At 58.7% G+C, this 57,671-nt stretch carries 48 protein-coding genes (1 of these 48 running past the window's edge); 21 read left to right on the plus strand and 27 right to left on the minus strand.

Going from position 1 to position 57,671, the window contains the following annotated elements; all coding sequences use genetic code 11:
• Positions 1 to 128: 128 nt before the first annotated feature.
• A complete protein-coding gene (locus tag ASG47_RS19680) occupies positions 129 to 605 on the plus strand; it encodes a UDP binding domain-containing protein (RefSeq protein WP_061911955.1) in 477 nt (158 codons plus the stop codon).
• 48 nt (positions 606 to 653) lie between these two features.
• On the opposite strand, the gene ASG47_RS19685 is transcribed toward ASG47_RS19680, so the two are convergent.
• From ASG47_RS19685 to ASG47_RS19770, 18 genes are read right to left on the minus strand one after another with little or no spacing between them, the layout of a single operon-like run.
• Positions 654 to 2,114, minus strand: a complete 1,461-nt coding sequence (locus ASG47_RS19685; RefSeq protein WP_061911956.1) for an aminotransferase class I/II-fold pyridoxal phosphate-dependent enzyme — start codon at positions 2,112 to 2,114, stop codon at positions 654 to 656.
• Positions 2,111 to 2,746, minus strand: coding sequence for an acetyltransferase (locus ASG47_RS19690; protein ID WP_061911957.1), 636 nt, complete (start codon positions 2,744 to 2,746; stop codon positions 2,111 to 2,113). Before ASG47_RS19690 ends, ASG47_RS19685 begins: the two co-directional genes overlap by 4 nt.
• Positions 2,736 to 3,878, minus strand: a complete 1,143-nt coding sequence (neuC, locus tag ASG47_RS19695) for a UDP-N-acetylglucosamine 2-epimerase (RefSeq protein ID WP_061911958.1) — start codon at positions 3,876 to 3,878, stop codon at positions 2,736 to 2,738. Before neuC ends, ASG47_RS19690 begins: the two co-directional genes overlap by 11 nt.
• Positions 3,875 to 4,906, minus strand: a complete 1,032-nt coding sequence (gene neuB, locus ASG47_RS19700; RefSeq protein WP_061911959.1) for an N-acetylneuraminate synthase — start codon at positions 4,904 to 4,906, stop codon at positions 3,875 to 3,877. Before neuB ends, neuC begins: the two co-directional genes overlap by 4 nt.
• The gene (locus ASG47_RS19705; protein ID WP_061911960.1) at positions 4,891 to 5,610 is read right to left on the minus strand and encodes a cytidylyltransferase domain-containing protein; all 720 of its coding nucleotides are present in this window, start codon (positions 5,608 to 5,610) and stop codon (positions 4,891 to 4,893) included. The genes neuB and ASG47_RS19705 overlap by 16 nt, the downstream gene beginning before the upstream one ends.
• Positions 5,610 to 6,257 (minus strand): imidazole glycerol phosphate synthase subunit HisH, encoded by a 648-nt coding sequence (gene hisH / locus ASG47_RS19710; protein ID WP_061911961.1) that lies wholly within the window; start codon positions 6,255 to 6,257, stop codon positions 5,610 to 5,612. Before hisH (ASG47_RS19710) ends, ASG47_RS19705 begins: the two co-directional genes overlap by 1 nt.
• The gene (gene hisF / locus ASG47_RS19715; protein WP_244487143.1) at positions 6,257 to 7,093 is read right to left on the minus strand and encodes an imidazole glycerol phosphate synthase subunit HisF; all 837 of its coding nucleotides are present in this window, start codon (positions 7,091 to 7,093) and stop codon (positions 6,257 to 6,259) included. The genes hisH (ASG47_RS19710) and hisF overlap by 1 nt, the downstream gene beginning before the upstream one ends.
• Positions 7,094 to 7,099: 6 nt before the next feature.
• Complete coding sequence (locus ASG47_RS19720; protein ID WP_061911963.1) at positions 7,100 to 8,305, minus strand: glycosyltransferase; 1,206 nt, start codon at positions 8,303 to 8,305, stop codon at positions 7,100 to 7,102.
• 11 nt (positions 8,306 to 8,316) lie between these two features.
• Positions 8,317 to 9,426 (minus strand): N-acetyl sugar amidotransferase, encoded by a 1,110-nt coding sequence (locus tag ASG47_RS19725; RefSeq protein ID WP_082511875.1) that lies wholly within the window; start codon positions 9,424 to 9,426, stop codon positions 8,317 to 8,319.
• A 26-nt stretch (positions 9,427 to 9,452) separates the two neighbouring features.
• Positions 9,453 to 10,247 carry an AglZ/HisF2 family acetamidino modification protein gene (locus ASG47_RS19730; protein ID WP_244487144.1) on the minus strand — a complete coding sequence of 265 codons (795 nt, stop codon included), beginning with the start codon at positions 10,245 to 10,247 and terminating at the stop codon, positions 9,453 to 9,455.
• Positions 10,211 to 10,828 (minus strand): imidazole glycerol phosphate synthase subunit HisH, encoded by a 618-nt coding sequence (hisH, locus tag ASG47_RS19735; RefSeq protein ID WP_061911964.1) that lies wholly within the window; start codon positions 10,826 to 10,828, stop codon positions 10,211 to 10,213. Before hisH (ASG47_RS19735) ends, ASG47_RS19730 begins: the two co-directional genes overlap by 37 nt.
• Positions 10,828 to 12,264 carry a hypothetical protein gene (locus ASG47_RS19740; RefSeq protein WP_156464179.1) on the minus strand — a complete coding sequence of 479 codons (1,437 nt, stop codon included), beginning with the start codon at positions 12,262 to 12,264 and terminating at the stop codon, positions 10,828 to 10,830. Before ASG47_RS19740 ends, hisH (ASG47_RS19735) begins: the two co-directional genes overlap by 1 nt.
• On the minus strand, positions 12,261 to 13,538 hold the full coding sequence (locus ASG47_RS19745; protein ID WP_061911966.1) for a lipopolysaccharide biosynthesis protein: 1,278 nt from the start codon (positions 13,536 to 13,538) through the stop codon (positions 12,261 to 12,263). The genes ASG47_RS19740 and ASG47_RS19745 overlap by 4 nt, the downstream gene beginning before the upstream one ends.
• Positions 13,535 to 14,635: a DegT/DnrJ/EryC1/StrS family aminotransferase gene (locus tag ASG47_RS19750; RefSeq protein WP_200940988.1), complete on the minus strand. Its 1,101-nt coding sequence runs from the start codon at positions 14,633 to 14,635 to the stop codon at positions 13,535 to 13,537. Before ASG47_RS19750 ends, ASG47_RS19745 begins: the two co-directional genes overlap by 4 nt.
• The gene (locus tag ASG47_RS19755) at positions 14,628 to 15,095 is read right to left on the minus strand and encodes an acyltransferase (protein WP_061911968.1); all 468 of its coding nucleotides are present in this window, start codon (positions 15,093 to 15,095) and stop codon (positions 14,628 to 14,630) included. Before ASG47_RS19755 ends, ASG47_RS19750 begins: the two co-directional genes overlap by 8 nt.
• Positions 15,095 to 16,153 carry a Gfo/Idh/MocA family protein gene (locus ASG47_RS19760; RefSeq protein ID WP_061911969.1) on the minus strand — a complete coding sequence of 353 codons (1,059 nt, stop codon included), beginning with the start codon at positions 16,151 to 16,153 and terminating at the stop codon, positions 15,095 to 15,097. The genes ASG47_RS19755 and ASG47_RS19760 overlap by 1 nt, the downstream gene beginning before the upstream one ends.
• Before the next feature lie 31 nt (positions 16,154 to 16,184).
• Positions 16,185 to 18,092, minus strand: a complete 1,908-nt coding sequence (locus ASG47_RS19765) for a nucleoside-diphosphate sugar epimerase/dehydratase (RefSeq protein WP_244487145.1) — start codon at positions 18,090 to 18,092, stop codon at positions 16,185 to 16,187.
• A gap of 7 nt (positions 18,093 to 18,099) precedes the next feature.
• Entirely contained in the window at positions 18,100 to 19,134 is a 1,035-nt protein-coding gene (locus ASG47_RS19770; protein WP_061911971.1) for an MraY family glycosyltransferase, read from the minus strand.
• A gap of 283 nt (positions 19,135 to 19,417) precedes the next feature.
• On the opposite strand from ASG47_RS19770, the gene ASG47_RS19775 reads away from it, so the two are divergent.
• The gene (locus tag ASG47_RS19775; RefSeq protein WP_061911972.1) at positions 19,418 to 20,734 is read left to right on the plus strand and encodes an N-acetyl sugar amidotransferase; all 1,317 of its coding nucleotides are present in this window, start codon (positions 19,418 to 19,420) and stop codon (positions 20,732 to 20,734) included.
• 418 nt (positions 20,735 to 21,152) lie between these two features.
• Entirely contained in the window at positions 21,153 to 21,887 is a 735-nt protein-coding gene (locus ASG47_RS20785; RefSeq protein WP_156464180.1) for a hypothetical protein, read from the plus strand.
• Here the strand turns inward: ASG47_RS20785 and ASG47_RS19780 are convergent.
• The 4 genes from ASG47_RS19780 to ASG47_RS19795 form a co-directional block, all read right to left on the minus strand.
• The gene (locus tag ASG47_RS19780) at positions 21,835 to 23,067 is read right to left on the minus strand and encodes a hypothetical protein (RefSeq protein ID WP_156464181.1); all 1,233 of its coding nucleotides are present in this window, start codon (positions 23,065 to 23,067) and stop codon (positions 21,835 to 21,837) included. The two genes, ASG47_RS20785 and ASG47_RS19780, sit on opposite strands and share 53 nt — an antisense overlap.
• A 764-nt stretch (positions 23,068 to 23,831) precedes the next feature.
• Complete coding sequence (tnpC, locus tag ASG47_RS19785; RefSeq protein ID WP_061911974.1) at positions 23,832 to 25,460, minus strand: IS66 family transposase; 1,629 nt, start codon at positions 25,458 to 25,460, stop codon at positions 23,832 to 23,834.
• Between the two features lie 72 nt (positions 25,461 to 25,532).
• Positions 25,533 to 25,898, minus strand: coding sequence for an IS66 family insertion sequence element accessory protein TnpB (gene tnpB / locus ASG47_RS21350; RefSeq protein ID WP_061911975.1), 366 nt, complete (start codon positions 25,896 to 25,898; stop codon positions 25,533 to 25,535).
• Positions 25,895 to 26,272 carry a transposase gene (locus ASG47_RS19795; protein ID WP_061911976.1) on the minus strand — a complete coding sequence of 126 codons (378 nt, stop codon included), beginning with the start codon at positions 26,270 to 26,272 and terminating at the stop codon, positions 25,895 to 25,897. The genes tnpB and ASG47_RS19795 overlap by 4 nt, the downstream gene beginning before the upstream one ends.
• 1,104 nt (positions 26,273 to 27,376) lie before the next feature.
• Between ASG47_RS19795 and ASG47_RS19805 the strand changes: the two genes are divergently transcribed.
• From ASG47_RS19805 to ASG47_RS19855, 11 genes are all read left to right on the plus strand, one after another.
• The gene (locus ASG47_RS19805) at positions 27,377 to 28,612 is read left to right on the plus strand and encodes an ABC transporter substrate-binding protein (protein ID WP_061911978.1); all 1,236 of its coding nucleotides are present in this window, start codon (positions 27,377 to 27,379) and stop codon (positions 28,610 to 28,612) included.
• Positions 28,613 to 28,831: 219 nt separating this feature from the next.
• Complete coding sequence (locus ASG47_RS19810; protein WP_061911979.1) at positions 28,832 to 29,863, plus strand: carbohydrate ABC transporter permease; 1,032 nt, start codon at positions 28,832 to 28,834, stop codon at positions 29,861 to 29,863.
• Position 29,864: 1 nt separating this feature from the next.
• Positions 29,865 to 30,755, plus strand: a complete 891-nt coding sequence (locus tag ASG47_RS19815) for a carbohydrate ABC transporter permease (RefSeq protein WP_061911980.1) — start codon at positions 29,865 to 29,867, stop codon at positions 30,753 to 30,755.
• Between the two features lie 4 nt (positions 30,756 to 30,759).
• Positions 30,760 to 31,809 (plus strand): ABC transporter ATP-binding protein, encoded by a 1,050-nt coding sequence (locus ASG47_RS19820; RefSeq protein ID WP_061911981.1) that lies wholly within the window; start codon positions 30,760 to 30,762, stop codon positions 31,807 to 31,809.
• A gap of 1 nt (position 31,810) precedes the next feature.
• On the plus strand, positions 31,811 to 33,328 hold the full coding sequence (locus ASG47_RS19825) for an amidase (RefSeq protein ID WP_244487146.1): 1,518 nt from the start codon (positions 31,811 to 31,813) through the stop codon (positions 33,326 to 33,328).
• Positions 33,329 to 33,419: 91 nt separating this feature from the next.
• Positions 33,420 to 34,745: a histidinol dehydrogenase gene (gene hisD, locus ASG47_RS19830; RefSeq protein ID WP_061911982.1), complete on the plus strand. Its 1,326-nt coding sequence runs from the start codon at positions 33,420 to 33,422 to the stop codon at positions 34,743 to 34,745.
• 54 nt (positions 34,746 to 34,799) lie between these two features.
• Positions 34,800 to 35,513 (plus strand): SDR family oxidoreductase, encoded by a 714-nt coding sequence (locus ASG47_RS19835; protein ID WP_320408930.1) that lies wholly within the window; start codon positions 34,800 to 34,802, stop codon positions 35,511 to 35,513.
• Positions 35,498 to 36,568 carry a LacI family DNA-binding transcriptional regulator gene (locus ASG47_RS19840; protein WP_061911984.1) on the plus strand — a complete coding sequence of 357 codons (1,071 nt, stop codon included), beginning with the start codon at positions 35,498 to 35,500 and terminating at the stop codon, positions 36,566 to 36,568. Before ASG47_RS19835 ends, ASG47_RS19840 begins: the two co-directional genes overlap by 16 nt.
• 95 nt (positions 36,569 to 36,663) lie before the next feature.
• Positions 36,664 to 37,710 (plus strand): cupin domain-containing protein, encoded by a 1,047-nt coding sequence (locus ASG47_RS19845; RefSeq protein ID WP_061911985.1) that lies wholly within the window; start codon positions 36,664 to 36,666, stop codon positions 37,708 to 37,710.
• A 4-nt stretch (positions 37,711 to 37,714) separates the two neighbouring features.
• Positions 37,715 to 38,845, plus strand: a complete 1,131-nt coding sequence (locus ASG47_RS19850; protein WP_061911986.1) for a cobalamin-independent methionine synthase II family protein — start codon at positions 37,715 to 37,717, stop codon at positions 38,843 to 38,845.
• Between the two features lie 106 nt (positions 38,846 to 38,951).
• Entirely contained in the window at positions 38,952 to 39,653 is a 702-nt protein-coding gene (locus ASG47_RS19855; protein WP_061911987.1) for an RraA family protein, read from the plus strand.
• Positions 39,654 to 39,788: 135 nt separating this feature from the next.
• On the opposite strand, the gene hisD (ASG47_RS19860) is transcribed toward ASG47_RS19855, so the two are convergent.
• Entirely contained in the window at positions 39,789 to 41,072 is a 1,284-nt protein-coding gene (gene hisD / locus ASG47_RS19860) for a histidinol dehydrogenase (RefSeq protein ID WP_061911988.1), read from the minus strand.
• A gap of 171 nt (positions 41,073 to 41,243) precedes the next feature.
• Here hisD (ASG47_RS19860) and ASG47_RS21165 point away from each other — a divergent pair, with 171 nt between their 5' ends.
• Positions 41,244 to 43,178 (plus strand): alpha/beta fold hydrolase, encoded by a 1,935-nt coding sequence (locus ASG47_RS21165; RefSeq protein ID WP_244487147.1) that lies wholly within the window; start codon positions 41,244 to 41,246, stop codon positions 43,176 to 43,178.
• 167 nt (positions 43,179 to 43,345) lie between these two features.
• Here ASG47_RS21165 and ASG47_RS19875 read toward each other — a convergent pair whose 3' ends face one another.
• Positions 43,346 to 44,473: a PLP-dependent cysteine synthase family protein gene (locus tag ASG47_RS19875; RefSeq protein ID WP_061911989.1), complete on the minus strand. Its 1,128-nt coding sequence runs from the start codon at positions 44,471 to 44,473 to the stop codon at positions 43,346 to 43,348.
• Between the two features lie 305 nt (positions 44,474 to 44,778).
• On the opposite strand from ASG47_RS19875, the gene ASG47_RS19880 reads away from it, so the two are divergent.
• Complete coding sequence (locus ASG47_RS19880; RefSeq protein ID WP_061911990.1) at positions 44,779 to 47,283, plus strand: PIG-L family deacetylase; 2,505 nt, start codon at positions 44,779 to 44,781, stop codon at positions 47,281 to 47,283.
• Between the two features lie 103 nt (positions 47,284 to 47,386).
• Here ASG47_RS19880 and ASG47_RS19885 read toward each other — a convergent pair whose 3' ends face one another.
• The 3 genes from ASG47_RS19885 to ASG47_RS19895 all read right to left on the minus strand — a co-directional run bounded on the left by ASG47_RS19885 (position 47,387) and on the right by ASG47_RS19895 (position 51,895).
• On the minus strand, positions 47,387 to 48,241 hold the full coding sequence (locus tag ASG47_RS19885; protein ID WP_061911991.1) for a DMT family transporter: 855 nt from the start codon (positions 48,239 to 48,241) through the stop codon (positions 47,387 to 47,389).
• 1 nt (position 48,242) lies between these two features.
• Positions 48,243 to 50,582: a PIG-L family deacetylase gene (locus tag ASG47_RS19890; RefSeq protein ID WP_061911992.1), complete on the minus strand. Its 2,340-nt coding sequence runs from the start codon at positions 50,580 to 50,582 to the stop codon at positions 48,243 to 48,245.
• Between the two features lie 89 nt (positions 50,583 to 50,671).
• Positions 50,672 to 51,895: an ROK family protein gene (locus tag ASG47_RS19895; protein ID WP_046142688.1), complete on the minus strand. Its 1,224-nt coding sequence runs from the start codon at positions 51,893 to 51,895 to the stop codon at positions 50,672 to 50,674.
• Positions 51,896 to 52,088: 193 nt separating this feature from the next.
• Between ASG47_RS19895 and ASG47_RS19900 the strand changes: the two genes are divergently transcribed.
• The 5 genes from ASG47_RS19900 to ASG47_RS19920 all read left to right on the plus strand — a co-directional run.
• On the plus strand, positions 52,089 to 53,324 hold the full coding sequence (locus ASG47_RS19900; RefSeq protein ID WP_061911993.1) for an extracellular solute-binding protein: 1,236 nt from the start codon (positions 52,089 to 52,091) through the stop codon (positions 53,322 to 53,324).
• Between the two features lie 127 nt (positions 53,325 to 53,451).
• Positions 53,452 to 54,384, plus strand: coding sequence for a carbohydrate ABC transporter permease (locus ASG47_RS19905; RefSeq protein ID WP_061911994.1), 933 nt, complete (start codon positions 53,452 to 53,454; stop codon positions 54,382 to 54,384).
• The gene (locus tag ASG47_RS19910) at positions 54,381 to 55,232 is read left to right on the plus strand and encodes a carbohydrate ABC transporter permease (RefSeq protein WP_046142685.1); all 852 of its coding nucleotides are present in this window, start codon (positions 54,381 to 54,383) and stop codon (positions 55,230 to 55,232) included. Before ASG47_RS19905 ends, ASG47_RS19910 begins: the two co-directional genes overlap by 4 nt.
• 3 nt (positions 55,233 to 55,235) lie before the next feature.
• A complete protein-coding gene (gene argH, locus ASG47_RS19915) occupies positions 55,236 to 56,744 on the plus strand; it encodes an argininosuccinate lyase (protein WP_061911995.1) in 1,509 nt (502 codons plus the stop codon).
• Positions 56,744 to 57,671 carry the 5' portion of an ABC transporter ATP-binding protein gene (locus ASG47_RS19920; protein WP_061911996.1) on the plus strand. It continues 140 nt past the right edge of the window, so only the first 928 of its 1,068 coding nucleotides appear in the window; its start codon is at positions 56,744 to 56,746; its stop codon lies off the right edge, out of view. The genes argH and ASG47_RS19920 overlap by 1 nt, the downstream gene beginning before the upstream one ends.

Below are 57,671 nucleotides of genomic sequence, written 5' to 3' on the forward strand. Positions count from 1 at the left end.
CCCGGCACCACCTCTAGCAATTGGAAACTTCTATCACTGGGCATAGGAGCAGACATAGAAACTCACACCGTCATCAAATCAGACGTGCAAATAATCCAACTCAAGCCAATGCGTCAGACGGGGGCGCCTTGGCGCTTACCGTCAATCAGGAGCAAAAGAACTGGCTGTTCGATACGCTGTCACGCGCAATGCCGGAGGGTGTCGCAGGCAGCAACATCGCGGTGTGGGGTTTGGCGTTCAAGCCCAATACCGATGACATGCGCGAGGCTCCGAGCCTTACCCTGCTCCAGTCGCTCTGGGAAGCAGGTGCGCGGGTACAGGTCTTTGATCCAAAGGCTCAGGAAGAAGCGCAGCGCATATTTGGGGACCGCCCTGACCTTGTCTACGCAGCAAACGCCAATGATGCACTGGCCGGCGCAGAAGCCCTCGTGATCTGCACGGAATGGAACGCCTTCCGCAGCATCGATTTCGCGGCTGTCAAAAGCCGTTTGACAAGGCCTTTGATTGTCGATGGCCGAAATCTCTACAATCCGGCTGCGGTCGCCGATGCCGGTATCGAATACTACTCAGTTGGTCGACCGCACCGTTCGGCGCGGTCCAACTGACGTTACAATAGTTAAACGCCTTGCCTGGAAGTCCTCCAGGCAAGGGTGCTACATCTTCCTGATTACAGCGATAATTCTCTCGACCTGTTCTTTTGTCAGGTTGGAACCTGACGGCAGGCAGAAGCCACGCTCGAACAGCCCGGTCGAAACTGACTCGTTATCGTGCGGGAAGTACTGTGCGTCGGCAAATACGGGCTGCATGTGCATCGGTTTCCAGACAGGCCGAGCTTCGATCAACTCGTTTGACAGCAGGCCGATCACATCGGACGCAGAGCGGTTGGTCACGTCTGGCCGGATGGTGGCCGCGGTAAGCCAGTGTGTCGAGTTGCTCCACTCAGGCTCGGGCATCAGCTCCAGCCAATCAATGTCGGCAAGCCCTTCGCTATAAAGATCGAACACCGCTCGACGGGCGGCGACGCGATCGTCCAGCATGCGCAATTGCCCGCGGCCAACACCGGCCAGGATATTGCTCATGCGGTAATTGTAGCCAATCGTTGAATGCTGATAATGTGGCGCTGGATCTCGGGCCTGCGTTGCCAAGAAGCGCGCTCTCTGGGCTAACTCGCGTTCCTCGGTAATGAGCATTCCGCCACCCGAGGTCGTGATAATTTTGTTGCCGTTGAAAGAGAAAATGCCGAGGCGGCCAAAGGTGCCGGAGGGTCGCCCCTTGTATTTGGCACCCATGGACTCGGCCGCGTCTTCGACTATGTCCACGCCATACTGCCGGCAAAGCTCCTGAATCGGGTCCATGTCGGCACTCTGGCCGTAAAGGTTGACTACGATCACTGCCTTGGGCAGCTTGCCGGCGCGCTTGGCGCTCTCCAAAGCCCTCTCCAACGCCTTTGGCGACATGTTCCAGCTGTCTGGCTCGGAGTCGATGAGAACCGGCCTGGCGCCCTGGTAAGCGATCGGGTTCACACTGGCTGCGAAAGTCAGCGACGAACAAAAGACGGTGTCTTCGGGACCGACACCAAGCAACAAAAGCGACAGATGAATGGCCGCAGTGCCTGAACTCACCGCCACGCCATGCTTGCTGCCGATCAATTCAACGACTTCGTTCTCGAAGGCATCCACATTGGGTCCGAGAGGCGCAATCCAGTTGGTGGTGAATGCCTGCTGGACGAAATCTAGTTCACTTTCGCCCATATGCGGTGTGGACAACAGGATCTGGTCGTCGATGCGAGAGCGTTCAACCACGTCGATGGCTTTGCCGTTCGCGTCGAGGACGACCAGATGGTTGATCACATGCTGGTTCATGAGCGAGAGGGCGTCGCGGCGGGTATATTTCTCGTCAATGACGATGGACGACGCCTTGGGCAGTCCGTCGAGAGACGATTCGATGGTGCTGCCGTCAATCATGAGTCTACGGATATCGCCATCGGTAACAGTACGTTCGAACGTTCCATCCGCACGCACGAGCAAGACGATGCCGCCACCGGTCGCATTCAGGATTGCCAGGACTTCGCGTACCTGGGTTTCACGGCTCACGCTGATAGATTGAACGTTCAAGTTCTTGTCTCATGAAGTTGCCGCGCGGGTACGCCAGCATAGGTGGAATTGGCAGGAACATCCCGGTTAACAACCGAGCCGGCCCCAACGACTGCATTTAGACCGATTGTGACTCGTGGCAGAATGTTCGCGCCGGCCCCGACCAATACATTGGCGTGAACGATCACGCCACCGCCGAGGGTCGATCCGGGAGCAAGATGTGCGAAATCATTTACAACGCAGTCGTGGTCGACGATCGAACCGTGGTTGACGATACAAGCCAAGCCAACTTCGGCATCAGGACCTATCACAGCGCATGCGGCAATAAAACAGCCGTCGCCGACCCGGCTAAGGTGGGACACGACCGATCGCGGATGAGCGATCGTGAAGAACGCTGCGCCTCTGGTCTGGAGCAATGCAGCAATACGACCACGGGCCGCGTTGCTGCCGATGGCGATATGTACGGGCTGATCAACAGGGCTCTCGGACGACAGCCGTTGGATCGGCTGCCCAAAGAACGTGCCACCGACCGCACTCTCGTCTTCTGTCATGAAGTCAATTGCCGAGGCCGTCCAGCCTTGCGCCAGAAGGGCATCGACCACTACCTTGGCATGGCCGCCCGTCCCGATCATCGTCAGGCGCTCAGTAGGCATTGACCTTTGCTCCAAGCGTATGGAGGTCGACATCGCGCAGAAGGCCAACAATGCGTTGTCCAGCCTTTCCGTCCCCGTAGATATTCACCGAAGGCCAACGTCCTTGCCGCAGTGCAAGATTGAGCGCTTCTCCGATCTGAGCCTTTGAGGCGCCGGGGGTGTCGATGACATTGTCATTGCGATCTCGCATGTTCTGACGAGTACCGACATTGACCACGGGCGTACCGAAGGAAGCCGCTTCGATGATGCCGCTGCTTGAGTTGCCAATGAGAACATCGGCATGGCGCACGAAAGACACGAAATCTGCTCGCGGAACATGTTTCATGACAACTGGGCCACCCGCGGATGACGCTCTGCGGTCCAGAACGTCCCCGATTTCTTGGCCACCGGCATCCGAGTTTGGCTTGAGCGCGAGCACCTGTAGTTGCGACTGCTCCAGGGCATCCAACATCCAGCCGATCGTCTTGGCACCAATTGCTGTTTCCTGCACCACAGGGTGGTAGAGCAACACGGCGGTCGGACGGGTCTCATCCAGGCCAGAGGCAGAAAAAAGCGCGCTGCGATCGGTACTGGCAAGCTCGACAAGGCCGTCGAGGCCGGGAGCTCCGGTGATGTGGATATTGTCGGGGTTTTCACCCATCCTTATTAGCCGCTCTCGACTGCCGGCCGTCGCCGCGAAGTGGAGATGGGACAGTTTGGAGATCGCGTGGCGGATAGGCTCGTCGATCGTACCGGACAGTTCTCCGCCGTGAACATGTGCGACCGGAATGTTGAGGTGTAGTGCGGCAGTCGCTGCGGCCAGCATTTCTCCTCGATCGCCCAAGACCAGAACGACGTCAGGACGGCTAGCCTCAAGCTGTTCTGTGATGCCCGTCAGCATTCGACCGACATTTCGAGCCATCAGGCCGCCGCTCGGAGGTCCCGCCTCTATGGGCACGATGCCGGCAATGTTCAGCCCTGAGGCACGAACTTCATCGATGGTGTTGCCGTAATCAGGGAACAGGTGCATGCCTGTCGCGATGACATCAAGGGCAAGTCCGGGTTCTCCGGCTATGCTCAGCAGCGTCGACAGCATCAATCCAAAGTCCGCGCGGGTACCCGTAATATAGGCGATGCGGCGGACTGACGTCATGCCAGATCAACCCATTCCAGTGTGTGTCCAGCAGGAAGATCACGCGCAGCTACGCGCCCAACGACCTTTCCGAGGTCTTTTGGTTCGATGCCATTACCGGGACGCATCAGTCTGACAACGTCACTGGTGAGCGCAGACCCCTTGGGCACATCACTTATGACGGTAACGCTTCGCCGCACCAATGCCCGGACCGGCAGTTCCGCAGCCGTTGGTGCCTTGATGCCATCGCCCATGGCAGTTTCTATGGCGCGGATATCCCGGACCATTGCCGTGAGTTCCGCGGGCTCGAGCGATGCTGCGTGATCGGGGCCAGACATGGTTTTGTCGAGCGTAAAATGCTTTTCGATGACGCGGGCACCCATGGCAACCGCGGCTGTCGGCATTGCAATTCCCAGCGTGTGATCGGAATACCCGATCGGCAGACCAGTTTCTCGCTGGATAGTGATCATGGCTCGCAAATTGACGTCTTCGGCCGCAGCTGGATAGTTGGATGTGCAATGGAGGATGGTTACGATATCCGCCAATGCGCCATGCAGGCCCAGTCGGCTGCGTTCGTCTGCGATCGCGTTCACAGCCTCCTGCACTTCAGCGAGCGAAGCCATGCCGGTGGATACGATAAGCGGCAGATCCTTTTGCGCCATATAGCGCAGGAATGGAATATTGGTCAGTTCGCCCGAGGGAACCTTGATACGCCTGATGCCGGCGGCAACAAGCATATCCAGCGCTTCCTCGTCGAAGGCGGTCGACATGAATTCGATCCCGCGCTCGGCACTTCGTTCCACTAATCGATGATGAAGCTCCTCTGACATTTCCAGAGCTTTGAGCATGTCGTACTGGTCGCCATCGCCGGTGGCCTTGACCTGATACTCAGCCTTCGCCGCGCCGCGCCGCGCCAATTTGTCGGCGGTAAAGGTCTGGAACTTTACGGCATCGGCGCCAGCATCGGCAGCGATGTCCACCAGCCGGAGTGCTTTTTCTGGGTCGCCGTTATGGTTGACCCCGGCTTCCGCGATTATGAAAGTGGCCATGTGTGGTGCTCGTAAAATGCTGCAAGGGTTTCGGCGGCTATCCAGTCGGCGATCGTGTCGATGTCGAGTGCTTCACACGGATCATCGCAGACAATACCGGCGGTTTCGGCCGGGAAGAAGGTTTTCTCCGCAATAAGCGTCTCGGTGCGGATCACATAAAGGTTGCCGGCAATGGCATAGGCAGGTGGCAGATCTTGCGTGCGGAGCCGCGTCTGGTTTCGATCGCCATCGATATAGGCTTTCATCCTGGCGCCGTTCTCCAGCGTATAGACATGGAACGGGTGGCTCGCAGCTGGTGCAATGCCCACTGCGGCTGGAACACCGCCATGCTCTATTCGGTCAAGGGCCTCGCGCCATCGTTCAAGCTTGCGGATTGGCGAGGTGGGCTGCAGCAGGGCGATTCTATCGTAGCGATGCCCGGCCTGTTCTTCCTGCGCGATTGTGTGCAGCGCCATCTCCACCGACCCTGCTGTGTCGCTGGAAAGTTCGGGCGGCCTTAACCAGGGGACGTCGATACCCTCGTCGCGCGCAACCCCAGCAATACGCTGGGAATCCGTTGATACGACGATCTTGTCGAACAAGCCCGCGCCGCGTGCAAAGCGGATTGTCCATGCGATCAGTGGCGTTCCAAGAAACAGCCGTAGATTTTTGTCGGGCACGCGCTTGGAGCCAGCGCGAGCAGGGATTATTGCCAGCGTCGACATTACATCTCGACGAAGTGGCGGAGCGCGCGCAGCCCTATTTCGCCGCTTCGCTCCGGGTGAAACTGGGTTGCCACGATATTGTCGCGGGCGACTGCGGCGCAGAGCCTGTGCCCCCCATAGTCGCATTCGGCAAGAATGTCGGCTTTATCCGCAGGAACGGCGCAGAACGAGTGGACGAAATAGACAGCAGGATCGATTTGGGCCAATGGCTCAAGAAGCGTTCCCGCCCACGAGCGGTTCGTGTGTTCAGGCACAAAAAGTTTGTCCCAACCGATATGGGGCACGCGTTGCGGTTGGCCATCCACCGTCTGATCAGGGACAGCCCGAACCCAACCGGTTAGCAGTCCCAACCCGTTCGTGTCGCCAAACTCTTCGCTGCCCTCGAACAACATCTGCATGCCTACGCAGATGCCCAGCATGGGCCGACCCGTAGCGACGAAATCCCTGATCGCGTCTGAGTGGCCGCGGCGATTGAGCTCGTGCATGCTATTGGAGAATGCGCCGACACCCGGGACGACAAGCCGCTCTGCGCTCCGTGCCTGGGCAGGATCTTCCGTGATCGTCAATTGCGCGCCGACATGTTGGAATGCGCGTGCAACATTGAGCATGTTGCACATGCCGTAATCGAGGAGAGTAATCGCAGCCATTACACGGTTCTCACTTGGATGCCGGCTTCGACAGCTGATTTGCGTATTTCGGAGACTGTCAGGTGTTCGTAATGCAGAACATGTGCTGCGGCAATTGCGTCGACATCGTTGTTCGCGGCCGCCTTGAAATGAGCCATGTTACCCATGCCGCCGCTCGCAATAATGGGCACTTTGACTGCCTTGCGAACAGAGCGGATAAGGTCAAGATCGAACCCCTTCGCTGTGCCCTCCATATCAATGGAGGTGAGCAGGATTTCGCCCGCGCCAAGCGAAACACCCTGCTGCGCCCAGCTCACGACGTCCAGTCCCGTGCGCTCACGCCCATTGTCCGTATAAACCTCCCAATGTCCCGGGCTGGTCGACTTGGCTTCGATCGAGAGCACCATGGCCTGAGAGCCGAAGTGCCGAGCCACATCGGAGATAAGCTGAGGATTGGAGACGGCTGCGGTATTGATAGCAACTTTATCACCCCCCGAGCGCAGGATATGCTGAGCATTTTCGACCGAACGGATGCCGCCCCCGACAGTAATGGGGATAAAGATCTGGTCAGCCGCACGCGAAATGATGTCGGAGAGATTGTTGCGACCATAAAGGCTGGCAACGACATCCATATAAATCAGTTCGTCGGCGCCATCCTGATAGTACTTTAGGGCATAGGCTTGTGGGTCCCCAATTACGCGGAGACCTTCCAGCCGAACTCCCTTGATCAGGTTCTTGCCCTTGATATCCAGCCGGGGAATGATTCTCACATTGCTCAATTGTCTGCCGTTATACCGGTTGGTGTAAATTCTTGTTTTCTGAATTGGCACAGAACGAGCGAATTGCCAAACGCTCACGTGCGATCAGGTCTGAGGAGGAATATTTCCCGCCACTAATGACGCGGGTGTCTCATCCATGGTTGCTCTTCCCGTGGCCGCGTCGGCAAGAAGCTGCGCCATAACGCCCGCTTGGCGCGCTCTGGAATAAGGAGCGACAGCCGTCAGGGCGCTTTGCTGCATGGAACGATAGAGCGCAAGATCATCTCGCAGGGCAACGATGTGGGCGACGGCAGCATCGATATCGCCAGCGGCAAGATTATAGCCACAGCCGTGATGGCTGACGAAATCGCCCGCATCACTCCGCGGCGCGACAAGGGTCGGCATGCCCAGCCCAAGATATTCCCAAACCTTCACCGGGAAGGAGTCCGCGGATATTTCCTCGTCCTTGCGCAAGGAAATTCCGACATGGCACCGTGCCACTTCCTCGATTGTGCGCTCCTGCGACAGGCGGCCGAGAAAACGGATATTCGGCACGTCCACATTTTCGAACAAGCCGGCGTCGCGTCCGTAGCCGATCACGACAAGGTCGATGTCGTGGGCTGCAAGTTGTCGACCGACGGCCAATAGAGAGGCATTGTCCTGAAAATAGCCGAGGACGCCATGGAAGCACACGGTGAAGCGCTGGTGTAGGTCCGGCGCTACGCTCTCACGGCCGCGCGAATAGCCGTTGATGATGGTATGAACTGGCACCTGAACGCCTTGGAGGCGCAGCGTCTTAGTGAGGCCCTCAGTTGCTGCGATGATCACGGTTGCGCCGGCATAAGCCCGCCGGGAAAGCCCCGTGAAAATCCTGGCAAGAAAACCTCCGGGCTTGACCAGCCCGGCGGCAATGTAGGCCTGCGGATAGATGTCGCGAACGTCTAGCGCGTAGCGAATACCACGCAGCTTCAGAGCGAAAACGACGACCAGCATAGCCAGATAGCTCGGCGTAGAAACGAGCCAGAATACATCTCGATCGCGCCCGAATGCCTTGATGGCCAGGCGCAGGCCAAGAAGCAATTCGCCGCCGAGGCGTGCGAGCAAGCGTTGATTTCCCGCCGACTGATTGCCGACAGATATCAGCTCGACACCATCGATGGGCGTGGGCTCGGCCGTGGCACAGTAAACAGTGACAGGACCAAATGCTCCCTCGGCGACAAGGGCGCGCACGAATGCATCACCGCGCGGTGCGCTGCCGCCGCCGCTCGAAGGCGGCATTGTCTCGTAGATCAGAGCAATGGCCTGAGTCACCCGGTGCTCCTTCAGCGATACCGGCGACGCTTGTAGATTGCCACCAGCCTTTGCGCCAATTTGGCATAGGACGGATAAGCGAAATGGCTTACCGGTGGCCGGCTCAGATATTCCGCGAACTCCTGCTGCGAGAAGCCCAGCTTCTTGCACACATATTCTGTGTCGTGCACGAGTGCTTCGGCGGGGTAGGGAGAACCCGCAAGCTCAGCCAAGGCTTCGTCACGCGTTACTTCTCCATTCATAATGAGATCGGAGAGATGGATCCGCCGCTTGTCCACATTGAATTTGGTGGGTAGGATATGGGCTTGGTAGAATTTGGTGAACACCGACTCGTAGTGCTTGCCGCCATAATATCGCCAGCCCAGCTCGGTCTGCAGCGTTTCGATCGCGCCTGACTTGCTGTAGGGTAGATAATTGAGAATGCTTACCGAACTGGTCTTGCGCACATAGTTCTGCCAGGCCATGCGCCAGATGCTGATCGTTGGATAGTGTTTGATCGGCATCGTTCCAAAGCGTTTGTGGATCGATTTCAGGTTCAGCAGATCGAATTTGAAGTGCTGCCAGCTCTTCGGCATGATCGACTCTGTCGCAGCATTGGTGCCCGACAGGATCGTTTTGATCCCATGTTTGTTGGCGATGTCGAACATGGATGCGAAAATGGCATGGTCGGTCACCATCTCGATATCGATCACATCGGCTTTGAAGTACGAGCGCTGAATATCGCGGAACTCATCCCAGTCGATGACGAAAGTCATGAGGTCGAGACCAAGATGCTTGACGATACGCTCGATATTCTCGACCGCCAGCTCAGAATTCCAGCCATTGTCGAAATGCACAGCGAGCGGCTTCAGGCCCAACTTAACGGCCTGATAGGCTACATATGAACTGTCCACGCCGCCGCTGAGGCCAACAATGCAGTCATATTCCCCGGATGCGCGGGCCTTGATCCCACGAACCACTTCTGCAAGCTGCTCCGACGCGTCGGGACGCTGAGCTGGAATCGATGCAACCTTCTCTTCATGCCCGCGGCAGTGATGGCAGATGCCATGCTCATCGAAGGTGATGTCAGGGTCAGTCGTGTCCATGACACAGCGCACACACACCGTCGTACTATCCGTCATGGCGGCGAAACTCATATTTGACATGCTCAAACGAATGCCTTGCGCAGGTCGCTGGGAGAGGGATAGCTGATCAACACAGCTCGATGTTTGCCTTGGAACACGAAAAACGCGCCGGCTGCAACGGCCGATGCTCCGGAATTGCGTATTGCCGAGACCATATCCGGTAGGTCCTTGGCACCACCCGATGCAATGAGCGGCACCTTCAGACCTTTGGAAACCCGGCTGATAAGATCGTGATCATAGCCCTGGAGGGTTCCGTCCCGCTCGACGCTGGTCAGCATGATCTCTCCCGCACCGGCCTCGTCACAGGCACGGGCAAAGCTCACAGGGTCCATGCCGGTTCGCTTCTGTCCACGGTTTCCGACAACCTCATAGCCACCAAGTAGTTTCTTGCGCGCATCGATCGACACAACGATGGCCTGACTGCCGAAGGTCCGTGCCGCTTCGCTGATCAGCGACATGTTGGCAACGGCGGCGGTATTCAACACCACCTTTTCGACGCCGATGGACAGTATCTTCTCGATATCATGGAGAGAGGAGATGCCCCCCCCATAGGCAAGCGGCATGAAGCACTCACTTGCCGCATCACGAATGACCTCGAATGCAGGCCCTGCTCCCTCGCCCGACCGAGTGATGTCGAGCAAGATGAGTTCATCGACTTCCTTGTCGTTGAAGATCCGAATGGCGTTGATCGGATCACCCACATATTTGGGATCCTTGAACTGGGTGGTCTTGACCAGACCGGTGCCCCGCAGAAGCAGGGTGGGTATGACACGAGGCAACATCAGGCAGTCATTTCCGAGAAATTCCTGAGTAGCCACATGCCGAACTTGTGGCTCTTTTCAGGATGAAACTGCATCCCAACCAGATTTCCACGCCGGTACGCGGCCGTGTAAGGCGTCGCGCCAAATGGCGCTGTGAGTAGTATGTCCGAGGGATCGTCGCATACGACATGATAGGAGTGCACGAAGTAAAAGCGCGTGTCAGGCCGCATGTGGGTTGTCATGGCATCGAGCTTGGTCGGCGTGACTTCATTCCAGCCCATGAATGGAACACGCTGCTCGCTGGTGGTCGGCTGGAACCGTATCGCTTTAGCCGGCACCCAGCCAAGGCCGGGCTGCTGTCCCTCTTCGCTGCCCTGCGTCATCAGTTGCATGCCGAGGCACACACCCATGACCGGCACCTTTTCGACCAGCGCCTTGTGCGTCAGGATGTCGACGAGCCCGCGAGCATGCAGATTACGCATACCGGCATCAAAAGCACCGACGCCGGGCAATATGATGCTGGCTGCATCCTCGATATCCTGCGGCGTACCGGCAACCTTGAAAGGAATTGAAAGGCGCTTGAGCATATTCTGCATCGAGCCAAGATTGCTCACACCTGAGTCAATAACCGTGATCATCAGCTACCACCATCACCACTGCTCACCCCATGGTCGCGCAGAAATCTAGCATAATTCATCTGCCAATTCGGCGCCCAAAGCTTATCGGCCGCCGAGCCGAGGCGGGACGAAGGTTGGCCTAACTTTGCCGCCAGCTCTTCCGCCGTCGTGAAAGTCTCGAAAAGATGCTCTCCCAACGCAAATTGCGACTTGGGCGTATCCCATACAAAGACGCGCTTCGCCAACCCTGCAGCCTCGAACAAGCCGGTGGACGTTTCCCCGATCACTGCTGCCACACCAGCCATGGATGCACTGATATCGGGCACCTGATCGATAGCGATAGTTTCAGCGATCACCATCTTGCTGATCTGCTGCCGCTCAAGCGGGTGCGGTCGAAAAATCAGACGCAGTCCGGCAGGAGATACGGCTTTCGCCAAGGTGGCCGCCATCTTAAGGCTCGCCGTTGTATCTAGGCCATCACCCAAGAAAAGCACGACATCGCTGCGCGAGCCTTCGGGCTCAAGGCCCTCCAATGCATAGCTGCGGTGTGGATTGCCTACCGTAACGCGCTCTACAGGCAGGCACATCTGCTGATTCCACCAATCTCCATAGGTCAGGAGATAGCGCGGCAGGCAGTGACGGAGCGCAGGTAGATCGAGCACGTCCGGACTGAAATTGTAGGCGTCGTGTCCGCGGGAGATAAGGCCGTGCTGATACTCAGCGGTGACGATGTTCAAATGGTTGGCCGCCGCCATCACGGTGGCGCCACCAGCATAGCAAGCTTCTTCCTTGAGCAGAATTTTGGTACCCAGACGCCTGAGCATGCCGATGTAGGCGGTATAGAGATGCGGCAACTCGCTTGCTCGGGCAGCAAGCCGTCGCTCCAGCAAACTCAGACGCTCGCCATCTAGAGCATAGCCGAGCAGGTCCTCGGAACGCTTGGCAGCTATTGCGAGCACGCTCTTTGCAATCTCTTGAAATTCGGCGCGGGGGGCAAGCCGGGACCTTAGCACCGCTGTTGCCTGTAGCGGCATATGATAGCGTATGGGCGACACGACCCTTGGAGCCCGCCAATTCCATTGAAACTGGTCCTCGATCAGCAGTGTCGCGCTTGGATTGGCCCGCACGAAGTGATCCGCAAGCCGGTTCATCCAGCCGCCATCTGAATGGATCATGCCAACCGCCGTGGCCATCACCGTCACCGGGGCCTTCGGGAATCCGACGCGCATGTTATTGATCAGCGAGCGGACAGCGGTGTTCAGCATTCGCGACTTAGGCGCAGCCACGGCTGAGGATGGCACGATGGGCTGGGCGTAATATTTGTCCGACATGATAACGCGGAACAGGTGTGTGCGAATGAGCTGCCAGTACGGCACGCCAGAAACGGGGCAAACGTAGCCCCATAGTTCCGGGTCGGCCTCTATCACCAATAGATCGCTAAGTGTGCCGGTGGTCACGCTGCGGCCCTTCCGGCCCGGAACCTAGGTAGCCAAGGCATTGGGTGAACCTTATGGGCGAGCGCCCAAGTCGATACAAACAGAACGAATTGCGACGCTGCAAAGGCCTGTGCCGCGCCAACAAGGCCATTGGTGGAGAGGAGAAGATAGGACAGGCCGGCATTTATAAGGCCCACGGACAATGTCAGTCCGGCCAGCCAAGCAGTCTTGCTGGCAAAAAAAATGTAGTTCACGACCATCAGGTACATGCCGCCGAAGCAATAGCCGAGCGCGATCCAGCCAATCAACGGCGCCGCAGCCTGGAATTCCGGACCAGCGATAACGGATGTCAGCAGAGGGGCGGCCAAGGCGGCGAACAGTGCGCCGACCAAAAGCAGTAGACCATAGAGATAACTGAGGCGAACAATGGCGGCATCGCGGGTCTTGTCCTTCTGCTTCAGCGCTTCGATGAGCCAAGGGGCCAAGGCGCGGTTCATTGCATCAGTCAGCAAGCCAATCGCCATTCCCATCTGCACGGCAACCATGTAGACGCCCGTTTCGGCGCTGCCGATAAGCGACGAAATCATCACTCGATCGCTCATCGTCAAGAGCATGCCGCCAATCGCATGGGGCACGAGAGGCAGGCCAAAATGGAGCGCGTTTCGCACGTAGTCTCGGCTCGGCTGCGACGCCAACAGTCCGGCACGCTTGAGGCTAATCACAGCTATCCCCGCCAGAATGACTGCCGCGGCAACCATTCCGAAGACTCGTCCATGCCAAGCAAGACCTAGACCCAAGACCAAAAGCAAGGAAAGTCCCAAGTCGAGGCCGGACTGTTGCAACCGGAAGGTGCCGAAACTCCAAGCCTGTTTGGCCGACTGCCAGATTGCCAGTCTTATCTGGATAATAAAGAGCGCACAGGACATAGCCATGGCGACGATAAGAATGGTCAGGGGCAGGCCGGTGGCGCGCTCTATCAATGGGCTGAACAGAACAACCAGAAGCAGAACTGCGGCGGTGCTGCAGGCCAGGATAACGAGGCTGCTGGTCACATAGCGCGGGAAGTCCAGACTATCCCTTTCGAAATAACGCATGCCGACAGCACCATGAACACTCAGGCCGGTCAACGCGCCCAGTGCTGTGACCAGCACGCTGAACATGCCAACGAGACCATATTCGGTAGGAGTCATGGCGCGCGTCAGCAATGGCATCAGCAAAAGCGGCAAACCTGCCGCTATGCCGGTGGTCGTAGCGTAAATCAGGGCAGAACCAATGAGCGCCCGAGCAAATTTCATTGCTCGAAGAATTCCCCGATCGCCTGGCAGACCGCGTCTACATCATCGGAACCGAGATGTTCCCCTATCGGTAGGCTCAACAGCTGATCGGACGTTCGGGTAGCGAACATGTCCTCCTCAGCTTGCGCGTGGTTCTGATAGGCAACAAGGCGCGGCAGGGCGATGGGATAGTGCACGCCGGTCTGAATATTGCGCTTGGCCAGGAATTCCGCGAGTTCATCACGCTTCGCAGTCCGCACCACAAACAGATGATAAACCTGCCGTGCCCAATTCATGCGAACCGGTGTCACGAGGTCACCAATGCCGGCAAGTCGAGCAATGTATCGGTCCGCTACGGCGATACGGTGGTTGGTCCAGTCGTCCAAGTGCTTGAGTTTGGCGCTGAGGATTGCGGCTTGGAGACCATCAAGCCGTGAATTGCGCCCCTCGAACTCGTGGTTGTATTTTGCGATACGACCATGATTGGCAATCATGCGGAGGCGCTTTGCCAGTTCCGCGCTGCCCGTGGTGATGGCTCCTGCATCGCCATAGGCGCCAAGATTCTTGCCGGGATAGAAGCTGAAGGTTGCAACGTCGCCGATGGTGCCAACCTTCTTCCCGTCAAATTGGGCGCCATGAGCCTGCGCACAGTCTTCGATGATCCGCAAATCGTGCTCGTTTGCGATCTTGGCCAGTTCTGCCATGTCGCAAGGATGCCCATAGAGATGAACCGCCATGATGGCCTTGGTTCGATCCGTTATCTTCTGGCGCACGCTCTCGGGGCTGATGGTGTAGCAGCCAGGATCAACATCGGCGAATACAACCACATGCCCGGCGCGTGATACGGCTTCCGAACTGGCGATGAAGCTATTTGCGGGGACGATGATTTCCGAACCAGGGGGCAGGTCGAGTGCCTCTATGGCAATCTCGATGGCATCGGTGCCATTTCCAACTCCGATGCAATGCTCAGCGTCCACCCATGCAGCAAAATCAGCCTCGAACTGCGCGACATATTTGCCACCGATAAAGGCGGACTGAGCGATGACATCGGCTATCGCGCTGTCAATTTCCGTCTTGATGGAATTGTACTGGGCATTCAGGTCCAGGAACTTAATCATCAATTTTCCTCAAAAAACGCGCCGGATTGCCGACGTAAATGCCTGGTTGGTCGATATCGCGCGTCACGGTCGCACCGGCGCCAATGACAACATCATCGCAGATGCGCACCGGCAGGATTGTTGCGTTGCTGCCGATGGAGACCCTGTCCCCAATTCGGGTAGACTTCCACAAGGTCTTATCGCCGCGCGCAGGACCGCCCTTGGCAAACAGGTCATTGATAAACATGACGCCGTGTCCAACAAAGCAGTCGCAACCGATATCGACGAATTCGCAGATAAAACTGTGGGACTGGACGCGCGTCCGAGCGCCGATGGTAACGGATTTCTGAATCTCGACGAAGGGACCGACGAAGACATCGTTACCCAGGCTGCAGCCATAGACATTGGACGGCTCAACGACGACGACACGCTCACCGGCCGTAACGTTCTTCAGTCCAACCTGCCGCAACTCGATTGCCATCAGTCGCGCCCCAGCCTGGTGACATGGTCCGACGAACCGACTTCAACCGGCTTACCGGTTTCGACGGATTCATAAATTGCATTGATCAACTGCAGGCTGCGACGTCCAGCTTCGCCGTCGATGACATATTGCCGGTCATTGCTGATGGCATCGACCACATGCTCATAATAAGCTTGGTGGCCGAACCCATACACATTGGGCGGATTAACCGAGTGGGTTTCTATAACATCGGCATCGCTCGGCCCTGCGTCCAGAAAGTTCCAGACTTTCAGCTTGTTGACGGCAAAGCCGCCAATTTCTACCGCCCCGCGTTCGCCGAGAAGCGAGATGGAGCCCTCAAGGTCCTTCGGTCTGACAGCTGTCGTCGCCTCGATGATACCAAGTGCACCATTCATGAACTCGAGCACAACGACTGCCGTATCTTCTGCCTCGATATCCACTAGGGCGGTCGAGGTCTTGGCGAAGACACTTCGAACAGGCCCCATCATCCACTCAAGCAGGTCCACATGATGGCTTGCCTGGTTGGTCAGCACGCCACCGTCAAACCGCCAGGTCCCGCGCCAATTATCCTGAGCGTAATAGGACTGATCGCGGGACCAGCGCACCCTAACGGTTCCCATGACGAGCTTGCCGAAGCGTCCTGCTTCCAGCGCTTCACGCAGCTTGGTAACGGGCACATTGAAGCGGTTCTGCTTGACCACGAACAGCCGGATATTGGCGGCTTTGCAGGCGGCGATCATTTTGTCGGCGTCAGCGACGGTCAAGGCCATCGGCTTTTCGACGATGAGATGCTTTCGGTAGGGGGCGAGCGCTATGACATGCTCCGCATGACGACCGCTTTCCGTCAGGATCGTCACCACGTCAGGCTGCTGTTCGGCCATCATCTGATGGACATCTGTATAGTATGGCACGCCGAACTTTTCACCGATCGTCCGCGCCTTCTCAATATCGAGATCGCAAACGCACGCAAGTGTCGCCCCTTCGATCTGCTTATATCCGAGCAACTCGGAGTGCCGCTTGGCGATGCGTCCGCATCCCATCAGTGCAAAACGAAGCATTGGTTCTCCTAAGGCCAAAAGCCAAGTTGATTTAATGGGCCTTCTCGACGACAGGCGCGCCGCCTTCGGAAACAGCGGAGGTGCCGTCTTCCTGGATGAGACCAAACAAGATGCCACGAGCAGCACTTTCGTCGCGATCAGCGAGTGCTGCGGTCAGGCGCTCCATGGCGTGACCAATCTCCTGCAACCCGGCTTCGAAACCCGGCGCACGCATGATCTTGGGATGGGTCGTCATCTCCGCATTTGCCTGATCGTAGAAGAGTTCCTCGAACAGCTTCTCGCCCGGCCGCTTGCCTGTCACGACAATTTCGATATCCCCGTCGGGATTGGCCGCATCGCGCACCTTCAGGCCAGCAAGTCTGATCATGTTCTCCGCAAGGCTGCTTATCAGCACAGGCTCACCCATATCGAGCAGAAAGATGTCTCCGCCTCTCGACAAGGCGCCGGCCTGGACGATCAGTTCTGCGGCTTCATGGATCGACATGAAATAGCGCGTCATAGTTTCGTCTGTCAGCGTCAATGGCCCGCCGCGGCGAATCTGCTCCTTAAAGAGTGGTACGACGGAGCCATTGGAGCCTAGAACATTGCCAAAACGCACGGCGGAAAACCGCTGGCCAGTTCCCTTCGCCACTGCTTCGGACGCTTTTTGCTCGACGATGAGTTCGGCCCAGCGCTTAGTTGCGCCCATGACGTTCGTGGGCCGCACGGCCTTGTCGGAGGAGATAAGGACGAAGCTTTTGACGCCTAGATCGAAAGCGATGTCGGCGACCATTTTGCTGCCGAACACATTGTTCCGGATACCCTCGAGAACATTTGCTTCGACAAGAGGGACGTGCTTGTGGGCGGCGGCATGGAACAGCACATCTACGTGGTGACGCGTTATCGCGTCTTTCACCACATCACGATCGCCTACCGAACCGAGCACTGGCACCACGGACAGGTCCGCATCGCCAGCCAACTCCCGATCGATATTGTAGAGGGCAAATTCATTGGCCTCGAACAATACCAAGCGCTGCGGCCCCCAATTGGCGATCAAGCGGCATAGCTCCGAACCAATAGAGCCACCCGCACCGGTCACCATGATCGTCTTGCCCTCGATCATCGCTCGCAGCAGCGCCGGCTCGGATGGTACGGATGAGCGGCCAAGCAATTCGTCGATGTCTATTTCGCGAATGTGGCTGATGGAGTACTTGCCCGACACCAGGTCGGAAATGGGTGGGACGGTCCGCAGCTTCACGCCGTACTGAACAAAGCTCGATACAATTTCCTGACGGCTATTTGCTGTCAGGGAGGGAACCGAGAGAATAACGTCTTGCACGCCGTAATGAGACGCTAGATGCGACATGCTCGCGCGGCTGAAAACGCGGACGCCAGCGACATCTCTACCTTGCAAAGATGCGTCATCGTCTATGAATGCCACGACGCGATGGACACCTTGGCGACGCAGGGAATTGACGAGTTGAGCTCCGGATTCACCAGCCCCGAAAATAACGACTGGCCGCTTTTTTATTTCTGAACCGGTCGAACTCCATAGGACCTTTTTTGCTATGAACCGGCTGCCACCGATCAGCATTGTAGAAATGGCCCAGTAAAGAAGTGGGACAGACCGGGGCACGACACCTCGCCCAGCCATTTCTGACAGAAACACCATTACGACCCAGCACACAGCAGCAAGGGTCGTCGCCTGGACAATCGTCCATAGCGCCCGTTCGGGCAGGTAACGAATAACTGCTCGGTAGAGACCGAGCCGAATGAATATGGGAAGGGCGACAAGCGGCGCACTGGCGATGATAACGAACTGATCGACTGTGTTGGGTGGGGACCACGACCCGTATCGCATAGCAAAACTTGCCCACAGCGCCAAAGATAGCGCCGTGACGTCAAACCCGATCAGAATAACGCGCTTCCATGGCCGAGGAAGATCGCCAATGGCGCCCATTACCGAACTATTCATGAAGTATTTTCCTGGAAGGGGAGGTGTCTACAAGGCCCGCCCCGACTAAAATGCATAAGATGACAATTGGAATACATGCGGCAGCGAAAAGGCCCCACCCCCAATTGTCGAACGTCTGCGCCAAGTAAGCCAGTGGATAGATCCAGCACAGGTTAATTGCAAGATAGATCAGTGTGGTGCGCCGATGCCCCCCTGGAAGCCGGGACAGCTTCTGGTAGGCATGCGTGCGGTGAGCCTTGAACCCACTCTCGCCCCGCAGAATCCGCGTAAGAAGCGTCATCGTGGCATCGCATACGAATAAAGCCGAAAGAATGAGAGCTGCAGGCATGTCGAGCCGCCCAGCAGCAATTAGCCCCAGAAAAATGCAAAATATGGCCATCGCCAAGAAGTTGCTTCCAGCATCACCCATGAATATCCGCGCGGGTGGCCAGTTCAGCACAAGGAAACCACTGGCGCAGGCTAGCACCACAAGATCGAGGAGTAGGAAGCTCTCTAGTCCCGACGCCGACACGTTGCCTGATGCGAGAGAGAATGAGGCCGCTGTCATAAAGATTGCTTGGGAAGAAGCAAGGCCATCTATCCCATCCATGAAATTGAAAAGGTTGATCCACCACACGCCCGCGATCACAATTAAGGGCGCGAGCACCCAGGCGTACACAGTCAGCCCGTGGTCGAGCGTCATGCCGAAGAACAGTATGGAAACAACAGCGCTGGTTAGGCAAAAATGCACAATTAGCCTTAGTTTGGCTGGCAGGTTCAGTCGGTCGTCAAGAAACCCAAGTAGTCCCACAAGGGCACAGACGAGGACAATTCCGAAAAGTCCAGAACTGACAAACAGCCCAGCACAACAACTCACTAGAACGATAGCGAGCCCACCGCCGCTTGGCGTCGGTACGGAATGCGACGAGCGCTCGTTCGGGACCTGAACAAGACCAAGCCGCATGGCATTTTTGCGCGTCAACTCTGCGATGGCTGCAGTAGCAATGAAGCACAGCGCCATCACTAGATACAAGTTGCTAGCGGGCATAACGTCTCTGACACCGATAGTTCATATTGGCGCAAAGAGCGCGATAGGCTGTGATTTGCAAGAGCAATGCGGCAACAGGCAGTGCAAATTTGGTACTCTATCCACCATGCAGTCACAAAGACCTTCTCAGCGGCCTAATGGCACAACGCGCTGGTTTTGGCGCCCAGCGGTAAGTTCAGCTGAAAATATCGCGATAGACCGCGCGGCGCGGGCGCGCAGCGGTCTTGCGCCTAGACTCAAACTCGTGGAAGAAGGCCACAACCCACCAGCAGGAGCCAGCAGCATGGATCGCATCCCAGCACCGCAGGAAATTGACAAGAGCCTTTTTACTCCTGGCGCGACGCCCTTGACTGCAAAATATGGCCTTCCGGAAAAGGTTCAATTCTGCAAGCGCTGCGTTATCTCCAACCAGCGACCCAACTCGGCCGTCGAGTACTCGCACACCAAAAATTCGAAGAAGACCACGATTCATTTTGACGAAGAAGGCATTTGCGACGCCTGCCGCTTCGCAGAGCGCAAGCAGTCTGGCATCGACTGGGAAGATCGCGATCGCCAGTTGCGCGAACTGTGCGACCGACACCGGAGTAAAGACGGTAGCTATGACTGCATCGTTCCAGGTTCAGGCGGCAAGGATAGCTTCTACGCGTCCCATATCTTGCGCACAGTTTATGGTATGCATCCGCTGACGGTGACCTGGGCGCCGCATGTATATACGGAGTGGGGCTGGCGCAATTTCCAGCGCTGGATTCACGCAGGTCACGATAATCTGCTGATGACGCCAAATGGCCGGGTACATCGTCTCCTGACGCGACTGGCTGTCGACCTTCTGTTCCATCCTTTTCAGGCCTTCATGTTTGGTCAGAAATCCTTGGCGCCAAAGATGGCACTGCTGCATAAAATTCCTCTGGTCTTCTACGGCGAAAACGAAGCAGAATACGGCAACCCGATCGGCGACACAGAGACCGCCAAGCGCGATTGGTCGTATTTTACCGCGAAAGATCAGTCTCAGGTTTATCTCGGTGGCGTCTCCGTGGCCGATTTGAAGGGCCATTTCGGCGTGGAGCAGCAGGATTTGCTGCCCTATCTGCCTGCAAATCCCGATCACATCGAACAGCTGGGCGTGGAAGTTCACTACCTTGGCTACTACAAGAGGTGGCACCCACAGGGCGCCTACTACTATGCCGTGGAGCATGGTGGCTTTGAAGCGTCGCCCGAGCGCACGCCGGGTACCTATTCCAAATACAATTCTATCGACGATCGCATCGATGATTTTCACTACTACACGACGGGTACAAAGTTTGGCATCGGCCGTGCCTCTTATGACGCGGCACAGGAAATCCGATCGGGCGAGATTGACCGTGACGAAGGCGTCGCACTCGTAAAGCGCTTTGATCACGAATTTCCGACGCGTTTTGCCGAGGAGATATTCGCCTATCTGAGCATCCCAGAGAACGAATTCCCCGAAGCAAGCAAGATGTTTGAGCAGCCGATTTTGGACAGCGAATACTTCCGTAAACTCACTGACAATTTCCGATCCCCTCATCTTTGGCAGTGGAGCGACGATCGATGGTCGCTGCGTCATCCTGTCTGGGCAACCTGAGAAACGCGCGTTTCTGGGTCTAGACCGGCATCGTTGAATTAGCCCACCGACGAATGGGCTAAATCTGCATTCGGAGGCCCACCAAGATTGGTGGGCCTGGTTTTCGGGCGCGTGATATTTGGGGTATAGACTCCGCACCACAGCGTTTTAAGCAACTACCATAACGATAGGAGGGCAATTGCGCGCCTAGAAGGGCAGGGGGCCCTTGCTTGTCGTCGACCTGATGCCAAAGTCAACAATCACAGCATAATGAACGTGACGAGCACCCAACAGCCCTGCAGCGAGTGCGTAGGTGCCGTTCCAATCCATTCACGATCGAAGGTGATAAGTCACTTTTGCTCGTGCAAGCTTGAAACCGCTCTGATAAAGGACGCGAATTCTTCCGGAAACTTACGAATAGCGCCGAATGGAGCGTGCGATGTCCTCCCCCAACGAACGCATCTCGCCCTCGGACCTGTTGGCGGTCGCCGCTGGGGGGGCGCCATTTCTGTTGATATTGCCGATCGTAGCTGCCGCTGGAACTTACCTTCTCATGGCGAGCACGCCACCCTCGTTTAGGGCAGAAGCAGCCATTCAACATGCAGTCAATGTACCAGGAGCAAGTGTCGCACCATTGCCCCCGCTCGCATCTGGGGCAGGGTCGGTTATTGTTATGGAGGCGCAAACCGCGGACGCAGCCATAAGCGCCGTGAAGGCTGAGTTGGCACGCCTGAAATCAGACCTTCCTGAGGGATTGACGTCGGTCGGGGCCGCTATCGATAGGGAGACTTTAATCTACCAAGATCTGCGCGACAAAATCGTACAAGGACTTGATAGACAGATAGCAAGCCAAGGCGGAATAACGGAGCGTGTAAACGCCATCATACGCCTCAACGGACTGTTACGAACCCTTCAAAACGAAAAGCTGTCAATCGAATCTGCTAAAGTGAGTGCAAGCAACGGCGCAGAAGATTTGGAGATACATGTTGAGCGCGTTTCGGCTAGTCCGGTACGTGGCGCCTTAATGGCCGCAATTGCAGCTGCGGTCCTCGTTTATGTACTGAATTTTTCTCTGTGGCGCTGGCGAATATTTGCCGCAAATCCTGCATCTATGGACCGCTTCAACTCAGCTCGGAAGGCATCGTTTCCTTTCGCCCGGTTCGCACAAAAGTGAGCACGGCTGCCGCCCAGAAGGCATAGTTCGAGATGTATCCGGATGATTGAATGATGCTCAGCAACGGTAGGCAGAGCAGGAATGTGAAACGTCCCAGTTCAGCTGGCTCAAGGCGCTCAGCAAGCAGATAGCGCGTCAGCATTAGGGCAAATACCGCAGCAAACGGTATGTAAAAGGCCGGCCCAAGATCAAAGACCAGCTCAGCGATGGCGTTGTGCAGACTTTGTGCCGTCATCGCATCATACTGTGGCATTGTGAGAACATGCACTGTGCCGCCAGGTCCCATTCCAAGCCACCACGATTTGCCCATTTCTATCAGGTTGAAGATCAAGGCATCGGTTCTGTTGAAAACTGATCCAGGCAGCAAAAATGGATCGAGATTTGTCACACGTCCGAATGCTTCAAGTGCTGACTCTGCGTCATCGATTGAAAAGAAAACTGCCCCGGCAAGGCCAGCTCCTGCCAAAAAAACACCTCCAGCTACGAATACGAGCACCGGATACGCGAAACGTCGCACAAGGAACGGCATCGCCATTGCAGTAAACGGTGCTATGACGCACACGAGCAGCGCAGCCCTAGCGTCATTCACCACATTAATCAGAAGAACGCTGAATGCTATCACTACCTTGCTGGCAAGAGGTTTTTCACCGAACAAGACAAGGATGAGATACGCACTCAAAAAAAGCGCAAGGTCATTTGGCGTGTAGAAATAAGCCGTGCCGTATCCGTATTGCCGATAGCCCCAAGTCCCCGGCACATCGAAATCGAACAGCATCTGCAATACGAAGATCAAGAGCGCTGCGGCTGCAAGAACGTCCATCAGTCGTTCGGCATCTTGTTCGAAGGAGGCGGAGTTTCTTTTCCAGCTAAGGAGCAACTCCACCATTGTGAGGGCCAAAAAGTAAAATACCGTTTGGCTTGCCATATCCCGTAGCGGGGTGCCGTAGGTTAGGCCAACCACCCAACCATAGCCAATAATCAGACCGACACCAATTGCTCTTGCTCGTGCTTCGGCCGATGTCGACCAAATCCATGAAATTACGAAGGGTGCAGAGACGTAAAAGCCCGACACGCTAGTGTCTGGTACGCGCAAGACAACATTGAAAGCGCCAATGACTACAAGAAGCGGCAGGATGAACGTTGGCGAGAACGTCGTCGGGTATCTGGCCTGATCTGACAAAAAGAACTCCTGCATCGTGTACCCGCAGCGAATGCGGGTTACTTAGCGTTCCCTACGACATTTCGTTGGGCAATTCGTAACTACGTGATTCTAACGGAATTTCACAAATTAACACAGCCATTGAAGGTGCTCGACTAGGGGGCTAGCCACCGAAACAGGGTCACCCGTCCCACTCCGCGTGGACTACTGTCTAGGATGATCCGATCCAAAACGAAGCCAAGGTTGGCCATTTCGTCGATGACCATGTCGTCCACTTCGATCTGGATCGAATAGTGTACGGTGACCCTTCAAGCTTACTGGCCACGGCTGCATCATATGTGGGCATATCGTGCAGCACGTAGCTGTAGACGTAATAACCTAGAAATGGCCGGATATTGTTGTATAGCCTGAAACCGTGGCTGAAGCCACCGCCCACTTGAGCGGAACCTAAGGGGCCCAGGCTCATCAGTGCCTGCTTCATTGTGGTCTCGTACTGATCGAACAAGTGCATTTTCGAGTGCTGGACACTTCATATCGCCAGCCAAAGTGTTGCAATTGTCAGGAGCGCACAGCGCCCGAGACTCCATGGCATAAGCTAGCTAATCGAAAATGGAATCAAAAATATAATAAATGGAAGAAGGAATGCCAGTTTTGAATGGGATATTCATTCGCGAAAAGCGTCTGTGCAATGAAAATTACCAGAAATATTAACATCAGGCGATCAAATCGCGCATTTTCACTTGTAGTGTCTTAGCGAGTATATCGTAAGCGGGTAGCCGAGGCCGTTACTGCCTGAAGTTCCATGGCATGAGGTCGTCGATCTTGCTGTTTGGCCAGCCGGCTGCGATGCGTTCGAGGGTCTGTGTCAGCCAGGCATGGGGATCGACGCCGTTCATCTTAGCGGTAGTGATCAGCGTCGCGATTGTGGCCCATGCGCGCCCACCACCATCGGAGCCGGCAAAGAGCGCATTCTTGCGGGTAATGGTCTGCGGGCGGATTGCGCGTTCGACGATGTTGGAGTCGATCTCGATTCGACCATCGGCGAGGAAGCGCTCGAGGGCGGCGCGGCGGCTCAGGGTATAGCGGATGGCCTCGGCAAGTTTGGATTTACCCGACAGGCGCGGCAGCTCCCGGTCCAGCATGGCGAACAGCTCGGTGACGATGGGGCGGGAGCGCTCGGCCCGGATGCTGGTGCGCAGTTCGGCGCCATGGCCGCGGATATCCTCCTCGATGGCCCAGAGGGGCGCCATCGCCTTGACAACAGCGCTGGCAAAGGGCGAGCTATCGCTGGCATGCAGGTCGAAGAACTTGCGCCGCGAATGGGCCCAACACCCGGCCAGGGTCATGGCATCATTGGTGCCACGATCCTTGCCCAGCCGATTATAGGCGGCATAGCCGTCGACCTGCAGGATACCGCCATCCAGATGCTGGGCGACGCAATCGCCTGATCGACTGTCTTCGAAGCGATAAGCCGCCATCGGCGGTCCTGATCCACCGAATGGCCGATCGTCCCGGGCATAGGCCCAGAGCCAGGCGGTCTTCACCTTGCCCGAGCCCGGCGCCAGGGTCGGCAATCGGGTCTCGTCGGCAAAGACCCGTTCGCCCTGTTTGATAGTATGCAGGACGTATTGAGCCAGCGGCTCGAGCTCGAAGCCGACCCGGCCCATCCACTGGGCCATCAGCGAGCGATCCAGTTCCACGCCATCGCGGGCGTAAATTTCTTCCTGCCGATAGAGCGGCAAGCCATCGGCGTACTTGCTGACCGCCACCTGGGCCAGCAGCGCCTCGGTAGGAATACCGCCGGCAATCAGGTGATCGGGTGCCGGCGCCTGCACGATACGGTCTTCGCCGTCAGCCAAGCGGTAGGCGTATTTTGGTCGGCGGGTGACGATGACGCGGAACGTGGCCGGGGTCACATCGAGGCGCTCGGAGACGTCCTCGCCAATGCGAACAGCTTCAAGGCCTACGCAATCGGCCGGGACCTCTGGTTCGATAATCTGCTCGATGCGTTCCAGATGCGGCGCAAAGCCCTTGCGCGGCCGCGGCGGACGGGGGGCAGCAGTTCCAGCGCGCTTGTCGCGTTCGGCCCGGATTGCACCCAGCCCCGTCTGCAACTCGTCGAACACGAAGGCCATCTGTTCGGCATCGAGCGGATCGATCCGTAGCTTTTCCGAGCGGGTCCCGAACTGTGCTCGTTTGAGCATGGCCACGATCGATTCAAGCCGAGCGATCTTTTCGGCGTCGGCCGCCTTAGCCGCATTCATTTGGGCGATTGCGGCTTCATGGGCAGCAACCTCGGCTTCCAGCGCCAGACGCTTCTGCTCGGCCGCCGCCTCCCTGGCGTGGGCAGCCACAATCATCGCCCTGAGGGCGGCGATATCATCGGGAAGCTGCTGCGGATCGGCCGGGTTCATGCCCGCACAATGGCACAAACCACCCCGGATTGCCTCAGCTTTTGCGTCTGTGAGTCAGTCTGCCGCAGGCTTTTACCCAGCCGATTGTGGCCGGCTCGCCGGCACCGCCCGAACCCGTTTCCAGTCCATACCATCGACCAGGGCCAGCAGTTGGGCATGGCCTAATTGAACCCGACTGTGCCCGATCCGCGGCCAGCAGAACGCCGCCTTCTCCAACCGCTTGGCGTAAAGGCACAGGCCAGTGCCATCCCACCACACGATCTTGATCCGGTCCGCCCGTTTTGCCCGGAACACATAAAGCGAACCGTTGAACGGATCGGCACCCGCATCCCGAATCAAGCCGATCAGGCCATCGGGTCCTTTCCTGAAACCGAAGGTTCCGCGAAGCGAATTCCACCGGCTGGCTGGCCAGGAACACTTTACACCCGAGGGGATCATGCCGAGCGGACGGCGCGGAGGACACGGCGCAGATGATCCTCGCTGACCATCGGCCCAACGCGGACGGTGGCACCAGCGATACCGATCTCGATAACCCCGCCCGAAGCGCCAGCCTCTTCGCCAGGCTCTTCCCGTCGTTCAACCTGGCCCTTGGCGATGGCTTTGCGGCGCCAGCCGAACAGTTGCGACGGCGACATCCCGTATCGCCGCGCCACCGCCGAAACGTTTACGTCCGGGGCCAGCGCTTCTTCCACAATCCGCGCCTTGGTCTCGTCAGGCCAGTTGCGCCGCGCCACCGCAGGACTGTTCTCCATCCGGCTCGGCACGACCTCGAGCAACTGGAAACTTCTATCACTGGGCATATGCGCAGACATAGGAACTCACACCGTCGTCAAAACCACGGTGCCAATACCTCAGTCGCACACCTCAGGTCAGACGGGATCTCCTTGGCGCTTACAGTATATCGAGTGGTGAAAGCAGTTAACGATACGATTGAGATAACCATGCCAGCTAGGGGCGCTTCGAAAGTGTGAGGTACTTGATTGAACAGGAGGAACTGCTTGATCTCTTGGAAATTAATGAGAGCCTGTTCAAAAAGTGAGGTTGACGCGCCGCCTGCCACGCGCCTGCTGAACATAGACAAATAGTTCAGAACAGGATCGATCCCACCAACGCTAAGGTAGATGGCGAGTAGCTATAGGCCTACGACTATGACCCCGGCAACGGCACTACAGAGTGCTACGCGCAGCAAAATATCCCAACTGCGAAGGCGAATTGACTCCAGCAGACAGAGCGAAATTACAGCGGCAAGCGCAAACAAATTTGTCGGATATACAAATGTAGGCCCTCGAGCGAAAACCAAGCGCAGTGCCGTCCGAGCGGCGTTGTAGTTAATGAGAATTCACCTTATCAGGCCCTGTGCAGAACAACGGACTCCGACCTTTCAGGGATACCACGGAGCTATGAGGGTTTGTTGATGAACGCTTCCCGCAGGCCTTGCCCTTCGGAAGGTCTCTCAGTCGGAAAAGGTGGGTCAGTGGCATTGGTGCCTTTGCCAGCTTTTTTGGAGTTGGCCAATGCGCTAGAGCGCGGAAATGTCTGATAACGACACCTATCGGTCGCGTTTTCGCCCCCCATCATTTGAGGGCAGGCTCCCGCAGTCCTTTCCACAATTCCTGCGCGAAGCCGAAGCGTAGAGACTGCAGGTCGAGAGACTTCGGCTATCTCCTCGCCCAATGCGTGCTGCAGACCATTCACCTCCGAAATTGCTTGATGTTTTCCCGCGTCCCGCGATTGAGCGGGCGGAACCGAATTTGCGATCTTGCTGAAGCCGCGGAAATGTGCAAATTTCGTTTTGCATACGAATGCAAAATGGGGTGTGTTCGGATGTGGTTGGCAGGGAACGCCAGCAGGGAGTGCGACATCCAGGGACGTCGCGATAACGCACCGGCACGAATGTGCCGAGCCAGGAGAACACAATGAAGCCCTTCTTTATGCTCGCCGTTTCGACGGTTGCTTTGGCCCTTGGAGCAGGTGCTGCTTACGCCGAATGTGGGATCGAGGCCGGTTCGGTCCGTATTCTGAGCAATGACTTTGAGGCGCTACGTCTCGTCAACACGACGGCCGAAGAATGCGCCAGCGATAGCGTGACGGTAACGGCAAACGCGACGGCCGAGCACAAGAACCTCCAGGTGCCGGCGCTCTCGATCAATCCAGCCGAATATACAGTGGCAGTCGTCGCCAACAATTCCATCGTTCCGCTGATGAATGATGATCTCATTCGTCCGCTCGATGATCTCGTGGCTGAGTATGGCGCTTCGCTGCAGCCGAACCAGCTGATCAAGATCGACGGCAAGACCATGGCTGTCGCCTTTATGGGCAATGCTCAGCATCTTTTCTATCGCAAGGACATCCTCGATAAGGCCGGCATTGCCGAGCCGAAGTCCTATGAGGACATCCTGGCTGCCGCGGAAAAGATCAAAGCCGATGGCTTGATGGAATATCCGCTGGCTGCTTCCGACAAACCCGGTTGGGACCTCGCTGCAGAATTCGTCAATGCCTATCTCGGCACCGGTGGCGAGTTCTTCGCGCCCGGCTCGGCCGAACTCGCCATCGACAACGAAAACGGCATGAAGGTTCTCGAAACCATGAAGGCGCTGACCGCTTACATGGATCCGGACTACCTGACCTTTGACGCCAATGGCATCCAGGCCGAATACAAGGCCGGCAAGGTTGCCATGATGGTGCAGTGGGGCTCGCTCGCGGGCGACATGCTCAAGGGTGAGGGTGCTGCCGAAGGCGTTGTCGAAAACACCGTGATGGCTGGCGCGCCGACTATTGGCGGCGGCACGGTTCCGGCCGTTGCGCTCTGGTGGGATGGTTTCACCATTGCCAAGAACATTTCGGATGAAGACGCTGCGGCCTCGTTCCAGGCCATGGTGCATGGCATCAGCCCGGAAATGGTTGCTGCCAACCCAACCGTCGCGACCTGGCTCGTGTCTGGTTATGAACCTGGTCCGAACGCCGTCGGCGTGATTGCGACCGCAAATGCCGGTGCTCGTGCCTATCCGATGCAGCCCTATATGGGCCTGCTGCACACTGCCCTCTCCTCGGAATTGGCCGAATACATGGCCGGTAAGGAAGACGCCACCCAGGCCCTGGCGGACGTCAAGGCCGCCTATGACACCGCTGCCAAGGAAGGCGGCTACCTCTAAGGTCGTCTCTTCCCCGGGCAAGTTACAGCCCCGGGGCACTGAACCGCACCTTCCCCTTGATGGGGGAGGCGGGGAGGGGGGATGTGAGCCACGATATCGTGGCGATCGACCCCCACCCTTGGTGCCTCCCTAGAAGGGGAGGTTGTCGACTGAGACACCGCGCCCTTTCTGGTGCACGCTCAGTGCGTACTCCCCGCTCAAACTTCGAGGAGGCATTGCATGCCGCACAAGACATTCTTTGCTTTCATTCTACCCTCCCTGATCGCTATGGCGCTCTTTATCGCGCTGCCGATCGTTTCGGTCGTGGTGCAGAGTTTCCATGTCGAACATGGGCGCATCCTCGTCGAGGTAGAAAGCTGCCAGCCTTTTGGCGGATGTACCAAGGAAACGCGCGTAGACACTGCGGCGATGTCTGAGCTCAAGGCCGCGCAGCCAATGGGCCAGTTCAATGGTTTTGGGACCTATCTCAATCGTGGCCATTTGGCGGTTAACGAAATCGGCGCCATTCTCGCCAACAACAATGGCTTTGGCGATATCGTCACCCGCATCTACAATCTGCCGTTCTACAAGGCGCTCAGCTTCACGCTGGTCTTCTGCTTCGTCGTAACGCCGCTGGCGATGGCGCTCGGTTTTGCCATTGCGCTGGCAGTAAACACGCTGCCAAAGGTCACCAAGGGACCGGTGATCTTCTTTTCGCTCCTGCCCATGATCATCACCCCGCTGATCGGCTCGCTGATCCTTTATTGGATGATCCAGCCAAACGGGATCATCGGCGCGACCCTGCGCCACGTCTTCAACGATCCAACCCTGTCGCTGCGCCAGTCGCCGGCACTGACTTGGTTCTCGCTGTTGTTCTATGGCGTCTGGACCAATGCGCCGTTCAGTTTCGTGGTCTTTTATGCCGGGCTCCAGACCGTGCCGGCGGATACGCTTGAATCGGCGATGATCGACGGCGCTTCGCGCTGGGAGCGCATCCGCTATATTGTGATTCCGCATCTTGCCCCACTCGCCACCTTCGTCGCGCTGGTGCAGCTCATGGACAATTTCCGCGTGTTCGAACCGATCGTCGGTTTCTCGGCTGAGGCCAATGCGACTTCGCTGAGTTGGATGATCTTTAATGATCTCGCCGGCGATGCGCAGCTTTTCGGGTCGGCCGGCGCCACGTCGGTGTTGACCATTATCGGCGTCGTCATTCTCCTCACGCCGGTACTTATCCGCACCTGGCGCGAATTCAACCATAAGGTGGTCTGACATGTCCCAAGCCACGCTGTCCCACAAGCGCCCGCTGGGCCTCACCATCCTGATCACCGGCTTCATCGTCGTCTGGGTGATACTCGCCGCCTTTCCGTTCTTCTGGACGGTCTGGGGATCGTTCAAGGTCGAGCCAGACTTCTTCTCTCGCGAAAGCTGGTGGAACGCGATTTTCGGCGTCTATACCCAGCGGCAAAATGACGGCAGCGCCTTTACCGGCTCGGGCTACTATGGCGCCTGGGTGACCCGTGAATTCTGGCGGGCGGTCGGCAATACGGCCATTGTCACCGTCTCGGTCACTGTCATCTCGCTCACTCTTGGCACGCTGGGCGGCTATGCCTTGGCGCGGTCGGGCCAGCGCTATGCGTTCTGGATCCTGATCCTGGCGCTGGTGTTCCGCGCCATGCCGCATATCACGCTGGTTTCTGGCTATCTGCTGCCTTTCTTTCAGCTCAATATTTGGGGCGTGCTGCCGACCTCAATCATCGTACTCGTCGCCATCAATCAGCCTTTCACGCTTTGGATGCTGCACTCGTTCTTCCTCTCGATCCCCAAGGACCTCGATGAAAGCGCGATGGTTGATGGCTGTTCACGCTTCGAAGCGTTCCGCCGCGTGATCATTCCGGTGATGTGGCCGGGCGTGGTGACGACGGGGCTTTTCAGCTTTCTTCTCGCCTATAATGACTTTGCGGTGACCTCGATGCTGCTCAGCGCCGACAATCAGACCATGGTGCCGAAGATTTCGAGCTTCCTTGGGTCGGTGCAGGAGCAGGGCAATGTCATGTTCGCCGTGGCAGCTGTGGTTTCGGCCACCGTGCCGCTCTTTATTCTCGTGCTCTTTTTCCAACGCCAGATCGTCTCGGGCCTCACGGCCGGCGCAGTAAAGGGATAAAAATATGGCCCAGATCCGTCTCAAGAACGTCTCCAAGCGCTGGAACAATTTTGTCGGCGTCGATAATTTCAACCTCGATATCGCCGATCAGGAATTCCTCGTACTGCTCGGCCCCTCGGGCTGCGGCAAGACGACGACCATGCGGATGATCGCGGGTCTCGAAGAGATCACCGAGGGTGAGATTTGGATCGGGGATCGACTGGTCAACAAGCTCGAGCCCAAAGATCGGGACATCTCCATGGTGTTCCAGAGCTATGGCCTCTACCCCAATATGACGGTCTACGAGAACATCCGCTTTCCGCTGAAAGTGCGGAAAATCCCGCAGGATCAGCACCATGAGCGCGTCATGGCGGCGAGCAAAATGGTCGAGCTCGACGATTTCCTGCAGCGCCGTCCGGCAGCGCTTTCGGGCGGTCAGCGTCAGCGCGTTGCTTTGGCGCGGGCGATCGTTCGTGAGCCCAATGCCTTCCTAATGGACGAGCCGCTGTCGAACCTCGACGCAAAGCTGCGTGTCTCGACGCGCGCCCAGATCAAGAACCTGCATCATACGCTCAAGCGCACGACGATCTATGTGACGCATGACCAGATCGAAGCCATGACGTTGGCCGATCGCGTCGTGGTGATGAACAAGGGTCTGGTGCAGCAGGTCGGCACACCAATGGAGATTTATGATCGGCCGGCTAATACCTTTGTCGCGAGCTTTATTGGTTCGCCGGCAATGAACCTGATCAAGGGTGCGATCGAAGGCGGGGTTTTTACGGCGGCTGGTATTCGTATCGAGGGGCTAACCCCGGCGGCCAAGGGGCCGGTGACGCTGGGCTTTCGTGCGGAAGATGCGACGCTGGCAGAAAGCAATGGGCAAATCGAGGCGCCGATCTATACGGTCGAGCTCTTGGGTGAAGCGACCATGCTCTCGATGCGCGTTGCGGGCGAACTGGTTTCGATCAAGGTCAGCAAGGACTATCGCGCCGAGATCGGCGACATGGCGCGCGTTGCCATTCCCGCCACGGCCTGCCATCTCTTCGATCATTCGACTGGTGCGCGGATCGCCTGAAATGTGCAGTGACGACCGGTCCGACCGGGCCGCCTATTTCCGCGATCGTGCTAAGGCAGCTGGGCTCCGCTTGAGCGAGGGCGAGGCTGAAAGCCTTTTTGGTCTTGCCGCCTGGATGAGCGATGGTCTCGCGGGGCCGACGCGGGCAGCGCCTGACGATGCGGTGTTGGATCTCGATATCGCCGAGCTTGGTGCGCGTCTGCGCGATGGTCGGCTGACCTCGGTTGCACTGATCGAAGCGACCTTGCAGAGGATCGCAGAACGGGGTCCATCCTATCTGGCCTTTTATGCCGTTGCCGGGGAACAGGCACGCTTGGACGCGCAGAAGGCCGATGCCGAACTTGCCGAGGGGCAGGATCGCGGGCCGCTTCATGGCATTCCCGTCGGCATCAAGGACATGATCGACGTTGCAGGGCTGGCGACAACCGCGAACGCGCCGGGACGGCGTGAAGCCGTTGCAACGGCAGATGCCGAAGTGGTGCGGCGGCTGAGTGAGGCTGGGGCAGTCATCATCGGCAAGCTTGCTACCTATGAATGGGGCACGGTGGGACCGGATAAGCGCGGGCTGTTTCCGCCCGCAAAGAACCCCTGGAGCCTTGAGCATATTACCGGTGGTTCGTCTTCGGGGTGTGCGGTGGCGGTTGCCGGTGGGCTCCTCCGCACAACGATCGGCACGGATACAGGTGGCTCGGTTCGCGGGCCGGCTTTCTATTGCGGTGTGGTTGGTTTCAAACCGACATTCGGATCGGTGCCCGAGGATGGGGTGCTCACCATGTCGCCGAGCATGGATCATGTTGGGCCGATGAGCCGGACCGTCGCCGAAGCGGCGCTAACTTTCGATGTGATTGCCGCCAAGAGTGGCGACGAAGCAGCGGCGCGGCTTATCGGCCAGTCCGTTTCCGGGCTGTCGATCGGCTATGCCCGCAACTGGTTTGCCGATGATCCGCAGGTCATGCCTGCCGTGGTGGCGGCCATGGACGCTGCCTTGTCCAAGCTCAGTGAACTAGGCGCTTCGATCGGCGAGATCGACCTGCCGGACTATCCGTCGGTCGAGATTGCGGCCGCTGCTATCCTCCACAAGGAAAGTTTCGATTTCCACGCCGGGGAATTGCGGGAGCATCCCGACGCCTATGGCCGTCGCGCTTTCCTCAGCCTTGCTGGTGGTTTTGCGATCGACGACAGGGAACTGGCAGCGGCCCGGCAGATTGGGCGGGAGTTTACGTTAGGCGTCAATCGGCTGCTCGATGCATATGACGTCATTATCACCGTCGGCGCCCTGACGACAGCGCTGGAAGCGGCGCCTTTTGAAAAGGAAGCGGTTTGGACGCCGATGCGGACCATTGGCTTCAATGTTTCGGGGCATCCGGTCTTGGCGATGCCCATTGGTTTCCACGAGGGCTTGCCGATTGGGATGCAGATCATCGGACGCCATCACGACGAAGCTCGGATTATTCAGGTCGGCCATGCCTTTGAGCAGGCCACAGATTTCAGCCTGCAGCGACCACCAATACCAATCTGACTGTAGCCAAAGTTGAACTGGCTGACGTCATTCACTTGAATTATTGCATACGTATTCAGTATGCTCAAACCAACCATAATAGGAGCGTTCCATGCCGGTCTGGCTCAAGCGCGGTAAGGATGTCGAGGAGCGGGCGGAGGCGGATCGCCAGGTTCGCGCGACGGTCGAAGGCATTTTGGGCGACATCGAAAAGCGCGGCGACGCAGCTGTGCGCGAACTGTCGCATAAGTTCGACAAGTGGGAGCGTCCGGACTTTCGGCTGAGCCAGAAAGAGATCGACGACTGCAAGGCGCAGTTGACCGATCAGGATCTGCACGACATCGAGTTTGCCCAGAAGCAGGTTCGCAATTTCGCGCAGAAGCAAAAGGACACGATGCTCGACCTCGAGGTCGAGACTATGCCGGGCGTGACGCTGGGCCATAAGCACGTGCCGATTTCGGCCGTGGGTTGCTATGTGCCGGGCGGCAAATATCCGCTGCTGGCTTCGGCCCATATGTCGGTTCTTACTGCCAAGGTTGCGGGCTGCCCGCGCGTCATCACCTGTGCGCCGCCATTCAACGGCAAGCCGGCTCCGGCGATCGTCGCCGCCCAAGCCATGGCCGGAGCCGACGAAATCTACGTGCTGGGTGGCATTCAGGCGATTGGGGCGATGGCCATCGGCACCGAGAGCATTTCGCCGGTCGACATGTTGGTCGGCCCCGGCAATGCCTTCGTCGCCGAAGCCAAGCGACAGCTTTATGGTCGCGTCGGTATCGACCTTTTCGCCGGCCCGACCGAAACGCTGGTGATCGCCGACGAGACCGTCGATGGCGAACTCTGCGCTACCGATCTTCTCGGCCAGGCCGAGCATGGGCCGACGAGTCCCGCGATCTTGCTCACCAATTCGGAAAAGTTGGCGCGCGATACGATGGCCGAGATCGAGCGTCTGCTCACCATCCTGCCGACGGCTGATATCGCAAAAAAATCCTGGACTGATTTCGGTGAAGTCATCGTCTGCGACAGCTACGAAGAGATGCTGGCTGAGGCCGATCGCATTGCTTCGGAACATGTGCAGGTCATGACCGATCGAGACATGTGGTTCCGCGATAAGCTTTCGAACTATGGTGCGCTATTCCTCGGACCGCGCACTAATGTGGCCTATGGCGATAAGGTGATCGGCACCAATCACACCCTCCCCACCATGAAGGCATCGCGCTATACCGGTGGCCTCTGGGTGGGCAAATTCATGAAGACCTGCACGTGGCAGACGGTAACGACCGACGAGGCTTCGGCGACGATCGGCGCCTATGGGTCGCGCCTGTCGATGCTCGAAGGTTTTGTCGGCCATGCCGAGCAGGCCAATATTCGCGTGCGGCGCTATGGCGGGCGCAACGTGCCCTATGGTACGGCCGCTGCACCTCTCAAAGCTGCCGAGTAAACCATGAACTTGCCCCGGACACCGACATTTCGTCTTGATGGAAAGCGAGCCCTCGTGACCGGGGGAACGCGCGGCATCGGGCTTGGGGCGTCCGTGGCTCTGGCTGAAGCCGGCGCCGAAGTGACGGTGGCGGCGCGCACAGCGGAAGATGTCGAGCGCGTCGTCAACGCGATGGCCGAAGCAGGTCTAGCGGCCGAGGGTGTCGCCATCGACATCACCGATTTTGACGCCGTTCGGGCTTTTGTCGAAGAGAGCGAACCGTTTCACGTGCTGGTCAATTCGGCCGGCACGGCACGGCATTCGTCCATTGGCGGGATTACCGAGCCAGACTATCAGGCGGTAATGCAGCTCAATCTCGCCGCGACGATTTTTGTCACGCAGGCCGTGGTCGGAAAACTGCAGGCGAGCGGGCAGGGTGGCTCGATCATCAATGTCTCTTCGCAGATGGGCCATGTCGGTGGGCCCAATCGCGCTGTCTATTCTGCCAGTAAACATGCTGTTGAAGGCCTGACAAAGGCCATGGCTATTGAACTCGGCGCCAGCAATATTCGTGTCAACACGGTGTGCCCGACATTTATCGAAACCGAGCTGACGGCCAAGAATTTGAGCGATCCCGATTTTCGCTACTGGGTCCTGTCCAAGATCAAGCTCGGAAGATTGGGTCGGGTGGAGGATATCATGGGGCCGATCGTCTTTTTGGCCTCGGAGGCGGCGGGGCTGATCACCGGCACCGCGCTCTTGGTGGATGGTGGATGGACAGCGGAGTAAAAAAGCCGGGGGTGACCTCGTCGGAAGTGGCGCGCCGTGCAGGCGTGTCGCAATCCGCCGTGTCCCGCACTTTTACGCCCGGCGCGTCCATTTCGCCCAAAACCCGCGCCAAGGTGATGACTGCCGCCAAAGAGCTGGGGTATCGACCGAATGCGATTGCTCGATCGCTGATCACCAATCGCTCGCGCATCATCGCGGTGGTAATGGCCTATCTCGAAAACCTCTTCTATCCCGACGTGCTCGAAGAGCTGGGACGGTTGCTGGCCAAAGAGAACTACCGGCTACTGCTATTCACGGGTTTCATGGATCGCGATAGCGACCCGATTTTCGATCAACTGATGCAGTACCGGGTCGATGGCATTGTGCTCGCCTCGACCTCGCTATCGTCTGATCTGTCCGAAGAATGCGCGGCGGCGGGTATTCCGGTGGTCCTGTTCAACCGCACGACGGAGCGCGATGCGGTGTCGAGCGTGACGACGCGCAATCGCGAAGGTGGGCGGCGCGTGGCGGAGTTTCTTGTCGCTGGCGGGCATAAGAAATTCGGCTATATTTCCGGGCTTGAAAGCTCGTCGACCAATCGCGATCGCTTTGCCGGCTACAAGGAAGGTCTCGCTGACGCTGGGCATACCGAGATCATGGTCGAGGTGGCGAATTATGATCGCGCCGAAGCGGAAGAAGCAGCACGCAAAATGTTGTCGCGGCCCGATCGGCCCGATGCACTCTTTGTCGCCAACGACCATATGGCCGTGGCCGTGATGGATGTGGCGCGGCATGAATTGGGCCTGTCTGTGCCAAAAGATATCTCAATCGTCGGCTATGACGATGTCGGCGCCGCACGCTGGACCTCTTATGGCATAACCTCCATGAGCCAGCCGCTCAAACGCATGGTCGAAGCGACGGTCAGCATCCTGATGGATCAGATTTCGAGCGGTGAGATCGAGGCTGAACACCGCATTCTCAATGGCGAACTGGTCGTCCGCACGTCAGCCCGCTTGCCAAAGACCGGCGTCGTCGACGTCGATGGCAGACGAATTTTCAAACCCGCAAAAGGCTGAGCCGATGTCTTCCACGACACGTTTCCGCCTCCATCCGGCGCCATATTGCATACGAATGCAAAACTGTTATCCTAGAGCGAAAAGGGGATATCGCCATGACTGAGAACAAGACTTGGACCCAGGCCGAGATGGAAAAGCGCCTGGTGCGCTATGCCGATCTGAAGGGCCTGCGTAACGCGTTTATCGACGCGCGCACACCGGGTTCGGACCGCAAAGAGAACTTTACCATCATCGGGCCGGGCGTGAGTGAAAATCCGGCGCAGGTTGTGCATATCCCGGAAGCCCACGGCTTCAACTTCGGTGCTGCCCGGCAGCCCTTCGGCTGCGTGAATTCCCAACACTCGCACCTGACCGCCGAGACCTTCCTCGTTCATACCGGCAGGTGGCGTTTCGTTTTCGGCGCTAACAAGGACGAGGGTTATCTCGACGTCGAACCGGGCGATGTGGCGACGGTGCCGACCCATATGTTCCGCGGTTTTGAAAAGCGTGACGAAGGCACCGGCTTCCTCGCCGTGGTGCTTGGCCACGATGATCCGGGCAAGGTTGTCTGGGCGCCGAGCGTCTTCAAGATGGCCGAGGATTTTGGGCTGAAGTTGCTCAAGGGCGGTAAGCTCATCGATACGACCCTGGGCGAGAAGGTGCCGGAAGGCGCTGAGCTCGAATTACCGCCGGATGAAGCCAAGATGAAGGAACTGGCGACCCCGCCGATGTCGGAACTGGCAAAATATGCCATCAAGGCGGCCGACATCGAGGGCGATCCCAATTCGCCACTGGCCGGCGAAGGCGTTGAAGAAGCGCCAGTCATCGGCGACGTCGACGGACAGGACGGCATCAAGGCCGGCCCGATCGTCGGACACTGGAAGCACGACTTCACCGTGCGCCGCCTGAAGCTTGAAACCGGCGCGATCGTTCCGGGGCACTCGCGTTCGGAACAGGAAGTGCTCTTCATGCAGTCCGGCACGCTGGAATTCACTTGGGACGGCGGCTCCCTCATCCTTGGCGCCGGCGACACGCTCACTGTTCCCGTTGGCCTCGTCCATGGCTTCCGCAATCCAGCTTCTGCCGATGCAATCGCCTTCGTTATCCGCGGTGCTGCCTCGCCGGCTGCTCCGCAGTTCGCAACCGCTCAGGCCGCGGAGTAAACTCATGGCACACAAGATCCTCACCACGCACGTCGGCTCGCTGCCGCGATCCAAACAGGTGACCGATCTTGTGTTCGCCAAGGAGGCCGGTGTCCCGATTGAGGAGGCTGGCTTCAACGAGATCATCTCGGCGGCGGTGAATGACATCGTTGCGCAACAAAAGACGGCGGGGATCGACCTGCCGTCCGATGGCGAAATGAGCAAGATTTCTTATGCGACCTATATCAAGGACCGGCTGACCGGCTTTGACGGTGACAGCTCGCGTCGGCCGCCTGCCGACCTTGAGCTGTTCCCGAACTTTCTGAAACGCCAGGCCTCATCTGGTGGCACGCCGACCTATCGCCGGCCGAAATGCGTCAGCGAAATCAAGGTGAAGAGCCTTGAGCCGCTCCGCGATGATGTGGATGCCTTCCAAGCTGCGCTTTCAGCCAATGGCTATGCCAAGGGTTTTATGAACTCGGCGACGCCGGGCGTTATCGCGCTGTTCCAGCCCAATGAATTCTATAAGAGCCAAGACGAGTATCTCGAGGCCGTCGCCGAGGGCATGCGCGTCGAATATGAGGGCATTGTCGAGGCCGGATTCATCCTGCAGCTCGACGCGCCTGATCTCGGGCTCGGTCGGCATATGATGTACAAGGATCTCGATGATGCAGCCTTCGTCACCGCGGCGGAAAAGCATATCGAGGTGATGAACCATGCCCTCCGGAATGTGCCGGGGGACAAGGTGCGGATGCATGTGTGCTGGGGCAATTATGAAGGCCCGCATATCTGCGATATTGCGCTCAAGAAAATCCTGCCGAGTTTGCTGAAAGCCAAGCCGCGGGCGCTGCTGTTTGAAGGCGCTAATCCGCGCCATGCGCATGAATGGGTGGACTGGAAGAATGTCGATCTGCCGGATGATTATGTGCTCATTCCAGGCGTGATCGACTCGACGTCGAATTTCGTCGAGCATCCGCAGCTGATCGCGCAGCGGCTGAAGAATTTCATCGATATCGTTGGGGCGGAGCGCGTGATTGCCGGGACGGATTGCGGGTTCTCGACCTTTGCCGGGTTTGGCGCGGTCGATCCGGATATCGTCTGGGCGAAGTTGAAGGCGTTGAGTGAAGGCGCTGAGATCGCCAGTAAGGCGGCATAGTTCATTGTTGCCGTCATTGCCCGGCTTGTCCGGGCAATCCATCGCCTGTCGCGGCATGGACCACCCGGACGAGCCGGTTGGTGACGGCTGTTGAGGGAGACTGGATATGGCAAAAATTTCACCCGAGGCTCTGGCCGCCCTGCGCAAGGCCGATACGCCGACCGTATGCAATGCACTTGAGCACGTGATGGGCGGTCGGACTGCCGAGGGATTTACCAAGACGGCAGTCGTTTGCGCTGATCCGTCCCTGCCGCCAGTCGTCGGCTTTGCGCGTACGGCAAAGATCCGCGCGTCGTCTCCAGCACAGAAGCCGGCGGCTGAGGTTCGCGCGTTGCGGATGCAGTACTACGAGTATGTTTCGGATGGCGAAGGGCCGACCGTGGCTGTCATAGAGGATACCGACTGGCCACATGTCATTGGTGGCTTCTGGGGAGAGATGCAGGTGGCGCAGCATAAGGGCTTGGGCGTTGCCGGCACTGTAACCAACGGTGTGTTGCGCGATTTGGGGATGCTCGATGAGGGCTATCAGGTGATCGCGGGCGCCGTAGGTCCGAGCCACGCCTTCGTGCATGTGACGGAGCTCGATTGCCCGGTGACGGTGTTTGGGATGGCGGTGCGACCGGATGATTTGATCCATGCGGATCGGCATGGGGCGGTTGTCATTCCGGGTGAGCACATCGAGCGGATGCCTTGGGCAATTGATGTCGTGATGCGCAAGGAAGTGCCGATCTTGTCGGCAGCGCGGGCGCCTGGGTTTACGGTGGAGAAGCTGCGGGCGGCATGGCTGGAAGCGGATAAGATCAGCTGATCAATTGCTTCGTCGCCATCCGGCTCGTCCGGGTGGTCCATGCGGTCTGCGAATGGATTGCCCGGACAAGCCGGGCAATGACGATGGAATGGAATGGAGCTCTAAAAAAGGCCCGCTTGCGCGGGCCTTTTTTGGTTATTTGGCCTGCATGCGGTCGAGGCGCAGTTGGGCGGCGCGGCGGTGGCCTTCGAGGCCTTCGCTGGCGGATTGGCGTGCGGCGGGGGGAGCGACCTGCTTGACCCCTTCTTCATCGAGCCACTGATGGGTGGCAATCTTGACGTAGGCGCCGACCCAGAGGCCGCCGGTATAGGCGCCGGCGCCCATGGTCGGGAGGGTATGATTGGTGCCGGAGCATTTGTCGGAATAGACGACGCTGGCGAGTTCGCCGATGAACAAGCTCCCGTAATTCCTTAGCTTTTTGGCGAAGGACTTGGCGTCGGTGGTGTGAACCTGTAGGTGCTCGGCGGCGATAAGATCGGAATAGGCGATCATCGCGGCCTCGTCCTCGCAGACGGTGATTTCGCCGTAGTTGATCCAGGCCTCGCGGGCGGTGTTGGCCGTGGAGAGGGTCTGGAGCTGGGCTTCGACTTCCTTGAGGGTGGCTTCGGCGAGCGCCTTATCGGTGGTGATGAGGCCGACGCGGGTGCGGATGTCGTGCTCGGCTTGGGCGAGGAGGTCGGTCGCGATCATTTCGGCATCGCCAGAAGAGTCAGCGACGACAAAAATCTCAGACGGGCCAGCGAGTTGGTCGATGCCCACAGGGCCGAAAACCTGGCGCTTGGCTTCGTTGACGAAGGCATTGCCGGGGCCGACGATCTTGTTGACAGCCGGAACGGTCTCAGTGCCATAGGCCATGGCGGCGATGGCCTGGGCGCCGCCGATGCGGAAGATCCTGTCTGCGCCAGAAAGATGGCAGCCGGCGATCATGGCCTTATGGGCATTGGGCGGCAGGCAGGCGATGACTTCGTCGACGCCGGCAACTTTGGCCGGGACGATGGTCATGATCGGGGCGGAGAGGAGCGGATATCGGCCGCCGGGGACGTAGCAGCCGACGCGCTGAATAGGGATAACCCGGTGGCCCATATGGACGCCGCGCAGGGTTTCGACCTCGAGCGGCAGGATGGTCTCGAGTTGCGCTTGGGCAAATTTGCGAACATTTTCAATGGCAAACTCGGTATCTTTGCGCGTTTGCGGATCGAGTTCGGCGAGCGCGGCTTCGCGTTCGGCCTGAGTGACTTCGAAAACGTCGATGTCGGATTTGTCGAACTTGGCCGAATATTCGCGGACCGCCTTATCGCCGTTGGCGCGGACATTGGCGATAATTTCGGAGACGAGGGTCTCGACGGGAGCATTGTCGCCGATCGAAGACCGCTCTGGCGCCTTGACATAGGTGACGCCGGGGAAGGGGGAATTGCTCATAGCATCAGGTCTCCGAAACGATAGCGAGAGGCGGCGATCCGTTAGCATTCCGGTAACGTTGAGAGCCGCCCATGAGGTGAGATTGATCTTGCATACGTATTCAAAATTTGCCAGAGTTTTTTGCGAAATGAGCATCCATCTTTGGTTGGAGCTCCCCTCTGATCGGTCAAGATGAACACGCACGCCAATCCCAAACTGGAGCATCGAGATGAGGGCGCCGACCAGCCCCCATTGGTGCTTCTGCCCGGTACGGTTTGCGATGCGCGGTTGTTCGCGCCACTCTTGGCTGAACTCGATCATCCCCATGTCCAGATCGCGCCGCTGACTGGTGCACAATCTGCCGAGGCGATGGCCACGAAACTCCTTAAAGACCTGCCCAAGCGATTTTCACTGCTTGGCGTTTCGCTGGGCGGGATCGTGGCGCTGGACATGATGGCGCAAGCGCCAGAGCGGGTCGAGCGGCTCGCCCTCATCGACACGACGGCGCGGCCCGACCCGGAGGCGAACTGGGCCGTGCGGCGCGACGCCATCGAAAAGGCTCGGCAGAATGGAATGGCCTCCTATATTGGAGAGAGCTGGACGAAGCTCGTGTCGCCGGTTCACGCTCACAATGCCACGCTCAGACAGCTGCTTATTGCCATGGCCGAGGATGCCGGCGCGGATGTGTTGGCCGAGCAATCGGAGATCGCCATTGCGCGCGCCGATGGCCGGCTGCGGCTTGGCGCGATTGCTGTGCCGACCCTGGTGCTCGCGGGGGCAGATGAACAGGTGTGCCCGCTCGAGGCGCATGAAGAACTGGCGCGCGGCATTGCCGGGGCGCGCTATTTTACCATTCCCAAGGCGGGGCACTTCAGCCCGCTTGAAAATCCCGCCGCTGTGGCGCGTCATGTGCGCGACTGGCTGGCTTGGACAAACGTTACTCTCTCGAATGAGCCGTCACAGACCCAAGGAGCGGAAATGAGCGACGCAACGAGCAAATCCCAGACCAAGGGCGCTTCGCCCGTCGCCGTTGAAAACGTGCTGCAGGTGGAGCGCCGCGATTATCCCGATCTAGCGCCGACCGATCGGCCGCGCTCGCAATCGCTCGAGGGGTTCGATGATATCTATACCGATATCGTCGACTACATCATTCGCTGCACCCACAAGATTTGGGATGAGCGCGATATCGGGCTGATCTACACGCACTATACCCATAACTGCGTGCTCTATGGCACGACGGGTACGATCTATAATCGCGAAGACGTAGTGCGTGACACCATCCAGCGTCTCGTGTCCTTCCCTGAGCGCCGCGGCATGGGTACCCAGGTGATCTGGAACGGCAATGATCAGGATGGCTTTTATACGAGCCACCTCGTGACCGGCTCAGGCCGCCATACCCAATATGGTCATCTTGGCCAGCCGACCGGCAGGCCTTTCGTCAGCCGCACCATTGCCGACTGCATGATCCATCAGAACAAGATCTATCGCGAATGGGTCGTGGCCGACACCATGGCCATCATCCAGCAGCTCGGGCTCGATCCGCATCATTTTGCCATGAAGACTGCCAAGGCCAAGTTCGATGCTGGCCTGATCTCGCTCGATATCGGCGAGAACCGCCGCTTCCTCGGCCAGACCCCGCCGACCGAAAAGGCCGATACCTCGCTCGCGCATAACGACATCGAAGCGCAGACGATCGAAATGCTGCATGAGGTTTTCACCAAGCGCATGTTCGGCCAGATCGCGCGCGATTATGCGCCGAATGCGCAGTATCATGGCCCGCTGATGAAAGAGCTTTATGGCCAGGCGGCCATCATCCATCAGCATCTCGGGCTCATCGGCTCGCTGCCCGACGCCTCGTTCGAAATCCAGCACGTGGCCTCAAATCCCTGCGAAGAGGGCGGCACCAAGGTTGCGGTGCGCTGGCTGATGGAAGGCCATCACCTCGGCTATGGCATTCTCGGCACGCTGGGCGACCCGACCGGCAAGCGCGTGCAGGTGATGGGCATGACCCACTATCACTGGAAGAACGGCAAGATCGTCGACGAATGGAACGTCTATGACGAGCTGAGCCTCTTGGTCCAGGTCAAGTTGGGGCAGCTTGCGGCGGAAGCCGGTGTCGCTGACTGATCTTTCTCTGCTTTGTCGCTGCCGGCCTTACGGTCGGCAGCGGACGGCGCAGCGATTGGGCTTTGCTGCTCCGGTTCGCGCCTAATACGAACGACGTGATCCGGATTTGACGTGGATCGGCGTGTGGCACGTCTCTTTCTGACTTCAGCCCGCTATTCTGACGGTTGCTATTCCCTGAGGCGACGCTGGGCTTGAGTGCAGTGGCCCTGAATTAAGGCCGTGTCGAAATCGCCTGTCGCCATGACCTTCTCGATGCGATCCATATCCTCGGTGATGTCGATGCCCTGCTCGATCAACCAGTCGTCCGAAAAATAGGTCTGGGCGTATCGTTCGCCGCTGTCGCAGATGAGCGAGACAACGGAACCAGCGTCGTTGCGACTGAGCATTCCTGATGCAGCCCATAAGAGACCGATGAAATTCGTTCCGGTCGAGCCGCCGACGCGGCGGCTCAGGCGCTTTGAGAGTACGCGGGTGGCGGCTATCGAGGCGGAGTCGGGGATTTTCAGCATCGCATCGACAACATTGGGCAAGAACGAAGCTTCCATGCGCGGGCGACCAATGCCTTCGATGCGGCTGCCTCGTTTGCAGCAACAGGTGCTGCCCGTCTCGGTCCAGCCTTCGTAGAAGGCGGAAAATTCCGGGTCGGGGACGCAGAGTTCGGTTGGAAGGCTCTTATAGAGAATATAGCGGCCGATCGTTGCCGATGTGCCGCCCGTGCCTGGGCTCATGACAACCCAGCGCGGGATCGGGTGGCGCTCCATGGCCATCTGGCGGAAAATCGACTCGGCGATATTGTTGTTGCCGCGCCAGTCGGTCGCGCGCTCGGCAAAAGTGAACTGATCGAGATAGTGGCCGCCGGTACGGGCTGCCAAATTTCTGGCTTCATCGTAGATGGCCGAGGGCTCGTCGACAAAAACGCAGTGCCCCCCATATTGCTCGATGGCTTCGATTTTGGTGCAGGATGTTGTTCGCGGCAGGACAGCATAGAATGTCAGACCGAGCAGACGGGCGTAATAGGCCTCACTGACGGCGGTGGAGCCTGAAGACGCTTCGACGAGCGCAGTATCAGGACCGATTACTCCATTGCAGAGACCATAGAGGATGAGCGAGCGAGCTAGGCGATGTTTGAGGCTACCCGTCGGATGACATGACTCGTCTTTGAAATAGAAATCCACATTCGGAAAACCGGGCAACGCCATCGGGATGAGATGAGAGTCGGCGGAACGCTGGGCGTCTGCATCCAGCAGGCGGATAGCCCTGCTCGACCAGGATTCTGTTTTTTCTTCAGTGGCCATCTTCTGAGCAACATCTTGCTATCTAAAGTGCCTCAGAGGGTACGATGTTCTGTGGAATGGGTCAATTTTAGATTTTGGACGTTGGCTATATGGCACCTTGATCTTGGTAGCGTCTTGTCGCCTCTCAAAGAGCTGAATCGGCTGAAAGGTTCTCTGGAACACAGGCTTCATCAATTTCGTGAGACAAATCGACATTAACACACTTGAGTTAAGTTAATCGGGCTCACATAGTCCTGTCTTGAAGCTGTCATGTCGGCCGGCCGGAGGGGTGGCGACGCTGGCAGCGTAAGGAGAGGAACTCGTTCATGCCGCGTTTGACCCGTCGAACTTTCATCGCGTCGGTGCCGCCGCTCTTGGCTGCCACACAAATTCCAGCCTGGGCTGCTCCTGCTTCGGATCTTGAGCTGATTGCTGCACAAAAGGGCGAGCCAGCGATCGTCAAACTCTATCGCCAGCTCGAACGTTTGACCTCCACCGTCACCTTGATGACGACCGGGGCGCATCCCGACGACGAGCCGAGCGGCATGCTGGCGGCCCTGCGCCATGTCTATGGCATCCGCCCAGTGCTGTATTGCATCACGCGCGGGGAAGGCGGGCAGAACGCAATCGGGCCGGAACGTGGTTCGGTCTTAGGCGTGCTGCGCACGCGCGAGATCACCGAAGCCTCACGCTCGCTCGATGCCTCTCTGGCCTTTGGTAGCCAGGGCCACCACGACAATATGCATGACTTCGGGTTTTCAAAGGACCCCAACCAAACGATCGACCGCTGGGGCCGCGACCGCGTGATCGAGCGCATGACCTGGGCGGTGCGCCACTATAAGCCCGACGTGATCATGAACTGCTTCCTCGATGTTGGCGGGCAGCACGGCCACCATCGTGCAGCCAATGTCGCGACCTTTATCGTGGCCGACATTTCGGGCAATGCCGAAGAATTTCCGGACCAGATCGCGGCCGGCTTGAAGACCTGGACCGTCCCCAAGATCTACCAGCCGGCATGGGGTGGTGGTGGCGGTGTCTATGACGACGAAACGCCGCCGCCGCCGACGACGCTCGTCGTGCGTGCGCCCGAACGCGATCCGATTTCCGGCGCCACGTTCCCGCAGATGGGCGAATGGTCGCGGTCCTGTCACCTGACGCAAGGGATGGGGACCTGGCGGCCTGATCCGCAGACCGAATGGCCGATCAACCTCTCCTGGGCTGCCAATGGCGAAGCCGGCAGGAAAGAGAGTGACATTCGCGACGGTCTGATCGCCACGGTCGGCCACATTGCCGAACTCGATGGCATGCCGGCGGCTTCGGCTGACGCGCTGCGCAATGCGCAGGGGCTGATCGATGAAGCGCTGGCCGATTATGGCGATCCGGTCGAAGTTGTGAAGCGCCTTGTCGAGATCGGCAAGGCCGTTTCCGAAGCCCGTTCGACGCTGCCGGCAGAACTCGAAGACCAGGTCGTACACCGGCTCGATCGCAAGATCAGGGAAGTCGATCTGGCGCTCGCGACGGCGGCTGGCATGCGCGTGCGCGCCTATACAGATGGTGCCGATCTCCACCCGGGCGAAGACATCATCGTCAAGGCGATGGTCGATGCGCCGGATACCATCACAGTGGATTCCGTCCAGGTGGTTGCCCGCAACGGCATTACCGGCAAAACGGCTGAGGATGGTGTCAAGGTGAGCGTTGCGGACGATGCCGCGCTGACCAATCCTCTGACCGAGCAATTTGATCCGCTCGGTGGTAATGGCGATGCCTTCGTGCGTCTGACGGCGACGATTGCCGGCCATAAGGCCGTGCTCGATGTCGATCTTGAGGATGCACTCCGTGTTCTGCCGGAAGCCTCGCTTGAGCTCAAGCCGGATGCGGTGGTGTTCAATACCGAAAGCGAAATCTCGCCGGTGGCTTTCACCGCCGTGGTTTCAGGCGGCACGACGGCGGACCTCGACTTCCAATTGCCCGAAGGTTGGGTCATGGCGGCGAAGGGTGAGACGGGCTCGGAAGCGGGCACGTTCGAACTGACGCCGCCGGCTGAACTTGGCACCGAGCGCATCACCATTGCGCCAAAGCTCCTTGGAAAGGAGGCTTACGCCATCAATGTCTTCACCTATCCCCATATCGGGCGGTCGGTGGTGCCGACGGAAGTGGCGGTGCCGGTGCAGTCGGTTGGTGCGGTCATTCCTGAAGGGCGGATCGGCTATATCGGTGGGGGCAATGATAATGTCGCGACCTGGCTCAATCGCCTTGGCGTTGATCTTAAGGAACTGAGCCCGGCCGATATGGAGGCAGGCGCTTATCGCGATCTCGACACTTTGGTCGTTGGCATTTTCTCCTTCGGTCGCCGCCCCGATCTTGTCGCAGCGCTGCCGGGTATCCATGAATGGGTGAAGAATGGCGGTCACCTTGTGACGCTCTACCACCGTCCGTCGGACGGCTGGGATCCGGAGACCGTGCCGCTGGCTTTCCTCAAGATCGGTTCGCCTTCGATCCGCTATCGCGTGACCGATGCCAAGTCGACCGTGGACGTGCTCGAGCCAGACCATCCGCTTCTCAACTACCCCAATGCCATTACCAAAGAAGACTGGGACAACTGGGACAAAGAGCGTGGGCTTTATTTCGCCTCGGAATGGGACGAGGCCTATGTGCCGCTGCTCGCCATGGCCGATGCGGGCGAGGAACCGCTCAAAGGTTCGCTGCTGTCGGCGGAAATCGGCGAAGGGCGTCACACCCATACCAGCCTCGTGCTTCATCACCAGCTAGACAAGCTGACCCCCGGCGCCTTCCGCATCATGGCTAACCTGATCCAGCCGGCCAAGCGCTGAAACACCTTCGGCTCGCTTAAGCTCCCAGCGCGAGCCGCTGCCGTGCCTCCTAACGCGGCGAAACCCTCGGCCATGCCAGGCCGGGGGTCTTTTTTTTGGGGGTTCAGGGCTCTGGGCGGTCGGGGCGGGTCGTCAGGATCAGGGCGCCGATGATGATGGCGGTGCCGATGAGCGTTGTGGGCGCTGGCACTTCGCCAAAGGCTAGGAATCCGGCGAGGCTGGCGAGGACGATGGACAGATAACCGACGGGGGCGAGCAGATTAGCCGGGGTCGACTGATAGGCGCGGAGGAAACAGTATTGGCCGATCTGGGCCAGGACGCCGATGGCAAGCAGCAGGGGCCAGTCGGCTGATGCGACCGGTTTCCACGAGAAGGCGGCGGGGATGAAAGTGAAGACCGTGAGGCCGACGGTGTAGAAAACCATCAGGACCGTCGTGTTTTCCTTGGCGAGGGCGCGGGTCTGAACGGTGGCGAGGGAGCCGAAAAGGACTGAAGCAAGGGCGGCCAAGAGCCCGAAGTTCCATGTGATTTCCCCCGGGGCGACCATGACGAGGACGCCGAGAAAACCGATGGCAGCGCCGATCCAGCGCCAGGGGCCGGATCGTTCGCCAAGGAGAAAGGTCGCGAGCCCCAGGACGACGAGCGGGCGCATGAAGCCGATAGCATTGGCAAGGGCCAAGGGCAGGGCGGTGAGCGCGGCGAAGTTGGCATTAAGGGCAAGGGTGTTACAGAGCACGCGGAAAGCGTGGCGGCCCCATTGCCTGGCTTCTCGCAAAGCCTGGCGGTGACGCCAGGCGAGCGGGAGGACGCTGACAAGGCCGATGAGCGAGCGGATGAAAACCATCTGCACAGCGGGATAGCTGGCGCCGCCCATCTTCACGAGCACGGTCATGAAGGTCACGAGCACCATGTCGCTCGCGAGCCAAAGATATCCGGCTCGCGATAGATTGGTCTCCATATCACGCAGACTGGAGAAGATTGGCCATGAGCCGGAAAGCGCCGGGGACGAGCTTGTCCAACTGGTGATGGAGAACAAGGCTCGTATGGGTGTGACGACCGTCACCGATCTCGGCCGAAAGCAATGAGCCGATGAGGGATTCTTCACCGGCGTCGCTCATGGCGAGGAAAGGGACATAGGCGCCGTCCCAGGCGGAGGCGAAGTAGAGCCCACGTTCCTTGTCCCAGCCGGCGAAATCGTCCGCGGTGATGCGATTGGGGCCGATGAGGAGCTTGTGCTGGGGGTCGAGGAATTTCACCTCGGCGGCGGGATTGGTGGTGCGCCAGCGCAGTGATGGACTGCCGATGTTGATTGGGCGCGGCGGTGTTTCGTCCGCGATCCAGCCATCGCTGGGGCGGTGATAGAGCGTGACGAGATGGCCGCCAGCTTCGACCCAGCGGTGGAGTTTTTGCGTTGCAGCCCTGAGGTCCGGGCGGAGGCCGAAGGCGAAAATGCCGATGACGATGGTGTCATAGGCCGAGAGATCGCCCGCGAGGGCTTCGGCATCGAGTTCGGTGATGTTGGCGCTCATGCGGTCGAGCCAGATGCCGACGCGGTCGGAGCCGCCGCCGATATAGCCGATTTTGGTGTCGGGGACCGTCAGGTTAAGCGCAAGGATGTCGAGTGACAGCGGGCGGGCAAAACGGGTGCGGCCGATATGCGGATAGGCGATGGGGGTGACGCCGAAGGCCGGCGCGCCATCGACGAGGAGAGGTAGGCTGTGGCGGCCGGCGGTGAGGAGCACATCGGAGTTGACGGCGAAAGTGCTCTCACGGCGTTCGATGGTCAGGCTGGGAGCGCTCGGGATAGTGATGCGGCCGAAGTCGATGTCGGTTTTGAGGGCGACGTTTTTCGTCACCGGGGCCGATAGCGGAAGAATAAGAGCCTCGGGGGTGATCGCGACCGTGTAGGCGGGGGCGAGCTGCAGGTCTTCTTCGGTGTCGCGGAAAAAGCGGATGACCTCGCCGTTCACCTCGGCCTCAACGCGCACCCAGACATTGCCGTTTGCATAAAGGTTCTGCCAATCGGGGCGGAAGGCATTCTCGATCTTTGCACCAGCGCGGGCGGTAAGTGCGATGGCCGTACTGTCGCCAGAAAGACTGACCACATCGCTGGGCACGAAGGCGTCAGAGGTGATGGGGGTCACGCGTATATTTTCGGCCTCGCCAGGTTCGGCTTCGATGGTCAGATCGGCTGTTTCGCCAGGGGCGATGCTGGTTGAGGAGACCGAGGCGTAGATTTCGATGCCGGCGGCGATGGCGGTGGCCGCGTCGAGTTCTTCGAGCTTTCGCTCAAGACGATGAGCGTGCTCGGGGGCGATGTCCTCCTGCGCGCCGCGGATGGCGCGGCGGGCAATGCTGAGAGCGGGCAGGATGGCGGTGCTATCGGGGAACGCAGCTATGGCCTGCGCGAGGGCAGCGCCGGCGGCGGCGAGATAAGGCGACGGGCCGAGATCGCTGAGCGATTTGGGCAGGTCATCGAAAAGTCCTCCTGGTGCATCGGTACCGACCTCGTGGAGCGGCCATGTTCTTTCGCCGGGGTGCCGCCAGTGGCCCATGTTCTGGCTGGCGTGGAAGGCCCGGGAGATTTCGCCAAGTTGCCAGAAGGGCATGCCGGTGGCGAAATCGTTGCCCGTGGCCGTGACGAAAAGATTGGCCCTGGGCGGGGGGACTTCGTCGTCATAGGTGTCGCCGCCGCCGGACCAGGCGGGGAGACAGAATTTCGTGACAGTCCAGGTTGAGAGATTTCCGGTTTCGTAAGCGGGATCGGCGGCAAGGGCGAGCGCGCGCTCGGCAGCCTCGGTCATTGCGCGGTGGTGACCGTGCTGGCCGGGAACGTTGAGGAAGGTCGGGATGACAATATCGGGGCGGAACTGGCGATAGGCGCGGACGAGGCGATCGATAATGCGCTCTTCGCCCCAGCGCGCCAGGGTGTCCTTGCCGGATTTGGAGAAGCCGAAATCTTGCACGGGGTCGTCGGGACCATGGCCGAGCCAGGCGATGTCGGCATCAAGGGCTCGGGCGGCTTCTTCCATTTCGCGCGAACGCAACACGCCGAGCGCACCGCCGCGTTCGGGGCCCAGAGTATTCTGCCCGCCCTCGCCGCGGGTAGAGCAGGCGACGATGATGCGCATGCCCATTTCGTGGCGCATGGCGGCGAGCATTTCGTTGTGCTCGTCATCGGGATGGGCGCCGGTATTCATCACCGTCACCGTGGATTTGAGGCGGGACAGGGCGCGGGCGAGAGCAACGAGACGGGGCTGGGCCGCGCGACGGCGCAGGCGTTCGGGAGCGGTAAGCATTATTCGTCCAGACTTGGTAGTTGGCGTTTTGGAACGGCACACTGGCATTGCACCCGTCTCTCTCAAAGAGAGGCGACGGGTGACAAAAGTCAGCCGACGGGGTTGGAAACGCTGAGATGGGGAGAGACGGTGTCGAGGAGCGGCAGCGCGGCGGCGCCGAGCGCGGCCGTCAACTGGCCCGTTTGGCCGCGGATGACGCGGGGTTGCGAGCGTTGCCGTCTCGTTGCGACGGAAACGGGCAAGGGGTCGAGCGCGGCGATGACCGCTTCAAGCACTGAATCGGGCAGGCCGCCGCCGAAAATGACGGTTTCTGGATCGAAGATGTTTTCGAGCATGGCGACGGTGGGCGCAAGGTAATCGGCAGCCATGTCGATCCATTCGGCAAGCGTCGGATCGGCCTTATCGTGCAATGTCTGGATGTCATCGACAGTGGCTGCATAGATGCCGGCCATGGCGAGCCGTTCGCGCAGAGCAAAGACCGAGACGAAACGCTCGAGTGCGCCGGCTGGGCCATAGTGGACCTTGCCCTTGCGGGGGACGAGACCGACATGGCCGATTTCGCCGGCATTGCCGAAGGCGCCGCGCAAGGGGCGGCCTTCCTGGATGACGCCGAGACCAAGGCCGACACCGAAGTAAAGGTAACAGAAGCTGCCGATCTGGCGACCGGCGCCATAAAGACGTTCGCCGACCACAGCGGCCGTGGCGTCGTTCTCGACAAAGACCTGCTGGCCCGTAGCTTTGGCAAAAAGAGCAGTCGCATCAACGCCCGTCCAGCCGGGAAGGGTGGCGGGGCCGACCGAGCTCATACCCTCGACCTCGAATGGACCTGGCATGACGACGCCGATGCCGAGAAGCTTGCTGCGGTCAGCGCCAAGTGAGGCTTCGAGGCGCTGGACTTCCGCTGTCACTTGGTCAGGGACGGTATCGGGGCCCGTGGCCTCAAGCGGCAGGATGGATTTGGCGCGCACGCCGCCTGAAAGATCGAGAAGCGCGGTCACCATATGGTCGGCGGCGATTTCGACCCCAGCGGTCATCGGGCCGTTGGGATTGACGGCGAACTGGATGGGGGGCTGTCCACGACCGGATCTGAGCCGACCAAGTTCAACGAGAAGCCCTTCTTCGAGCAGCTCGTCGACAATATTGGCAACGGCCTGGGGCGTAAGCTGGGCGCGCCGCGCGATCTCGGTGCGGCCGAGATGTTCATGGAAGCGAATGACCTCCAGCACCACGCGGCGATTGTGCGCGCGATTGCGCTCGGGATTGGACCCGATGGCGACCCGTTGACGAAGCTCTTTCTTGCTGCGGCCGTTCAAATTTCCGCCTCCCCCACTGCCTCGCTAGCATGGCGGGGCGGTGCAAGACTAGCCAGGCGACACAATAACTCAAGTAGATTATTTTATTGACAAGGGACGGTCACATATTGGACGTTGCTGGCCTGTCGGGCGGCGTGTGCCGTCCTAAGGGATGAGAGGCGTCGGAGGGTCGACGCTCCAATGGAGGGACTTTATGCGTAAGGCATATGTAGCCGGGCTCGCTGCCGGCATCAGCTTCATCGCTATGGGCGCAGCCCGGGCCGTGGAAATCGAATATTGGCAATATGTATTTGACAGCCGCGTCCAGGCGATGGACCAGCTGATCGAAAAGTTCGAAGCTGCCAATCCGGACATCACGGTCAAGCAGACCACTTTCCCCTATGCCGACTACCAGACGCGCGTTGTTGCCGCCAAGGTTGCCGGCCAGGGGCCGGACGTGGTGCAGCTCTTTTATGGCTGGACTGACCAGTTCGTGAATGGCGGCTTGATCCAGCCGCTCGACCCGGCCGTGTTCCCGCATGAGGAAATCGAAGCGGACTTCTTCCCCATCGTTTCGGCAATGAAGCGTGGCGACGATTATTATGGCTTGCCGACCGCCGTGCGCTCGCTGGCACTCTTTTACAACAAGGCCTTGCTCGACGAAGCCGGTGTCGAACCGCCGCAGACGCTCGACGAGCTTCTGGCAGTTGCCGAAGCCACGACCAAGCGCGATGGCAGCGGCAACATCACGACGGCTGGCATTACCATGGACATGGCCGGCCAGGATCACCACTGGTGGCGTGAAGTTCTTGTGCGCCAGAACGGTGGCGTCCCCTATGATGCCGAAGGCAACGTTGCCTATAACGACGCGGCCGGCGCTGCGGCCCTGAAGTTCTATACCGACCTTCAAACCGAAAAGAAGGTCGGCCTCGTCGGCTTCATGGATGAAGGCCAGGCGGCGTTCCGCGCAGGTCTTGCCGCCATGACCATCGATGGCACGTTCCGTCTCGGGGCCTTTGCCGATAACCCCTTCGAATGGGGCGTAGTGGAACTGCCCGCTGACGCCAATGGCATGCGCTCGAACTATTCGAGCTATTTTGCCAACGGTATCGGGGCGACCTCGACCGGAGAGGAGCTCGCAGCCGCGCAGAAGTTCCTGCAGTATATCTCCTCGCCCGAAGCGATGGAAATCTGGCTCGAAACGGTTGGTGAACTTCCGGCACGTCGTGACGTGGCGCTGACCGAAGCAAACCTTGCCGATCCGATCCGCGGGCCGTTCCTCAAGGGTCTTGAATACGCTCAGACCACCCAGTTCTACGACGAAGCCGCACAGCGCCAGACCGCGATCGACATGGTCAATCGCGTGCTGCTCGAAGGCCAGTCGATCGAAGACTCGCTTGCCCAGGCCGCTACGGCCGAACAGGCGATTATCGATCAGGGTCGTCAGTAAGGGGTAAGCTCTTTCAAGAGCGCGAACTTCGCCACGACATCGACTGTCACCCCGGCCTTCGCCGGGGTGATGACCGATGATATTTTGGCGCTAAGGCAACCCCTCGCATCTTCTCGCAGGAGCGAACATGGCGTCGGCGAACGCGATTTCACAAACAGGCCCGGTGCGCTTCTGGGACCGTCTCAATATCAGCACCAAGCGGGTCATCTGGGCCTGGGCGTTTCTCGCCGTGCCGATCATCTTTTATGCGGGCATCCGCTTTTATCCGACATTCCAGGCCTTTTGGCTGTCGCTGACCAATTGGGATCTGCTACGGCCAGCACAGTTCATCGGCTTTGCGAACTATCAAAAAATGTTCGCCGATCCGGTTTTCTGGAAAGTCTTCCAGAACACTTTTCTTTACCTCATCATCGGCACGCCGGTGAGCCTCGTCATCTCCTTCGTGATCGCCTATTACCTTGATCGCGTGAAGCTGATGCACGGATTTATCCGTGCCCTTTATTTCCTGCCCTTCCTGACGACGGCTGCAGCCATGGGTTGGGTCTGGCGCTGGTTTTACCAGCCGGTGCCGATCGGGGTAATCAATGGCTTTTTGTCCTCGGTTGGCATTCCGCAGCAGCCATTTTTGCGCTCGGTCGACCAGGCGCTCTTCTCGATCCTGATCCCGGCGATCTGGGCCGGGCTCGGGTTCCAGATCATCATCTTCATGGCCGGGCTACGCGCCATTCCCAGCACCTTTTATGAGGCTGCGAAGATCGACGGGCTGGGTGATTGGGCAATCCTTCGGAAGATCACCATTCCCCTCCTAAAGCCCACCACCGTTTTCCTTGTCGTGTTCTCTTCGATCGGGTTCCTGCGCATCTTCGACCAGGTCTACAATATGACCTCGAATGATCCGGGCGGGCCGCTCAATTCGACCAAGCCGCTGGTGCTGATGATCTACCAGACCGCCTTCTCATCCTATCAGATGGGCTATGCGGCCGCGCAAACCGTGGTGCTGTTCACCATCCTGCTCATCGTATCCCTGCTCCAGCTCTATGTGCTGAGGGAAAAGAAATGACCGTGACCTCCACCGAGCTCAAGGCGAATAGCCGCGACATCCGCCCCGGCCGCATCATTGCCTGGACCCTGCTGCTGATCGGCGGGTTGATCATGATCACGCCGCTTCTCTTCATGTTTTCGACTTCGCTCAAAACCTCGGGCCAGGTCTATGACCTGAGGCTGATCCCGGCGGCGCCAACCTTTGACAATTATATCAAGGTCCTGGGCGATGGCCGCTTCATGCAGTGGTTCCTCAACTCGACCATCATTGCCGTTACGGTGACGATCTCGAACGTGTTCTTCGACAGCCTCGTCGGCTACACGCTGGCCAAATTCGAATTCCGCGGTCGCTATTTTATTTTCCTCGCCATCCTGTCGACGCTGATGATCCCCACCGAAATGCTGGTGATCCCGTGGTACCTGATGTCGAGCCAGCTCGGTTGGCTCAATTCCTATTGGGGCATCATGTTTCCCGGTATGATGACGGCCTTCGGCACATTCCTCATGAAGCAGTTCTTCGAAGGCGTGCCCAACGATTTCCTCGAAGCCGCTCGTGTCGACGGGCTCAACGAATTCACCATCTGGTGGAAAATTGCCATGCCCATGGTGGTGCCGGCGATTTCGGCGCTCGCCATCTTCACCTTCCTCGGCAACTGGACGGCTTTCTTCTGGCCGCTGATCGTCACGACCTCCAAGGAACTCTATACGCTGCCTGTCGGCATCTCGAGTTTTTCGGCCGAGGCGTCCATCCAGTGGGAGCTGATCATGACCGGCGCCGCCATCGGCACCATACCGACGCTCCTCGTCTTCCTTCTTCTCCAGCGCTACATCGTTCGTGGCGTCATGCTGGCCGGCCTCAAGGGTTAAGACATGACCGATCCCCGTTCTTCTGATCAGTCGGTTTTCCCCGATCCGGTCTATAAGGAAACCGTTCTGGCGCCGCTCTTTGATGGTGCCAAGGACCACCATGTCGAGGGGTTCCGCTCCATCGACCGCGCGCATCTGGTGATGCTGGCCGAGACCGGAATTCTGAGTGCCGATCAGGCCCGCGACATCGCCGTGGCGCTCGAGAGCATCGATGCCGAGATCGATCCCACAACGCTCGTCTATACCGGTGAGGTGGAGGACTTCTTCTTCCTCATCGAGAAAGAGCTGAAAAAGCGCGTCGGGCCAGATCTTGGCGGACGCCTTCATACCGCGCGCTCGCGCAACGATATCGACCATACGCTCTTCAAGCTCGGGCTGCGCGAGCGGCTCAATGTCTTGATCGACAAAGCGTTGAAGCTGCATGCAAGGCTGATCGAAGCGGCAGAGCGCGAAAAGGACACCCTGATCGTCGCCTATACCCACGGGCAGCCAGCGCAACCGACGACCTTTGGGCATTATCTCTCAGCCATCGTCGAGTTCGTCGGGCGCGATATCGAAAGGCTCTTTGAAGCCTATCGGATCGTCGAGCACTCGCCCATGGGCGCGGCTGCGATCACAACGACTGGCTTCCCCACCGATCGCGCGCTTGTCGCCGAACTCCTCGGCTTTGCGGCCCCACTGCAGAATTCTTATTCCTGCATTGCCGGGGTGGATTACATCACCTCGACCTATTCGGCCATTCAGTTGCTGTTTCTGCATCTGGGGCGGCCGATCCAGGACTTTCAGGTCTGGACCAGCTTTGAGGTGGGGCAGATCTATGTGCCCAATAGCCTCGTGCAGATCTCTTCGATCATGCCGCAAAAACGCAATCCGGTGCCGATCGAGCATTTGCGGCATCTGGCGAGCCAGACTGCCGGCCGGGCACAGGCCATGCTGACGGTGATGCACAATACGCCATTCACCGATATGAACGACAGCGAAGGAGAAACGCAGGCCATGGGCTATCAGGCGTTTTCTTCAGCCTATCGCGTGCTCGATCTTCTTGCGCCACTGGTCGAGCAAATCCGCATCGATCCCAAACGCGTGCGGGACAATATTGCGCGCTCCTGCATCACCATTACCGAGCTGGCAGACTCGCTCGTTCGGCGCGAAGGGCTGTCCTTCCGCGAGGGGCACGAGATCGCGGCTTCCGTTGCCAAAGCCGTTGTCGCGATGGGTGGCGATCTCGTCAGCGATGGTTTTGGGCCATTCACTTTGGCTTTTGAGAAGGCGACTGGGCGTACTTCGGCGCTTGATGAAACGAGCTTTGCCGAGATCGTCTCGCCGGAATATTTCGTTGCCGTGCGCACGCGCTTTGGTGGACCAGCACCGGAACCGCTAAACGCGGCCATTGCCGGCTATCGGCAGGACGCCCAGCGTCTCTCAGACACTTTTGACAAAATCCTGCGCCGCCAGGCTGATGCCGCGCGCATGCTCAAAGAACGCTTCGGCGCATTGAAGGGAACCGCCTGATGGCCAAGATCGAACTGCAGAAGCTGGTCAAGGAATACGGCAAGACCCGCGCCGTCCATGGCATTGATCTGACCATCGAGGATGGCGAATTCGTCGTTTTCGTTGGCCCATCGGGCTGCGGCAAGTCGACAACGCTGCGCATGATTGCAGGCCTCGAGGATATTTCGGGCGGCAATCTCTTGATTGGCGGAGACGTGGTGAACCAGCGCGAGCCCAAGCAGCGCAATATTGCCATGGTCTTTCAGAACTACGCCATCTATCCGCACATGACCGTGGGCCAGAATATCGGCTTTGGCCTTTATACCTCAAAGCTGTCGAAGGCCGAAAAGCGGAAGCGGATCGAAGAGACCGGCAAGATTCTCGGGCTCGAAAAGCTGCTCGATCGCCGTCCCGCGGCGCTTTCGGGTGGGCAGCGTCAGCGCGTTGCCATCGGCCGCGCCATGGTGCGTGATCCAGCCGCGTTCCTCTTTGACGAGCCATTATCCAATCTCGATGCGCAATTGCGCGCGCAGATGCGCCTCGAGATCAAGAACCTTCATCGCCGGCTTGGCACAACAATCGTCTATGTGACGCACGATCAGGTCGAGGCCATGACCATGGCAGACAAGATCGTCGTCATGCGCGATGGCAATATCCTGCAAGTCGGAACGCCGACCGACCTTTATGAGAACCCGGTCGATGTTTTCACCGCGCGCTTTATCGGCAGTCCGTCGATGAATATGGCCGAGGGCACGATTGCCGGCGGCGCATTGAGCATCGAGGGGGCAGGGACTTCAGGACTTAACCTTCCCACCCATGACGGCAAGGTGCTGGTTGGCGTGCGTCCCCATGATCTCGTCGTGGGCGAGTTCGGTGGCGCCGGGCTTTCGGCGTCGGGCACGGTGGAAGCGGTTGAACCGCTGGGCTCGGAAACCTTGGTGCATCTCA

Origin of the sequence: Devosia sp. Leaf420 (assembly GCF_001425445.1) — a bacterium.
GTDB lineage: Bacteria > Pseudomonadota > Alphaproteobacteria > Rhizobiales > Devosiaceae > Devosia.

Coding starts and splice junctions, on each gene's coding strand:
- ASG47_RS19690 (WP_061911957.1), bottom strand. CDS start 2,746: ATGCCTACTGAGCGCCTGACGATGATCGGGACGGGCGGCCATGCCAAG.
- neuC (WP_061911958.1), bottom strand. CDS start 3,878: ATGACGTCAGTCCGCCGCATCGCCTATATTACGGGTACCCGCGCGGAC.
- neuB (WP_061911959.1), bottom strand. CDS start 4,906: ATGGCCACTTTCATAATCGCGGAAGCCGGGGTCAACCATAACGGCGAC.
- ASG47_RS19705 (WP_061911960.1), bottom strand. CDS start 5,610: ATGTCGACGCTGGCAATAATCCCTGCTCGCGCTGGCTCCAAGCGCGTG.
- hisH (WP_061911961.1), bottom strand. CDS start 6,257: ATGGCTGCGATTACTCTCCTCGATTACGGCATGTGCAACATGCTCAAT.
- ASG47_RS19725 (WP_082511875.1), bottom strand. CDS start 9,426: ATGACGGATAGTACGACGGTGTGTGTGCGCTGTGTCATGGACACGACT.
- hisH (WP_061911964.1), bottom strand. CDS start 10,828: ATGATCACGGTTATTGACTCAGGTGTGAGCAATCTTGGCTCGATGCAG.
- ASG47_RS19745 (WP_061911966.1), bottom strand. CDS start 13,538: ATGAAATTTGCTCGGGCGCTCATTGGTTCTGCCCTGATTTACGCTACG.
- ASG47_RS19750 (WP_200940988.1), bottom strand. CDS start 14,635: ATGATTAAGTTCCTGGACCTGAATGCCCAGTACAATTCCATCAAGACG.
- ASG47_RS19755 (WP_061911968.1), bottom strand. CDS start 15,095: ATGGCAATCGAGTTGCGGCAGGTTGGACTGAAGAACGTTACGGCCGGT.
- ASG47_RS19760 (WP_061911969.1), bottom strand. CDS start 16,153: ATGCTTCGTTTTGCACTGATGGGATGCGGACGCATCGCCAAGCGGCAC.
- ASG47_RS19765 (WP_244487145.1), bottom strand. CDS start 18,092: ATGGGCGCCATTGGCGATCTTCCTCGGCCATGGAAGCGCGTTATTCTG.
- ASG47_RS19770 (WP_061911971.1), bottom strand. CDS start 19,134: ATGCCCGCTAGCAACTTGTATCTAGTGATGGCGCTGTGCTTCATTGCT.
- ASG47_RS19775 (WP_061911972.1), top strand. CDS start 19,418: ATGGATCGCATCCCAGCACCGCAGGAAATTGACAAGAGCCTTTTTACT.
- ASG47_RS20785 (WP_156464180.1), top strand. CDS start 21,153: ATGTCCTCCCCCAACGAACGCATCTCGCCCTCGGACCTGTTGGCGGTC.
- tnpC (WP_061911974.1), bottom strand. CDS start 25,460: ATGAACCCGGCCGATCCGCAGCAGCTTCCCGATGATATCGCCGCCCTC.
- tnpB (WP_061911975.1), bottom strand. CDS start 25,898: ATGATCCCCTCGGGTGTAAAGTGTTCCTGGCCAGCCAGCCGGTGGAAT.
- ASG47_RS19795 (WP_061911976.1), bottom strand. CDS start 26,272: ATGTCTGCGCATATGCCCAGTGATAGAAGTTTCCAGTTGCTCGAGGTC.
- ASG47_RS19805 (WP_061911978.1), top strand. CDS start 27,377: ATGAAGCCCTTCTTTATGCTCGCCGTTTCGACGGTTGCTTTGGCCCTT.
- ASG47_RS19810 (WP_061911979.1), top strand. CDS start 28,832: ATGCCGCACAAGACATTCTTTGCTTTCATTCTACCCTCCCTGATCGCT.
- ASG47_RS19815 (WP_061911980.1), top strand. CDS start 29,865: ATGTCCCAAGCCACGCTGTCCCACAAGCGCCCGCTGGGCCTCACCATC.
- ASG47_RS19820 (WP_061911981.1), top strand. CDS start 30,760: ATGGCCCAGATCCGTCTCAAGAACGTCTCCAAGCGCTGGAACAATTTT.
- ASG47_RS19825 (WP_244487146.1), top strand. CDS start 31,811: ATGTGCAGTGACGACCGGTCCGACCGGGCCGCCTATTTCCGCGATCGT.
- hisD (WP_061911982.1), top strand. CDS start 33,420: ATGCCGGTCTGGCTCAAGCGCGGTAAGGATGTCGAGGAGCGGGCGGAG.
- ASG47_RS19840 (WP_061911984.1), top strand. CDS start 35,498: ATGGACAGCGGAGTAAAAAAGCCGGGGGTGACCTCGTCGGAAGTGGCG.
- ASG47_RS19845 (WP_061911985.1), top strand. CDS start 36,664: ATGACTGAGAACAAGACTTGGACCCAGGCCGAGATGGAAAAGCGCCTG.
- ASG47_RS19850 (WP_061911986.1), top strand. CDS start 37,715: ATGGCACACAAGATCCTCACCACGCACGTCGGCTCGCTGCCGCGATCC.
- ASG47_RS19855 (WP_061911987.1), top strand. CDS start 38,952: ATGGCAAAAATTTCACCCGAGGCTCTGGCCGCCCTGCGCAAGGCCGAT.
- hisD (WP_061911988.1), bottom strand. CDS start 41,072: ATGAGCAATTCCCCCTTCCCCGGCGTCACCTATGTCAAGGCGCCAGAG.
- ASG47_RS21165 (WP_244487147.1), top strand. CDS start 41,244: ATGAACACGCACGCCAATCCCAAACTGGAGCATCGAGATGAGGGCGCC.
- ASG47_RS19875 (WP_061911989.1), bottom strand. CDS start 44,473: ATGGCCACTGAAGAAAAAACAGAATCCTGGTCGAGCAGGGCTATCCGC.
- ASG47_RS19880 (WP_061911990.1), top strand. CDS start 44,779: ATGCCGCGTTTGACCCGTCGAACTTTCATCGCGTCGGTGCCGCCGCTC.
- ASG47_RS19885 (WP_061911991.1), bottom strand. CDS start 48,241: ATGGAGACCAATCTATCGCGAGCCGGATATCTTTGGCTCGCGAGCGAC.
- ASG47_RS19890 (WP_061911992.1), bottom strand. CDS start 50,582: ATGCTTACCGCTCCCGAACGCCTGCGCCGTCGCGCGGCCCAGCCCCGT.
- ASG47_RS19900 (WP_061911993.1), top strand. CDS start 52,089: ATGCGTAAGGCATATGTAGCCGGGCTCGCTGCCGGCATCAGCTTCATC.
- ASG47_RS19905 (WP_061911994.1), top strand. CDS start 53,452: ATGGCGTCGGCGAACGCGATTTCACAAACAGGCCCGGTGCGCTTCTGG.
- ASG47_RS19910 (WP_046142685.1), top strand. CDS start 54,381: ATGACCGTGACCTCCACCGAGCTCAAGGCGAATAGCCGCGACATCCGC.
- argH (WP_061911995.1), top strand. CDS start 55,236: ATGACCGATCCCCGTTCTTCTGATCAGTCGGTTTTCCCCGATCCGGTC.